The 57,671-nt window shown below is 70.4% G+C and carries 52 protein-coding genes and 1 pseudogene (2 of these 53 cut by a window edge); 24 read left to right on the forward strand and 29 right to left on the reverse strand.

Annotation, left to right across the window (positions count from 1 at the left end; all coding sequences use genetic code 11):
• The 4 genes from OCS65_RS26780 to OCS65_RS26795 form a co-directional block, all read right to left on the reverse strand.
• On the reverse strand, positions 1-1,271 hold the 5' portion of the coding sequence (locus OCS65_RS26780; RefSeq protein ID WP_029547136.1) for an MFS transporter. The gene continues 226 nt to the left of window position 1, outside the view; the window shows 1,271 of its 1,497 coding nt (coding positions 1-1,271); its start codon is at positions 1,269-1,271; its stop codon lies beyond the left edge, outside the window.
• A gap of 100 nt (positions 1,272-1,371) precedes the next feature.
• Positions 1,372-1,929, reverse strand: a complete 558-nt coding sequence (locus OCS65_RS26785) for a TetR/AcrR family transcriptional regulator (protein WP_006947463.1) — start codon at positions 1,927-1,929, stop codon at positions 1,372-1,374.
• Complete coding sequence (recR, locus tag OCS65_RS26790) at positions 1,926-2,534, reverse strand: recombination mediator RecR (protein ID WP_006947462.1); 609 nt, start codon at positions 2,532-2,534, stop codon at positions 1,926-1,928. Before recR ends, OCS65_RS26785 begins: the two co-directional genes overlap by 4 nt.
• A 9-nt stretch (positions 2,535-2,543) precedes the next feature.
• Positions 2,544-2,867 carry a YbaB/EbfC family nucleoid-associated protein gene (locus OCS65_RS26795; protein ID WP_050034469.1) on the reverse strand — a complete coding sequence of 108 codons (324 nt, stop codon included), beginning with the start codon at positions 2,865-2,867 and terminating at the stop codon, positions 2,544-2,546.
• A gap of 76 nt (positions 2,868-2,943) precedes the next feature.
• Here OCS65_RS26795 and OCS65_RS26800 point away from each other — a divergent pair, with 76 nt between their 5' ends.
• The gene (locus OCS65_RS26800; RefSeq protein ID WP_080688528.1) at positions 2,944-3,702 is read left to right on the forward strand and encodes an Rv3717 family N-acetylmuramoyl-L-alanine amidase; all 759 of its coding nucleotides are present in this window, start codon (positions 2,944-2,946) and stop codon (positions 3,700-3,702) included.
• Here the strand turns inward: OCS65_RS26800 and OCS65_RS26805 are convergent.
• Entirely contained in the window at positions 3,699-4,133 is a 435-nt protein-coding gene (locus OCS65_RS26805) for an SRPBCC family protein (protein WP_029547133.1), read from the reverse strand. The genes OCS65_RS26800 and OCS65_RS26805 overlap by 4 nt on opposite strands.
• Before the next feature lie 137 nt (positions 4,134-4,270).
• Between OCS65_RS26805 and OCS65_RS26810 the strand changes: the two genes are divergently transcribed.
• A complete protein-coding gene (locus tag OCS65_RS26810; RefSeq protein ID WP_006947457.1) occupies positions 4,271-5,704 on the forward strand; it encodes an FAD-binding oxidoreductase in 1,434 nt (477 codons plus the stop codon).
• The gene (locus OCS65_RS26815; RefSeq protein WP_006947456.1) at positions 5,701-7,002 is read left to right on the forward strand and encodes a class I SAM-dependent methyltransferase; all 1,302 of its coding nucleotides are present in this window, start codon (positions 5,701-5,703) and stop codon (positions 7,000-7,002) included. The genes OCS65_RS26810 and OCS65_RS26815 overlap by 4 nt, the downstream gene beginning before the upstream one ends.
• 38 nt (positions 7,003-7,040) lie before the next feature.
• Here the strand turns inward: OCS65_RS26815 and OCS65_RS26820 are convergent, their stop codons facing one another.
• From OCS65_RS26820 to OCS65_RS26850, 7 genes are all read right to left on the reverse strand, one after another.
• Complete coding sequence (locus OCS65_RS26820) at positions 7,041-8,078, reverse strand: type IV toxin-antitoxin system AbiEi family antitoxin domain-containing protein (protein ID WP_029547132.1); 1,038 nt, start codon at positions 8,076-8,078, stop codon at positions 7,041-7,043.
• Between the two features lie 123 nt (positions 8,079-8,201).
• Entirely contained in the window at positions 8,202-10,352 is a 2,151-nt protein-coding gene (locus tag OCS65_RS26825; RefSeq protein WP_029547131.1) for a 3-hydroxyacyl-CoA dehydrogenase NAD-binding domain-containing protein, read from the reverse strand.
• Between the two features lie 28 nt (positions 10,353-10,380).
• Positions 10,381-11,595, reverse strand: coding sequence for an acetyl-CoA C-acetyltransferase (locus OCS65_RS26830; RefSeq protein ID WP_006947448.1), 1,215 nt, complete (start codon positions 11,593-11,595; stop codon positions 10,381-10,383).
• A 148-nt stretch (positions 11,596-11,743) separates the two neighbouring features.
• On the reverse strand, positions 11,744-12,406 hold the full coding sequence (locus OCS65_RS26835; RefSeq protein ID WP_263508199.1) for a response regulator transcription factor: 663 nt from the start codon (positions 12,404-12,406) through the stop codon (positions 11,744-11,746).
• Positions 12,391-14,325, reverse strand: coding sequence for a sensor histidine kinase (locus OCS65_RS26840; RefSeq protein WP_168578972.1), 1,935 nt, complete (start codon positions 14,323-14,325; stop codon positions 12,391-12,393). The genes OCS65_RS26835 and OCS65_RS26840 overlap by 16 nt, the downstream gene beginning before the upstream one ends.
• Positions 14,326-14,369: 44 nt before the next feature.
• A complete protein-coding gene (locus OCS65_RS26845; RefSeq protein ID WP_263508201.1) occupies positions 14,370-15,056 on the reverse strand; it encodes a hypothetical protein in 687 nt (228 codons plus the stop codon).
• 218 nt (positions 15,057-15,274) lie between these two features.
• Positions 15,275-16,834, reverse strand: coding sequence for a hypothetical protein (locus tag OCS65_RS26850; protein WP_263508203.1), 1,560 nt, complete (start codon positions 16,832-16,834; stop codon positions 15,275-15,277).
• A gap of 352 nt (positions 16,835-17,186) precedes the next feature.
• Here OCS65_RS26850 and OCS65_RS26855 point away from each other — a divergent pair, with 352 nt between their 5' ends.
• Positions 17,187-18,563, forward strand: a complete 1,377-nt coding sequence (locus tag OCS65_RS26855) for an MFS transporter (RefSeq protein WP_263508205.1) — start codon at positions 17,187-17,189, stop codon at positions 18,561-18,563.
• A gap of 7 nt (positions 18,564-18,570) precedes the next feature.
• Here OCS65_RS26855 and OCS65_RS26860 read toward each other — a convergent pair whose 3' ends face one another.
• On the reverse strand, positions 18,571-20,244 hold the full coding sequence (locus OCS65_RS26860) for a PucR family transcriptional regulator (protein WP_044476309.1): 1,674 nt from the start codon (positions 20,242-20,244) through the stop codon (positions 18,571-18,573).
• Between the two features lie 254 nt (positions 20,245-20,498).
• Here OCS65_RS26860 and OCS65_RS26865 point away from each other — a divergent pair, with 254 nt between their 5' ends.
• From OCS65_RS26865 to OCS65_RS26900, 8 genes are all read left to right on the forward strand, one after another.
• Complete coding sequence (locus tag OCS65_RS26865; RefSeq protein ID WP_006943161.1) at positions 20,499-20,948, forward strand: GlcG/HbpS family heme-binding protein; 450 nt, start codon at positions 20,499-20,501, stop codon at positions 20,946-20,948.
• 185 nt (positions 20,949-21,133) lie between these two features.
• Positions 21,134-21,853, forward strand: a complete 720-nt coding sequence (locus OCS65_RS26870) for an iron-containing redox enzyme family protein (protein ID WP_006943160.1) — start codon at positions 21,134-21,136, stop codon at positions 21,851-21,853.
• 83 nt (positions 21,854-21,936) lie between these two features.
• Positions 21,937-22,320 (forward strand): Rieske (2Fe-2S) protein, encoded by a 384-nt coding sequence (locus tag OCS65_RS26875; RefSeq protein WP_006943159.1) that lies wholly within the window; start codon positions 21,937-21,939, stop codon positions 22,318-22,320.
• Positions 22,317-23,540 (forward strand): NAD(P)/FAD-dependent oxidoreductase, encoded by a 1,224-nt coding sequence (locus tag OCS65_RS26880; protein ID WP_050034463.1) that lies wholly within the window; start codon positions 22,317-22,319, stop codon positions 23,538-23,540. Before OCS65_RS26875 ends, OCS65_RS26880 begins: the two co-directional genes overlap by 4 nt.
• Before the next feature lies 1 nt (position 23,541).
• A complete protein-coding gene (locus OCS65_RS26885) occupies positions 23,542-24,996 on the forward strand; it encodes an aldehyde dehydrogenase family protein (protein ID WP_065923131.1) in 1,455 nt (484 codons plus the stop codon).
• A gap of 42 nt (positions 24,997-25,038) precedes the next feature.
• Complete coding sequence (locus OCS65_RS26890; protein ID WP_006943156.1) at positions 25,039-25,395, forward strand: Rieske (2Fe-2S) protein; 357 nt, start codon at positions 25,039-25,041, stop codon at positions 25,393-25,395.
• Complete coding sequence (locus tag OCS65_RS26895; protein ID WP_065923132.1) at positions 25,392-26,990, forward strand: gamma-glutamyltransferase family protein; 1,599 nt, start codon at positions 25,392-25,394, stop codon at positions 26,988-26,990. The genes OCS65_RS26890 and OCS65_RS26895 overlap by 4 nt, the downstream gene beginning before the upstream one ends.
• The gene (locus tag OCS65_RS26900; protein WP_082120182.1) at positions 26,980-27,450 is read left to right on the forward strand and encodes a RidA family protein; all 471 of its coding nucleotides are present in this window, start codon (positions 26,980-26,982) and stop codon (positions 27,448-27,450) included. The genes OCS65_RS26895 and OCS65_RS26900 overlap by 11 nt, the downstream gene beginning before the upstream one ends.
• Before the next feature lie 10 nt (positions 27,451-27,460).
• On the opposite strand, the gene OCS65_RS26905 is transcribed toward OCS65_RS26900, so the two are convergent.
• From OCS65_RS26905 to OCS65_RS26940, 8 genes are all read right to left on the reverse strand, one after another.
• A complete protein-coding gene (locus OCS65_RS26905; RefSeq protein ID WP_006943148.1) occupies positions 27,461-27,598 on the reverse strand; it encodes a hypothetical protein in 138 nt (45 codons plus the stop codon).
• An 89-nt stretch (positions 27,599-27,687) separates the two neighbouring features.
• Positions 27,688-28,905 (reverse strand): M50 family metallopeptidase, encoded by a 1,218-nt coding sequence (locus OCS65_RS26910; protein WP_263508213.1) that lies wholly within the window; start codon positions 28,903-28,905, stop codon positions 27,688-27,690.
• Entirely contained in the window at positions 28,902-29,588 is a 687-nt protein-coding gene (locus OCS65_RS26915) for a cutinase family protein (RefSeq protein ID WP_006943145.1), read from the reverse strand. Before OCS65_RS26915 ends, OCS65_RS26910 begins: the two co-directional genes overlap by 4 nt.
• A gap of 118 nt (positions 29,589-29,706) precedes the next feature.
• The gene (locus tag OCS65_RS26920; protein WP_263508216.1) at positions 29,707-30,579 is read right to left on the reverse strand and encodes a polysaccharide deacetylase family protein; all 873 of its coding nucleotides are present in this window, start codon (positions 30,577-30,579) and stop codon (positions 29,707-29,709) included.
• Entirely contained in the window at positions 30,576-31,067 is a 492-nt protein-coding gene (locus OCS65_RS26925; RefSeq protein ID WP_050034461.1) for a hypothetical protein, read from the reverse strand. The genes OCS65_RS26920 and OCS65_RS26925 overlap by 4 nt, the downstream gene beginning before the upstream one ends.
• 5 nt (positions 31,068-31,072) lie before the next feature.
• Positions 31,073-33,019 carry a primary-amine oxidase gene (locus OCS65_RS26930; RefSeq protein WP_263508218.1) on the reverse strand — a complete coding sequence of 649 codons (1,947 nt, stop codon included), beginning with the start codon at positions 33,017-33,019 and terminating at the stop codon, positions 31,073-31,075.
• Positions 33,016-34,497, reverse strand: coding sequence for an APC family permease (locus tag OCS65_RS26935; protein ID WP_263508220.1), 1,482 nt, complete (start codon positions 34,495-34,497; stop codon positions 33,016-33,018). The genes OCS65_RS26930 and OCS65_RS26935 overlap by 4 nt, the downstream gene beginning before the upstream one ends.
• Positions 34,498-34,706: 209 nt before the next feature.
• Positions 34,707-36,212 (reverse strand): aldehyde dehydrogenase family protein, encoded by a 1,506-nt coding sequence (locus OCS65_RS26940; RefSeq protein WP_006943134.1) that lies wholly within the window; start codon positions 36,210-36,212, stop codon positions 34,707-34,709.
• 446 nt (positions 36,213-36,658) lie between these two features.
• On the opposite strand from OCS65_RS26940, the gene OCS65_RS26945 reads away from it, so the two are divergent.
• Complete coding sequence (locus OCS65_RS26945; protein WP_044476308.1) at positions 36,659-38,080, forward strand: APC family permease; 1,422 nt, start codon at positions 36,659-36,661, stop codon at positions 38,078-38,080.
• Positions 38,077-38,832, forward strand: coding sequence for an IclR family transcriptional regulator (locus OCS65_RS26950; RefSeq protein WP_050034460.1), 756 nt, complete (start codon positions 38,077-38,079; stop codon positions 38,830-38,832). The genes OCS65_RS26945 and OCS65_RS26950 overlap by 4 nt, the downstream gene beginning before the upstream one ends.
• Positions 38,833-38,878: 46 nt before the next feature.
• On the opposite strand, the gene OCS65_RS26955 is transcribed toward OCS65_RS26950, so the two are convergent.
• The 3 genes from OCS65_RS26955 to OCS65_RS26965 all read right to left on the reverse strand — a co-directional run bounded on the left by OCS65_RS26955 (position 38,879) and on the right by OCS65_RS26965 (position 43,406).
• Entirely contained in the window at positions 38,879-39,592 is a 714-nt protein-coding gene (locus tag OCS65_RS26955; protein ID WP_263508223.1) for a response regulator transcription factor, read from the reverse strand.
• A 92-nt stretch (positions 39,593-39,684) separates the two neighbouring features.
• Positions 39,685-41,100 (reverse strand): amidase, encoded by a 1,416-nt coding sequence (locus OCS65_RS26960; RefSeq protein ID WP_006943126.1) that lies wholly within the window; start codon positions 41,098-41,100, stop codon positions 39,685-39,687.
• Positions 41,101-41,198: 98 nt separating this feature from the next.
• Positions 41,199-43,406, reverse strand: a complete 2,208-nt coding sequence (locus tag OCS65_RS26965) for a DNA polymerase III subunit gamma and tau (protein ID WP_050034458.1) — start codon at positions 43,404-43,406, stop codon at positions 41,199-41,201.
• Positions 43,407-43,479: 73 nt separating this feature from the next.
• On the opposite strand from OCS65_RS26965, the gene OCS65_RS26970 reads away from it, so the two are divergent.
• A complete protein-coding gene (locus OCS65_RS26970) occupies positions 43,480-44,274 on the forward strand; it encodes an SDR family NAD(P)-dependent oxidoreductase (protein ID WP_044476307.1) in 795 nt (264 codons plus the stop codon).
• Positions 44,275-44,288: 14 nt separating this feature from the next.
• On the opposite strand, the gene OCS65_RS26975 is transcribed toward OCS65_RS26970, so the two are convergent.
• Entirely contained in the window at positions 44,289-44,618 is a 330-nt protein-coding gene (locus tag OCS65_RS26975; RefSeq protein ID WP_006943121.1) for a hypothetical protein, read from the reverse strand.
• Between the two features lie 294 nt (positions 44,619-44,912).
• Here OCS65_RS26975 and OCS65_RS26980 point away from each other — a divergent pair, with 294 nt between their 5' ends.
• The 5 genes from OCS65_RS26980 (at position 44,913) to OCS65_RS27000 (ending at position 48,937) form a co-directional block, all read left to right on the forward strand.
• Positions 44,913-46,061, forward strand: a complete 1,149-nt coding sequence (locus OCS65_RS26980; RefSeq protein ID WP_050034457.1) for a beta-mannosidase — start codon at positions 44,913-44,915, stop codon at positions 46,059-46,061.
• A gap of 222 nt (positions 46,062-46,283) precedes the next feature.
• Positions 46,284-46,559: a DUF4193 family protein gene (locus OCS65_RS26985; RefSeq protein WP_006943118.1), complete on the forward strand. Its 276-nt coding sequence runs from the start codon at positions 46,284-46,286 to the stop codon at positions 46,557-46,559.
• Between the two features lie 151 nt (positions 46,560-46,710).
• On the forward strand, positions 46,711-46,989 hold the full coding sequence (locus OCS65_RS26990) for a GlsB/YeaQ/YmgE family stress response membrane protein (RefSeq protein WP_006943117.1): 279 nt from the start codon (positions 46,711-46,713) through the stop codon (positions 46,987-46,989).
• 217 nt (positions 46,990-47,206) lie between these two features.
• Complete coding sequence (locus OCS65_RS26995; RefSeq protein WP_029547113.1) at positions 47,207-47,389, forward strand: hypothetical protein; 183 nt, start codon at positions 47,207-47,209, stop codon at positions 47,387-47,389.
• 222 nt (positions 47,390-47,611) lie between these two features.
• A complete protein-coding gene (locus tag OCS65_RS27000) occupies positions 47,612-48,937 on the forward strand; it encodes an ammonium transporter (protein WP_050034456.1) in 1,326 nt (441 codons plus the stop codon).
• Positions 48,938-48,948: 11 nt separating this feature from the next.
• Here the strand turns inward: OCS65_RS27000 and OCS65_RS27005 are convergent.
• A pseudogene (locus tag OCS65_RS27005) lies at positions 48,949-49,881 on the reverse strand (IS5 family transposase).
• A 475-nt stretch (positions 49,882-50,356) separates the two neighbouring features.
• On the opposite strand from OCS65_RS27005, the gene OCS65_RS27010 reads away from it, so the two are divergent.
• The 3 genes from OCS65_RS27010 to OCS65_RS27020 all read left to right on the forward strand — a co-directional run bounded on the left by OCS65_RS27010 (position 50,357) and on the right by OCS65_RS27020 (position 52,988).
• Positions 50,357-50,689, forward strand: coding sequence for a hypothetical protein (locus OCS65_RS27010; RefSeq protein ID WP_006943112.1), 333 nt, complete (start codon positions 50,357-50,359; stop codon positions 50,687-50,689).
• Between the two features lie 331 nt (positions 50,690-51,020).
• Positions 51,021-52,106, forward strand: coding sequence for an alpha/beta hydrolase (locus OCS65_RS27015; protein ID WP_029547111.1), 1,086 nt, complete (start codon positions 51,021-51,023; stop codon positions 52,104-52,106).
• A gap of 279 nt (positions 52,107-52,385) precedes the next feature.
• On the forward strand, positions 52,386-52,988 hold the full coding sequence (locus tag OCS65_RS27020; protein ID WP_006943110.1) for a C40 family peptidase: 603 nt from the start codon (positions 52,386-52,388) through the stop codon (positions 52,986-52,988).
• Between the two features lie 738 nt (positions 52,989-53,726).
• On the opposite strand, the gene OCS65_RS27025 is transcribed toward OCS65_RS27020, so the two are convergent.
• The gene (locus OCS65_RS27025; RefSeq protein ID WP_065923140.1) at positions 53,727-54,614 is read right to left on the reverse strand and encodes a LysR family transcriptional regulator; all 888 of its coding nucleotides are present in this window, start codon (positions 54,612-54,614) and stop codon (positions 53,727-53,729) included.
• Positions 54,615-54,746: 132 nt separating this feature from the next.
• On the opposite strand from OCS65_RS27025, the gene OCS65_RS27030 reads away from it, so the two are divergent.
• Positions 54,747-55,661, forward strand: a complete 915-nt coding sequence (locus OCS65_RS27030) for a LysR family transcriptional regulator (protein WP_050034452.1) — start codon at positions 54,747-54,749, stop codon at positions 55,659-55,661.
• 170 nt (positions 55,662-55,831) lie between these two features.
• On the opposite strand, the gene OCS65_RS27035 is transcribed toward OCS65_RS27030, so the two are convergent.
• Together OCS65_RS27035 and OCS65_RS27040 are read right to left on the reverse strand one after the other, a co-directional pair.
• Positions 55,832-56,239, reverse strand: a complete 408-nt coding sequence (locus OCS65_RS27035; RefSeq protein WP_263508231.1) for a hypothetical protein — start codon at positions 56,237-56,239, stop codon at positions 55,832-55,834.
• 607 nt (positions 56,240-56,846) lie between these two features.
• A protein-coding gene (locus OCS65_RS27040) for an NAD(P)H-dependent flavin oxidoreductase (RefSeq protein WP_065923141.1) crosses the window boundary here: on the reverse strand, positions 56,847-57,671 show its 3' portion. The gene runs 174 nt beyond the window's last position; 825 of the gene's 999 nt are visible here — the last part of the coding sequence; its start codon lies beyond the right edge, outside the window — the gene reads right to left on this strand; its stop codon occupies positions 56,847-56,849.

Here is a 57,671-nt window from a genome sequence, read left to right on the forward strand (position 1 = left end):
TTCGCCGCGGCGGTCTGCTCCAGCGGGACCGCGCCCATGATCAGCACCGGCAGCGTGCAGTACACGAGGGTGGTGCCGATGGCGGCGACGCCGAGCGCCACCACCACCGACCACAGCGGCTTGTCCGGCACCGCATGCAGCGAGTATCCGCACAGCAGGAACAGTGCACCGGCCAGCATGGGGACCTTCGTTCCCCACCGGTCGGACAACCGCGCCGCGACGAGGGAGAACGACATCATCGCGAAGCTCGCCGGCAGCTGGCACAGGGCCGCGAGCAGGATCGGCAGCCCGTAACCGGCGCCGCGGTCCGGGTCGGCCTGCAGCAGCTGCGTGGTGATGAGGGTGTTGCCGTAGAACGCGAACCCGACCAGCAGGGCGGCCAGGTGCGGCATCAGGACGGTGCGTCGCGCCGAGACCCGCAGGTCCACGAGGGGGTTGCGGTTGCGCAACTGCTGGAAGCCCCACAGTCCGAACAGGACCACGGCGGCGGCGAACATCGACAGCACGGCCGGGCTGGTCCAGCCCCAGGTGCTGCCCTGTGTGATCGGGACGAGCAGGCTCACCAGCGCGGCGGTCAGGCCGACCGCGCCGACTCCGTCGAACCGGCCGCCGGTGCGGGTGCGGGACTCCCGGATGAACATCGCGGCCGCGGTCATCACCGCCGCGCCGATCGCGGTGGTGACCCAGAACAGCACGTGCCAGTCCGCGAACTGGACGATGGCCGCGGCGAACGGGATGCCCAGGGCGGTGCCCAGGCCGAGCGTGGAGCTGAGCAGGGCGATCGCCCGTCCGATTCGTTCCCTGGGCAGTTCCTCGCGCAGGATAGACATGCCGATCGGGATGATCGCGGCGCCCGCGCCCTGCAGGCCGCGGGCGGTGATGAGCACCGCGATGTTCGAACTGATCGCGCAGAGCAGCGACCCGACGGTCATCAGGACCAGGGCGACGAGCAGCATGCGCTTCTTGCCGATCATGTCGGCGAGCCGCCCGAAGATCGGGGTCATCACGGCCCCGACGAGCAGCGTGGTCGTCACCAGCCACGACACGGCCGTGGTGCCGGCACCCGTCAGGGCCGGCATGCTCGGCAGCAGCGGCACCATGACCGTCTGCATGATCGCCTGGAAGATCGCCCCGACCGCGAGGATCGGGAAGACGAAACGCGACGGCCGGGGCGCGGCGGCCGTTCCCGACCCGCCGGCGGACGCCGCGGCGAGGGGCCGGTCCGGCCGGGACCCGCGCAGCCGGAGGGGGTGGGTGGACACGTACGCCATCGGTCCTCCTCCGCGTGGGGTGAATAATTGTTTACTAGGCTAAGTGAATAGCCGTTTACCCCGCAACAGAGGTGACCCGCGTCTCACCCCGGACCGTCTGTCACTCCGCCCCGTCGAGCAGCTCCTGCACCAGCGGCGCGTACCGCGCCACCACGTCCGGCACCGAACCGGTGGCCCGCTCCCCCAGCATCCGGCGCCGCATGATCGCCAGCCCCATCACCATCGACATCGCCAGCTCCGCGCGCAGCCGCGCGTCCGGACCGGGCAACCGCGCGGCGAGCGCGTCGATCATCTGCTTCGAGTAGTTCTCCCGGAGCGTGCGGTTGCTCTCCTCGCTCGCCCCGCTCATGAACAGGATGTTCATCGAGAGCGGCTTGTACGGCTCGAGCGGCCGGGCCAGCATCGAGACCATCCGCTCCCCCAGCTCCCCGAGCGGGCCGTCGAACAGCACCCGCGCCGCCTCCTGGAAGTCGACCAGGGCGTCGAACAGCTGCTCCTTGGAGCCGAAGTACTTGATGATCAGCGGCGCGCTGACCCCGGCGTCCTCGGCGATGTCCTTGAGGGTGATCTCGCGGTACGGGCGCGTCGCGAACGCCATGCCCGCCGCGTCGAGGATCCGGCGGCGCGTCTGCTCCCCGGTGCGCCTCGGCGCCGTCACAGTGTGCGTCGGCCCGAGAGCGCCCGGCCGAGGGTCAGCTCGTCGGCGAACTCGAGGTCGCCCCCCATGGGCAGACCGGACGCCAGCCGCGTCACCGTCAGGCCGGGGAAGTCCCGCAGCATCCGCACGAGGTACGTCGCGGTGGCCTCGCCCTCCGTGTTGGGGTCCGTCGCGATGATCACCTCGGCGACGTCGACGCCGTCCTCCTGGTTGCCGATGCGGGTGAGCAGCTCGCGGATCCGCAGCTGGTCCGGCCCGATGCCGCTGAGCGGATCGAGCGCGCCGCCGAGCACGTGGTAGCGGCCCCGGAACTCGCGGGTGCGCTCGATGGCCTGCACGTCCTTCGGCTCCTCGACCACACAGATCTGGGTGCGGTCCCGGCGCGGATCGGAACAGATCCGGCAACGCTCCTGATCCGACACCGTGCCGCACACCTCGCAGAACCGGACGCCGTCGCGCACCTGCTGCAGGGCCGCCTGCAGCCGGTCGATCTCCGGCGGCTCGAGCGACAACAGGTGGAACGCGATGCGCTGGGCGCTCTTCGGACCGATGCCCGGCAGCTTGCCGAGCTCGTCGATCAGGTCCTGGACCGGTCCCTCGTACACGTGACTCCTCTAGAAGCCGGGCAGACCGGGGATGCCGCCGCCCAGCCCGCCGGCCAGTGGGCCGAGCTTCTCGGAGGCGATCTCCTGCGCCTTCGCCGACGCGTCGGCGATCGCGCCGATCACCAGGTCCTGCAGCGTCTCCACGTCCTCGGGGTCCACGACCTTCGGGTCGATGTGCAGGCCGACGACCTCGCCGGTCCCCTTCACCGTCGCCGTCACCAGGCCGCCACCGGCCTGGCCGGTCACCTCCGCCTGCGCCATCTCCGCCTGGGCGGCCATCAGCTGCTGCTGCATCTGCTGCGCCTGCGCGAGGAGCTGCTGCATGTCGGGCATTCCACCGGGTTCCAAGGCATGTCCTTTCCGCGGGATTTCGCAACTCAGGGTAGTCCGTCCCCGGTACCGTGACGGCATGCGCGTGCGTGGACTGTCCCGCCGGATCACCGTCGCCGCCACCTGCGTGCTGGCCCTGTCCCTGCCGGGACTGCCCGCGACCGCGAACCAGGACCTGCCGCTGGCCGGTCGCACCGTCTTCCTCGATCCCGGCCACAACGGCGCCAACGACGCGAGCATCACCACCCAGGTGCCCACCGGTCGCGGCGGCACCAAGAACTGCCAGACCACCGGCACCAGCACCGACTCCGGCTACGCGGAGCACACCTTCAACTGGGACGTGGCCACGCTCGTGCGCGCCGAACTCGAGCGGCTCGGCGCGCACGTGCTGCTCAGCCGGCCCGACGACACGTCCGTCGCCGCCTGCGTGGACCGTCGCGCCGAGGAGGCCAACGCCTCCGGCGCGGACGTCGTGGTCAGCCTGCACGCCGACGGCGGGCCGGCCGACGGCCACGGCTTCCACGTCAACTACTCGGCGCCCCCGCTCAACGAGGTGCAGGCCGGCCCGTCCGTCGCCCTCGCCACCGCCGTGCGCGACGCCCTCGTCGATGCGGGCCTGTCCCCGTCCACCTACCTCGGCACCGACGGCCTGCTCGGCCGCGACGACCTGGCCGGGCTCAACCTGGCCCGACGGCCGTCCGTGCTGGTCGAGTTCGGCAACATGCGCAACGCGGCGGACGCCGCGACGATGACCGGCCCCGAAGGGCGGCAGCGCTACGCCACCGCCGTCGTCGCCGGGATCGTCGCGTTCGCCGGCGAACCGGCCGAGGCTCTCTAGTCCAGCTCGCGCTTCAGGTTCGCCAGCACCTGCTCCTGGATCTTGCGCAGCCCGAGCGGGGCGAAGGTCTTCTCGAAGAAGCCGCCGATGCCACCCGCGCCCTTCCACTCAGTCAACGTCACCACGGTCGAACCGGTGCCGTTGGGCACCACGCTCCACGTGGTCACCAGGGACGAGTTCGCGTCCCGCTCGGTGATCGTGCTACCCGACACCGCCACTCGCGCCTCGACGTCGCGGGCCCGCTTCTTCGTCGCCTGCAGGATCCAGTGCACGACCGTGCCGTCGCCGCGGCCACCCGAGAGCACCCGGTAGTCGCGGTACTGCTCGGTGAGGATGCGCGGACGCACCGACTCGTAGTCCGCGAGGGCCTCGAGCACCCGCTCCGGCGCTGCGGCGAGCTGAATCGAACTGCTGGCGCTTACCTGTCCCACTGTTCCTCCTGTGTCTCGTGGGCCGCTCACGTCGCGGCCGTCACCGAGTCCCATCCTGCCTGCTTCATCGTCGCGCCCGGCCGGGCCCGCGGGGCTATTGTGAAGATCGCCACCGGCGCGTCGCCCCAGGGAGTCGTATGCAGAAGCCGAAGTCAGTCGTAGCCCCGAGCGGAGAATCCGCCCACCGGGCCGGTGTCGAGCGCCTGTTGCGCTCCTACCGCGCCATCCCAGCCGACGCCCCTGTGCGCCTGGCCAAGAAGACCTCCAACCTGTTCCGGGCCCGGGCCCGGGTGGACGCGCCGGGCCTCGACGTGTCCGGCCTCGGCGGGGTCGTCTCCGTCGACCCCGCCGCGCGCACCGCCGACGTCGCCGGCATGTGCACCTACGAGGATCTGGTCGACGCGACGCTCCCCCACGGCCTCGCGCCCCTCGTGGTGCCGCAGCTGAAGACGATCACCCTCGGCGGGGCGGTCACCGGACTCGGCATCGAGTCGACCTCCTTCCGCAACGGCCTGCCGCACGAGTCGGTGCTCGAGATGGACATTCTCACCGGGGCCGGCGAGATCGTCACCGCCACTCCCGACGGCGAGCACGCGGATCTGTTCCACGGCTTCCCCAATTCCTACGGCACCCTCGGATACGCGACGCGCCTGCGCATCGAGCTCGAGCCGGTGAAACCGTACGTGGCGCTGCGGCACCTGCGGTTCGACTCGCTCGACGAGATGCAGTCCGCCCTCGACCGCATCGCCACCGAACGGGTGCACGCCGGGGTGCCGGTCGACTATCTCGACGGAGTGATGTTCTCCGCGACCGAGTCCTACCTGACCGTCGGCACGCAGACCGACGCACCCGGCCCGGTCAGCGACTACACCGGCGAGCACATCTACTACCGCTCCATCCAGCACGCGTCCGTCAACCATCCCAGGACCGACCGTCTCACCATCCGGGACTACCTGTGGCGGTGGGACACCGACTGGTTCTGGTGCTCGCGCGCCTTCGGCGCCCAGAACCCCCGGATCCGGCGGCTGTGGCCGAAGCACCTGCTCCGCAGCAGCTTCTATTGGAAGCTGATCGCCCTCGACCACCGCTACGGTATCGCCGACCGCATCGAGCGACGCAAGGGCAACCTGCCGCGCGAACGCGTCGTGCAGGACATCGAGGTGCCGATCGAGCGGACCGCGGAGTTCCTGCGCTGGTTCCTCGACGAGATACCGATCGATCCGGTGTGGTTGTGCCCCTTGCGGTTACGCGAGAACGGACCCGCAGCGGGCGATGTCCAGCGCCCGTGGCCCCTGTACCCGCTCGAGCCGAAGCGCACCTACGTCAACATCGGCTTCTGGTCGTCGGTGCCGACCGTTCCCGGCGAGATCGAAGGCGCGGCGAACCGTCGCATCGAACACAAGGTCGCCGAGCTCGACGGGCACAAATCGCTGTACTCCGACTCGTACTATTCACGCGCGGAGTTCGAGCAGCTCTACTACGGCGGCGGGGACTATCCCGCCCTGAAGAAGCGGTACGATCCCGAATCCCGTTTGCTGGACCTCTTCTCGAAGGCGGTGCACAACAGATGACCACGTTGCGAGAACCACGCACGAACGACGGCCGGCTCACCCTCGCCCAGATCCTCGAGACCGTGACCGGCGGCGAGCTGCCGGTGCGGTTCACCGCGTACGACGGCTCCAGCGCCGGCCCCACGGACGCCCCGTACGGCCTGCGGTTGACCTCGACGCGCGGCACGACCTACCTGGCGACGGCCCCCGGCGACCTCGGCATGGCACGCGCCTACGTCTCCGGTGACCTCGAGGCCGAGGGCGTCCACCCCGGCAACCCGTACGAGCTCCTGAAGGCCCTGGGCGACCTGCACTTCCAGCGCCCGCCGGCACTGACGCTCGCCCAGATCGCGCGCTCGCTGGGCTTGGAGACGCTCAAGCCCATCGCGCCGCCCCCGCAGGAGCACCTGCCGCGCTGGCGCCGGTTCGCCGAGGGCCTGCGGCACTCGCGCAGCCGCGACGCCGAGGTGATCCACCACCACTACGACGTCTCCAACGCGTTCTACGAGCGCGTCCTCGGCCCCTCCATGACGTACACGTGCGCCCTGTTCGACTCGGAGACGCAGAGCCTCGAGGACGCGCAGGAGAACAAGTACCGCCTCGTCTTCGAGAAGCTGCGGCTGCAGCCCGGGGACCGGCTTCTCGACATCGGCTGCGGCTGGGGCGGGATGGTCCGGTACGCGGCGCGGCGCGGCGTCAAGGTGCTCGGCGTCACCCTGTCGAGTGAGCAGGCCGAGTGGGCGCAGAAGGCCATCGCCGAGGAGGGGCTCACCGACCTCGCCGAGGTCCGCTTCTCCGACTACCGCGACGTGCCCGAGACCGGCTTCGACGCGATCTCGTCGATCGGGCTGACCGAGCACATCGGCGTGCAGAACTACCCGGCGTACTTCCGGCGGCTGCACGAGAAGCTGCGCGAGGGTGGGCTGCTGCTCAACCACTGCATCACCCGCCCGGTCAACCGCGGTCCCGTGAAGGCCGGGGGCTTCATCGACCGGTACGTCTTCCCCGACGGCGAGCTCACCGGCTCGGGCCGCATCATCACCGAGGTCCAGGACGTGGGCTTCGAGGTGCTGCACGAGGAGAATCTGCGCCAGCACTACGCGCTGACCCTGAAGGGCTGGTGCGAGAACCTCGTCGCCGACTGGGACGCCTGCGTCGCCGAGGTCGGCGAGGGCACCGCCCGCGTCTGGGGCCTGTACATGGCCGGCTCCCGCCTCGGCTTCGAACGCAACGTCGTTCAGCTGCACCACGTCCTGGCCGTCAAGCTGGGCCCGGACCAGGAGCCGAACGTCCCGCTGCGCCCTTGGTGGGTGGCCTAGGCGGCTCCGCCGCCCGTGCGTGGTTCTGGTAGTGCCCGCTACCAGAACCGCGCACGGCAGCTGCAGGGGTTCGGCTCGTCCCGCACCCAGCCCAGCCGGGTCAGTACCGTCTCGACCTCCCGCGCGACGTCGCACGGCGACGACGCCACCTCCCGATAGCCGAAAACCAGTCGCGACCGGCGGGCCAGCTCGGCGGCGTTGTCGCGGCGCCGGTCACGGAAGGCGACTTCGCGCATCGAATGGACCCACCTGCCGTCCAACCGCACCGTGAGCGGGCATCCGGCGCCGTCGTACGTGCAGTCCTCGTACAGGGTCCTGCCGTCCACGACGACCGGACTCTGCCGGCGCGCCACGGGCAGAGCGTGTGCACGCTCGACGTCGATCGCGTAGTGGTATTCGAGCACGGACTGCACCCCGTCTGCGAGCAACGTCACCGCCTCTGCCAGCGAACTCCGATATCGATACGGCGGTCGTTCCTCGAGTCGCAGACGCACATCGGCCAGTCGGATGCCGGCGTTCGTCACGGTGGCGATCAGCGACAGGTACGCCTCCCGCGGCGACGGTTGCGCGGTGGCCAGATCCAGTGCGGTGTCGACCTTGGTCGTGCGCGGCAAGTACCGATCGACGCCGATGTGTGCGTGTGCCCGTGACCGGTGCACGACTACCCCCGGATGGAGAACGGCAGTCGGCTTCGACACCGGCAGCTTCGCTTTCCGTCCTGGTGCCCGCACCGTGGCTCGCTGCGGCAGCGCAGACTTCCCCACGGGAACGGTGAGGTGAACCGGTGCGGTGTCGTCGACCGGAAGCATGCCCCACACCTCGGCCGCGGTCCGGTGACTGAGCATCGCCGCTCCGCCCCCATACAGCAGGGCCGCCTCGAGCACCATGGTCCGCGTCAACGGTCCGCTGCTGACGGCATACACGCCCTGCAGGACACGTTGCCACCGTCCCGTATCGAGCAGATGCCGGACCGCTCCACGGCCCACCCCCAGCGCAGTCAGCTCCGCCTGTGTGACCAGGCCGGCCCGATCGTCGACCAGCTTCTGAATCTCGCTCTTCCCGAAGTCGTCCCCCATGCCGTCGATGATGGCCGACCCGGCGACGGGCAAGGGCTCCCGACCGTGGTCGGGAGCCCTTGCCTGTGGACAACTCGTGTGTGGTTCTGGCAGCGATTGCTACCAAAACCACGCACGGGCGCGTCAGCGCAGGGACGCCGGCGGGGTGAAGCGCTCGCCGTACTTGGCGGCGAGTTCCTCGGCGCGCTTGACGAAGCCCTCCTTACCGCCCGGGTAGCCGGCGATGTACTGCGCGACGCCACCGGTCCAGGCCGGGAAGCCGATGCCGAGGATCGAGCCGATGTTGGCGTCGGCGGTGGTACGCAGCACGCCCTCGTCGAAGCACTTCTGGGTCTCGATGGCCTCGATGAACAGCATCCGCTCGATCAGGTCCTGGATCGGGATGTCGGTGGGCGCGCTGCTGAACTTCTCGCGCAGGCCCGGCCAGATGCGGGTGCGCTTGCCGTCGGCGTACTCGTAGAAGCCGCCGCCACCGGCGCGGCCCGGGCGGCCCTCGTCGACGAGGAAGTCGACGACGGTGGTCGAATCGTCCTGCGGCACCTTCAGACCCGACGCCTCGGCGGCAGCCTCGGTCTCCTTGCGGATCTTCTGCATCAGCGTCAGGTTCAGCTCGTCCGACAGCTGCAGCGGCGGAGCCGGGTAGCCGGCCTGCGAACCGGCCTGCTCGATCGTGGCCGGCTCGATGCCCTCGCCGACCATGCGGATCGCCTCGTTGACGAACGTGCCGATGACGCGGGAGGTGAAGAATCCCCGCGAGTCGTTGACGACGATCGGGGTCTTGCGGATCTGCTGGGCGAGATCGAACGCCTTGGCCAGCGTCGCGTCGGAGGTCTTCTCCCCCGCGATGATCTCGAGCAGCGGCATCTTGTCGACCGGGGAGAAGAAGTGCAGGCCGATGAAGTCCTCCTGGCGCTTCACTCCCTCGGCGAGGCCGGTGATCGGCAGGGTCGAGGTGTTCGACCCGAGCACCGCGTCCGGCGCGACGACGTCCTCGATCTCCTGGAACACCTTGTGCTTGAGGCCGGTGTTCTCGAACACGGCCTCGATGACCAGGTCCGCGCCGGCCAGGTCGGCGGCGTCGGCCGTCGGCGTGATGCGGGCGAGCAGCGCCGCGGACTTCTCCTCCGTGGTCTTGCCGCGGGCGAGCGCCTTGGCCTCGAGGCCCTCCGAGTAGGCCTTGCCCTTCTGCGCCGACTCGATCGAGACGTCCTTGAGGATCACGTCCATACCGGCCTTGGCGCACACGTAGGCGATGCCCGCGCCCATCATGCCGGCGCCGAGCACGGCGACCTTCCGGAAGGTGGTCTTCGGGAACGGCGTGCCGTCGGCCTGCTTGGGGCGCGACGCCCCGGAGTTGATGGCCTGCATGTCGAAGAAGAACGCCTGGATCATGTTCTTCGCGACCTGGCCGGTGACCAGCTCGGTGAAGTAGCGGCCCTCGATCTTCGACGCGTTGTCGAAGTCGACCTGCGAGCCCTCGACGGCGGCGGCCATGATGGCCCGCGGGGCGGGCATCGGGGCGCCCTTGAGCTGCTTGCGCAGGTTCGCGGGGAACGCCGGCAGGTTCGCCGCGAACGACGGCGACGCGGGGGTGCCGCCGGGGATCTTGAAGCCCTTCTTGTCCCAGGGCTGCACGCCACCTTCGGGATTGGCCTTGATCCACGCCTTCGCGGCGGGGACGAGTTCGTCGATCGAGCCGACGACCTCGTCGATCAGGCCGAGTTCCTTGGCCTTGACCGGGTTGTACTTGTTGCCCTGCAGCAGCACCTGCATCAGCGCGGTCTGGATGCCGAGCATGCGCACGGTGCGGGTGACGCCGCCGCCGCCGGGCAGCAGGCCCAGGCTGGCCTCGGGCAGGCCGATCTGCACACCCTTGACGTCGGCCGCGATGCGGTGGTGGGTGGCCAGGGCGATCTCGAGACCGCCGCCGAGGGCCGCGCCGTTGATCGCGGCGACGACGGGCTTGCCGAGGGTTTCGAGCCGGCGCAGGTCCGCCTTGATGCCCTCGACCTCGTCGAAGATCCGCTGCGCGTCCTCGGGGCCGACCTTGATCATGTTCTTCAGGTCGCCGCCGGCGAAGAAGGTCTTCTTCGCGGAGGTGATCACGACACCGGTGATGTCGTCCTTCTCGGCGACCAGGCGGTCGACGGTGGCCTTCATCGACGCCTTGTAGAGCTCGTTCATGGTGTTCGCGCCCTGGTTCGGGTCGTCGAGGGTCAGCACCACGATGCCGTCGGCGTCGCGCTCCCAGCCGATCATGTTGTTCTCAGTCACTGTGAATTCCCCAGTCCCTTCCGAAGTTTCAGACACGCTCGATGATCGTGGCCACGCCCATGCCGCCACCGATGCAGAGGGTGACGAGGGCGCGGCGGGCACCGCGGCGCTCGAGCTCGTCGACCATCGTTCCCGTGATCATGGCGCCGGTGGCGCCGAGCGGGTGCCCCATCGCGATGGCGCCGCCGTTGACGTTGAGCTTCTCGTCCGGGATCTTCAGGTCCTTCTGGAACTTGAGCACGACCGACGCGAACGCCTCGTTGATCTCGAACAGGTCGATGTCGTCCACGGTCAGGCCGGCGGCGGCGAGGACCTTGTGCGCGGCCGGGGTGGGGCCGGTGAGCATGATCGTCGAGTCCGCACCCGAGGTGGCGGTGGCGACGATGCGGGCGCGCGGGGTCAGGCCCATGTCCTTGCCGGCCTGCTCGGAGCCGACGAGCACCAGCGCGGCGCCGTCGACGATGCCGGAGCTGTTGCCGCCGTGGTGGACGTGGTCGATCTTCTCGACGAAGTGGAACTTCTGCAGCGCGACGGCGTCGAAACCGCCCATCTCGCCGACCATCGCGAACGACGGCTGCAACCCGGCCAGGCCCGCGAGGGTGGTGTCGGGACGCATGTGTTCGTCGTGGTCGAGGACGGTCAGGCCGTTCTGGTCCTTGACCGGCACCACGGACTTGGCGAAGTACCCGCCGGACCACGCCGCCGCGGCCAGCTGCTGCGAACGCAGCGCGTACGCGTCGACGTCCTCGCGGCTGAAGCCTTCCATGGTGGCGATCAGGTCGGCGCTCACACCCTGCGGCACGAAGTAGGTGTCGTAGTTGGTGGCCGGGTCGAGGGCCCACGGGCCACCGTCCGAGCCCATCGGCACCCGCGACATCGACTCGACGCCACCGGCGACGACGAGCTCGTCCCAGCCGGAGCGGACCTTCTGCGCGGCCATGTTCACGGCCTCGAGGCCGGAGGCGCAGAAGCGGTTGATCTGCACGCCGCCCACGGTGTCGGGCATGCCCGCCGCGGTGACGGCGGTGCGGGCGATGTCGGCACCCTGGTCGCCCACCGGTCCGACGACGCCGAGGATCAGGTCCGAGATGCGGTTCTCGTCCAGGTCCGGGAACCGCACGCGCAGTTCGTCGATCAGGCCGGTGACCAGGGAGATCGGCTTGACCGAATGCAGCGACCCGGTCTTCTTGCCGCGGCCGCGCGGAGTTCGGATGGCTTCGTAGATGAATGCCTCGGAGGTCACAGTGCAGGGTTCCTTCCCGTGCTTTGCGGATGCGAGGGGCGGCGGCTCGTGACAGCCGTCACGCCCGACCTCGTTCACCCTAGGAGCCGGGGCGCCCCGGACTGAAGGACCGAACCGAGCGGAGTCCGTGACCGAACCGAGCGGACGTTCACGCCCCGAGACCGGCCTCGCGGGCCCGCACGATCGCGGTCGACCGGTCGGCCGCGCCGAGCTTGCCGAGCACGTTCGACACGTGGTTGCGCACCGTTTTCGGGCTCAGCACCAGCCGGCGGGCGATGGTCGCGTTGTCGTGCCCGCGCGCCATCAGGTCCAGCACCTCGCGTTCGCGATCGGTGAGTTCCGGGAACACCGCCGGCGCCAGGGTGCGGGAGGCGGCCATCGCCCCGATGGCCTTGGCGGCGACGGCGGCACCGACGATGACCTCGCCGTCCGCGACGGCGCGGATCGCCCGCTCGACACCCGACGGGTCGGCACCCTTGACGAGGTAGCCGCGCGCCCCGGCGCGCACCGAGGCGACGAGCGACTCCTCGTCCTCGTGCATCGTCACCACCAGCACCCGCAGCTCGGGGAACCGCCCGAGCAGCTGCCGGGTCGCCTCGATGCCCGAGCCGTCCCCGAGTTCGAGGTCCATGAGCACGACGTCGACGTCCGCGGTGATCGCCTCGAGCGCCTCGGCGACCGAACTGGCCTGGGCCACCACCTCGATGCCGTCGAGGGTGCCCAGCAGCGCGACGAGCCCGAGCCGGAACACCGGATGGTCGTCGACGACGGCGACGGCGATCGCCGCGGGGGCGTTCACGACGGCCCCCACGGGAGGTCCGCCGTGACGACGGTGCCGTGCGGCTGCGCCGCGGCGATCTCGACGGTGCCGCCGACGTCCTCGGCGCGTTCGCGCATGCTGTGCGTCCCCACGCCCCGTCGCGCGTTCCGGTCCAGCCCGCGGCCCGCGTCGCGTACCTCGAGGGTGAGCCGGTCCGCCGCCGCCCGCACGAGCACCCGGCACCCGTCGGCACCGCTGTGCCGACGCGCGTTGGTGACCGCCTCGGCGGCGATGCCGTACGCCGCGGCGACGACCGCCCCGCCCCGGCCCGGTGGCACATCGGCGTCCACGTCGACGCGGAATCCACTGCGCGAGTGGACCGCCGACATCTCCTCCAGCGCGGCGGCAAGACCCAGCTCGTCCAGGACGGGCGGCAGCAGCCCCCGGGAGAGTTCGCGCACGCCCTCGACCTGGTGGTCGAGTTCGCGCAGCAGCGAGTCGATCAGCGGAGCGGCGCCGGCGGAGTCGCTGTCGATGAGGTTGCGGGCGCCCTGCAGCCCGAGCCGGATACCGGCGAGGGACGGACCGAGCCCGTCGTGCAGTTCCCGGCGGATGGTGCGGCGCTCGGCGAGCCGGGCCTCGGTGAGCCGGTCGCGCGCCGCGTCGAGCTCCTCCGAGGACCGCAGCACCACGAGCCCGGCCTCCACCACGGAGGCGAGTTCGCCGAGCGCGCGGAAGCTGCGGGGCCCCAGCGTCTCACCGGGCGGGGCGGTCACCTCGAGCCGGCCGTCGCGCAGGACGACCTGCTCGGTGGGCCCGGTGGGGGTGCCCCATCGGGCGAGCGCCTCGTCGCCGCGGCGCACCGTCACCGACTCGAGGCGCAGCGCCACACCGACTCCGGCGGCGAGGTCCTCGAGCAGCCGCCGCGGCGTCTGCGCCCCCGCGAAGTGCCGGCCGAGCCGGCGCACCGCGCTCGCCGGGTCGTCGCCCTCGCCGTAGACGAGGGTGTGCACGCGCCGGGTCAGCCAGGCCCGCACCGGTTGCACGGCCAGGGCCACCGCGACCGCGGCGATGGCCTGGGCGACGACGGATCCGTCCGTCGGCAGGATCAGGGCGACGGTGGCGGTCACGGCGAGGTAGCCGGTGGCGAGTACCGCGACGAGGCTGCCGGCGACGGCGGCGCGGCCGACCGCGAGGTCGAGCCCCCACAGCCGTTGCCGCAGCACCACCACGAGGATCGCGACCGGGTAGAACGCCTGCGTGGCCAGGTGCAGCAGCGGCGTGAGCATCCACGGCAGGCCGGGCACCGCCAGCGGGATGTAGGACACCGCCATCAGGGCGGTGCCGAGCGCGAGCCAGCCCAGGCCGATGCGATCGGAGACCGGGCCGCACCGCCACCGGTAGGTGATGTCCGCAGCGGCGAGCAGGCCGAGCGTGACGACGGGCAGCACGAGCCAGCCGACGGCGGTGCCGGTGAAGGTACGGGCCCAGAAGAACCACGCAGTGACCACGGCACCGGCGAGCACGCCGAGGCGGGCGCGCCGGTCGAGCGGCGTGTCGCGGACCAGCCAGGGCACCACCAGGAACAACGCCAGGGTGCCGGGGATCCACGCGGTGCTCTGCAGCGGCGCGAGGACCCCGGCGAACGGCAGCCCGGGCCGCACCTCCGCGAGCTTCGTCCAGGCGTAGCTCAGGGCCGAGAGCCCGACGCCGATCGATGCGAGCGACAGCAGGATCGGCACCGGATGCACCCGGCGCGCCAGCACCACGCCGGCGACGGTGCCGTACACCGCGGCACCCACGGCGTCGACGAGGAAGAACAGCTGATCGGAGTCGAGGTCCGGGCGGGCGGTGGCGAAGACCACGAGGGCCGCGACGGCCAGGCCCCCCGAGAGCACGGCGACGACGGCGGCGGGCACCGGTGCGCCACCGGTGCCCGCCGCCGTCTCGGATGCGTCCGCAACAGCCATGATGCGGTGAGTATGCCCCGCGGCCGGATCCGTCGCGCGGCAGCCTATCGGCGCGCCCGGTCGGAGACGGCGAATCCGATGCCGGCGACGAGCACCCACACGGGACCGACGAAGCCGGCCATGTATTGCAGCGGGGAGATCCCGAGCAGCGCGGTCAGGCCGCCGAGCACCACGCTCGCCCAGCCCAGCCACCGCGGCGTCGCGCCGTGGCGCAGCGACGCGGCCGCCACCGCCAGGCCGCTGACCCCCGCGCCGACCCACAGCCACGGGATCGTGCCGACCCAGTGCGCGCCGACGACGGCGAACTCGGCGACCATCTGTCCCGGCTCGCCCAGCCCGAACAGCAGCTCGGTGTCCAGGCCGGCGCCGAGCAGTCCGGCGGTCGCCGTGAGCAGCAGACCGAACGCCGCGACCGACGGCAGCAGGCTGTCCTCGGGCAGGGCGATCCGCAGGCGGCGCTGCAGGCCGGCGGCGAAGATCAGCAGCAGCACCGTCGACACCATGAGCGACAGGTGCATCACCAGCAGTGGGGTTCGTTCGCCCGCGAACGCCTCGGCGATCGCGGGCGCGTTGCCGGCCGTGGATTCGTCGTAGGCGGCGCCCATACCCATGCTCGCCTGGATGGCGACGACCCCGGCGAGCCCGGCAACGGCCCCCGACCATGCCCAGGCGCTCGACGACGCGCGCCGTGCGGCCGTGCGTCCGTCCTCCGTCACGCTCACTGTGCTCATCGGTTCGGTGTCCCTCCCGTCGTACCGGCGCGCTCTGCGCCTGACGGAGAGGCTGCTGCGCCCGGCGTCCCGGTCGCCAGGGACACCCGTCCCGTCCCGGTGGGAATTCCTCCGGCGGGATGCCGGACCGGTCCTCGCGCGCGTCGGTGCTTGCCGCGCGCGTGAGGACGCGCGCGGCAAGCACCGTTCCGCGCGAGAGTGACCGCGCTGCAGGCGAATCAGTAGACCAGGACGGCGAACAGCGTGCTGAGCACGAGCCCCGCCATCACCGGCAGGAAGCACTTGCGGGCCAGGTCGAGGACGGGGACGCGGGCGAATCCGGCCACGGCGACGAGCGACGACCACGCGACGATCACCCCGCCGCCGGACCAGATGTTGCCCATCTGCCCGATCGCGGCGAGGGTCGACGGATCCATGCCGACCGCCGGGCCCAGCGCGCCGGACAGCGAACCGGTCAGCGGCAGACCGCTGAAGCCGGACCCGTCCAGCCCGGCCACCACGCCGATGAGCAGGATGCCGAACGACGTGACGAACGGGTTCTGCGGCAGGTGCGACTGTGCCGCGTTGACGAGATCGAACAGGATTCCCGGACCCGTCTCGCCGTCCGCGTAGCCGAGGATGGCACCGGAGAAGTCGGGGTTGCCGATGAGGAAGAAGCCGGCGATCGGCAGCACGACGCCCATCGCCTTGAAGGCGAACACCAGACCGTCGACGAGGTGCTCGGAGGTGGTCTCGAGGAAGCCGCCCCCGTCGTTGGACGCGGCGGCCGCGAACAGGATGAGCGCCGCGATTCCACCGACGATGGCCGCGGCGTCCCCACCCTGCAGGGGCGGCACCACCTGGGTGAACTTGCCCAGCAGCAGATACACGATGAAGGCGAGGTAGGCGAGCGGAACGAGCATCGCGAACGCCTTCGCGGTGCCCCTGCTCTCGGCGAGTTCGTAGCTGCCGGGGTCGCGCTCGGCGACGATCACGGCCGTCGCCGTGCTCGCGGCACCGTCGGGGCCACCGGCGGGGCCGCCGCCCACGGGCTCGGGCCGCACAGGCTGCCGGCTCGGGGCGGATCCGCCGCCGGCCGGGCCGTCGGCGCCGCGGTCGGCCTCGGCCTCCCACTCGACGAGCAGGTCCGGCGACGGCGCCCGCCACGTCCGGCGCTGCGCGACGAACGTGATCGCCAGCGCGGTCACGCCGACGACGAGCGACAGCACGAGCGACTTGTCCGCCACGGCGTCGACGTCGGCACCGGCCGCCGTGGCGGAGATGCCCGGTGCGACCTTGATGATGTAGTCCGACGACAGGGCCATGCCCTGGCCACAGATGGCGATGACCATGCCGACCGACAGCGGCGACAGGCCGGCCCGGATGGCGACGGGGATCAGCACGGCACCGACGAGCGGGACGGCCGGGGTGGGCCAGAAGAACAGGGAGATCACGTACGTCACGACGGCCAGCACGACGAAGCTGCTGGTGCCGGTACGCATGACCCTGCGGAACGGCGCGACCATCAGCCGGTCGGCGCCGAGTTGCCGCAGCGCGCCGAGCATCGCGGTCACCAGCGCGATGATCAGGAAGATGTTGAACAGCTCCTTCGCGGCCACGAGGCTGGCGTTGAAGATCGAGGACAGTCCGGTGACGATGCTGCCGGAGAACACGAAGGCGGTCAGGAACGTTCCGATGACTGCGGGAACCACGATGTTCTTCCGCAGGGCCATGGTGGCCAGGATGACGACGATGCCGGCCACGTAGACCCAGTGGGCGGCTGTGAGTTGTACGTCCAATTCGAGTCCTAAGTCAGGAGCAGAACAAGTGAGGGGCTGTGTTCGTGGAACTTTCCGCGCTCGTTCATGCCTGGTCAACGCAAACCTTGCACAGTGCCCCGAACTGTAGATGTGCAGTGTGTTCCTGTTTTGCGTTTCCGTGTCCTCCGGTAGCGCGATCGTGAACAATTGCTACGAACTTGTGTCTTCCGCTGTTTCCGCCGGGCGAACCCCGATTCCTTGGGCAGGGTGCACACTCCGGGCGCGTCCGCCTGTGCTGTTTACGAATTCGACGCCGATGCGGCGGTACCGGGCGCGGTGAGACAGTGAGGCCACGGCCCCCGCCGTATCGCTCGCGAGCCACAGGAGACAGATGACCACCCGTACTGCCGCGCCGACTCCGGCCCCGGCGCACGCCGATTCCGGAACCCCGCTCGCGCTGTCCGCCCTGCTGGCGGGAACCCTGGTCGGCACGATCAGCAACAACGTCGTGAATGTCCCGTTGGCGGAGATCCTGTCGGATTTCGGCACCTCGCTCGAGAGCGGGGTGCTCGTCGTCGCCGGTTTCCTGTTGACGTTCGCGGCGTCGATGCCGCTGGCCGGCTGGATCGGTGATCGCTTCGGCCGCCGGCGCGTGTACTGCGGCGCGCTCCTGGCGACGGCGGTGTGCTCGGCCGGCGCCGCGACGGCCCCCAACCTGGCGGTGCTCGTCGCGTGGCGCTCGCTGGGCGGTGTCGCCGCCGCCGCGTTCGCGCCCGCCGTGATGGGCCTGATCGCGTGGTTGTTCGGGCCCGAGCGGCGGGCGCGGGCCGTCGGGGCCTGGGCGGCGGTCAACGGTGCCGGTCAGGCCCTCGGACCGTCGATGGGCGGCCTGATCGCCGACCACTGGGGGTGGCGCTGGGTGTTCGTCCCGCTCGTGCCGGTGGCGCTGATCGGCTTCGCGGGGACCCTGCGCTGGATTCCCGCGTTCGAGGGCCGGCGCATGCGCCTCGACGGCCCGGGCGCGGCCGCGTTGACGCTCGGCGCGGCGGTGCTGGTGCTCGGGCTGACGCTGGTCCCGCAGCCCGGCGTGGCGCTGCCCGTCGCCCTCGCGCTGATCGGGGGCGCGGCCGTCGTGCTCGTGTGGTTCGTGCTGCACTGCCTGCGCACGCAGGTGCCGTTCGTCGACGTCCGCCTCGTGGCCGAACCGCGGTTCGCCCGCAGCGCGATCGCGGCGTTCGGTCAGATGTTCTGCCTCGGTGCGACCCTGCTCGCGGTGCCGCTGTACCTGACCGGCGCGGGGGTGTCCACAGCCCTGGCGGGGACGATCCTGTTCGCGCTGCCCGCCGTGATGGTCGTCCTGGCCCCGATCGTGGGCCGCACGGCCGACAGGCTGGGCGCCCGGAGGGTGCTGCGGGCGGGGCTGGCGGTGCTGATCGTCGCCCAGTCGGCCCTGGCCGCCGTCCTGGCGACCGCGGCGACGAACCACTGGGCGGTCGTCGCGGTGCTCGCGGTCACCGGGGTGGGCAGCGCGCTCGTACAGACCCCGGCCGCGGCCGGGTCGACGCGCTCGCCCGCCGGAGCCCAGGGCACCGGGCTGGGGTTGTTCAACCTGATCCGTTTCGGCGGATCGGCGGTTGGCGCCGCGTGGGTGGCCATCGCGGTGGACTCGTGGTCGTACCCCGTGCTGTTCGTCGTGTGCGCCGTCGTCGTCGCGGCGGGGCTGGCCGCGTCCTTCCTCGGCCGCGACCCCGAACTGGCAGGCGTGTGAACGTTGTTCAGCGGTAGTTGATCTCGCGGTCCACGGCGGTGTGGACCTGGTCCAGCAGCTCGAGGCGGATCGCGAGCCACGCCGTGAACTGGTTCTCCGGCAGGCGCACGTCCATCGACAGCGCACGGGAGATGCGATCGAGCTTGGACAGCATCGTGTTCCGGTGCACGTTGAGCTCCCGCGCCGCGGCGTTGACGTTGCCACCCGCGCTCAGGTACGCGACGAGCGTGTCGTGCAGGTCGGTTCCGGCGCGGATCGGGCCGAGCACGTCGCGGACCAGGCGGCGGCTGCGGTCGGTCTCGGCGACGAGTTCGAGCACGCCGTAGCCGCGCAGGTCGCGGTAGGAGACGGCGCCGGACAAGCCCAGCCGCTGCCCGATTCCCAGGGCGACCCGGGCCTGACGGTAGCTCTCCCGGATCTCGTCCGCGCCGACGGCGGGCGCGCCGTGCGCGACCGGCACCGGCCGGCCGCGCCGGTCCTCCAGGTCCAGGGCCATGGCCTCGGCATACTTCTCGATCTCCGCCTCGACGTCGCGCCGGTCGTGCGACCGGAGCGAACGGACGACGACGAGGACGTCCCCGATCACGGTGACGTAGGACCGCACCGCCGGGTGCGGCAGCACGCTCGCCGCGTACCGCGCGAGCCGCAGCAGGCTCCCCGAGCCCTCGACGCCCGCACCCCCGGCGTCCGGGGCGTGCCCGGCCGCGACGAACACCGCGAACGTCGAGGTCAGATCGATGTCGTGATACCCGGCCCGCGCCTGCATGTCGTGCTGGCTGGTGAAGCTGCCGTGCACGAGCGCCTGCACGAAGTCCCCGCGGGCGCGTTCCTCCGCTTCGTCGACACTGCGCTGCCGCAACATCTCCGAGCCGATGATCGCCGTCGCCTGTTCGGTGACGACCGCGTGCTGAGCCAGTTCGTGCGGGCCCGGGCCGGGACCGGCGGCAAGCACCGCGACCCAGCCCTCGAACCGCTTGCCCAGGCGGATGGGGCTGGCGGTGCACGTCCAGCGTCCCGAATCGCCGGACAGCTCCACCACCCGGGTGTCGTGGCCGTGTCCGGATCCACTCGTGGTCTCCGCGCCCTGCCGTTCGGCCAGCGCCCGCGGAAGCCGGTCGGAGACGAGGTCCGTGGTGGCGGAGTCCAGGCCGTGGACCGCGACGACGTGCCCGCGCGCGTCGAGCGCGACGGCGGGATGGTGCGCGAGGGCCGAGACCTCGCGGAGGAGCAGGGTCATGCCCGCGCCCCGGTGCAGCAGCCCCGCCAGGGTGGTGTGGACGTGCGACGAGTAGCGCATCACGTGCACCTCCTGCGTCAGGGCACGCTCGGCCAGGAGGCGGTTGAGCGCCGCGAAGCCGATCGGGAAGCTCAGCTCGAGGACGACGAGTCCCGCGGGCAGCGGCGACTCCGCGGTCGTCGCGGGCAGCGAGCCGTCCACGACGAGGGCGGCGGCGCCGCGCGCGGCCAACGCCGCGACGGCGTGTACGTTGCCGGCGAGCGCCTCCGGACGGGCGTACACGGCGACGGCATCGAGGTCGTCGAATCGGCCCATGACCTCGCTGAACGGCAGTGCCCAGGTGAGGGCGCGGTCGAGGGCGGTGTGCCCGGACGCGATCCGCGCCCCGGTCATCAGCGACTCGTCGAGCAGACCCCGGACGGTCAGGCGCGGGCTCGGTTCCATGTCGACCTGCTTTCTGCGAGCGGGGCGCCGGCGCGAGGGACGACGTGCACCTTTTTCATCAAGTACCAGAGTCGAAGGTCCGCAGGCGATGTGCAACTTGTACACGAATTGTGTCGGGTACGGGTGATTCTGACCGTCCCTCCGTGGCCGCATCCCTGTTAGAAATAGCCCACTGGCGAAAACGCATCCACCGGCCGGACCCTCGCTTCCCGCTCCGCCAGGCCGGTACTCCCGCAGACCGAAAGTGGAGACCCATGCATCGAATTCATCGCATCACCCTCGACGACGCGCTCCCCCTCCTCGCCGCCGGCCGCGCGAAGGCGGAGGAGATCGGCGTCAAGCAGACCCTGTGCGTCTGCGACGAGAGCGCCAACGTCATCGCCCTGCACCGCCTCCCCGGTGCACGGCTGACGGGTGTCGAGATCGCGATGGCCAAGGCGTTCACCGCGGCGGGCCACGAACGCGCCACGCACCTGTTCAACGAACCGCCCAACGGGCCGGCCCTGCCCGGCAACGAGGCCTTCGGCATCAGCCACATGCTGCCGGGCAAGTTCGCGATCTTCGTCGGCGGCTTCCCGCTGGTGTTCGACGGCCAGATCGTCGGCGCCGTCGGCATCAGCGGCGGAAACGGCGAGCAGGACAAGGCCGTCGGCGCGGCGATGCTCGCGGAGTTCGAGGCGATCACCGCGTCGGTGGCGCACTGACTGTGCACTTCGACCCCCGCCGGCGCCGCATTCCGGTCAGTGTGGCCGTGGCCGCACCCCGACGCCGGCACTAGTTTCGAAACCGACCGGAACAGGCTTTCACTCAGCCGATTTCGATCGTTCTCCGCAACGTCGCGGATCAACCCCAGCCCGACCGCACGACACAGCGTGAAAGGGAAACCACCATGACCGAACTGCTCGGACGCGACGAGTTCCGCGCCGCACTCGAGAACGCGATCAAGGGCCGCGAGGCCAAGGACGCCTCGTTCAGCAAGGCCTGGGCCGAGGGCAAGCTCGAGAAGCACCACTTCGCCCGGTGGGCCGAGAACCACTACCACTACGTGGGCCCGTTCGCGGACTACCTCGCGAACATCTACTCCAACACGCCCGACACGTTCACCGACGCCAAGGACTTCACCCTGCAGAACATGTACGAGGAGGAGCTGGCCGACATCCGGCACACCGACCTGCTCATCAAGTTCGCCGAGGCGTGCGGCACCACCCGCGAGCGCGTCGAGGATCCGAACAACATGAACGCCGTCACCCGCGGCCTGCAGGCGTGGTGCTACGCGGTCTCGCAGCGCGAGCACTTCGTGGTCGCCACCGCGGCCTTGGTCGTCGGTCTCGAGTCGCAGGTGCCGAGCATCTACAAGAAGCAGATCGTGCCGCTGCGCGAGGTGTACGGGTTCACCGAGGACGAGATCGAGTTCTTCGACCTGCACATCACCTCGGATGTCGTCCACGGCGAACGCGGGTACCAGATCGTGCTGGACTGCGCCGACACCCCGCAGTTGCAGCAGCGCTGCCTGCAGCTCGTGCGCTGGGGCGCGGAGATGCGTTTCTCGTACACCAAGGGCCTGTACGACACGTACGTCGCTCCCGACCTCGAGCTGGCTCCGGCCTGACCGACGTGACCGGACCGCGGGAGGGTCCACCGCTCGGCCCTCCCGCACCGGTCCCGGCGGCCATCCCCGATCGAAGGAGAATCATGTCCACCGACGCCGCCTCGGCCCCGCCCGGGTCGACCCGCGACAGGGTCGCCGTCGCCACCGTCAAGGAGCTGACCCGCCGGCGCAAGCTGCGCGTCGAGGTCGACGGCGTCGGCATCGCGTTGTTCCACGCGAACGACCGGGTGTACGCGTTCGCCGACCTGTGCATCCACCAGGACCGCTCGCTCGCCAAGGGCACCCTGTTGCACGGGCGGGTCATCTGCCCCGGCCACCAGTGGCGGTTCGACCTCGAAACCGGCTACGAGGAGGACCAAGATCTCTGCCAGCCGACCTATCCCGTGACCGTCGAGGGCGACACCGTCTATCTCGATCCGGCCCCGCGCCGAGTCGTTCCCGGCTCGCAAGAGGAGAGTTCGTCATGACCGTACGCACCGTTGTCACCGTCGGCGCCGGCCAGGTCGCCGCGGTCGCCGCACGCACGTTGCGCCGCCGCGGATTCGACGGCCGCATCGTCCTGCTCGGCGACGAACCGCACGCGCCCTACCAGCGGCCGCCACTGTCGAAGGAGTTCCTCGCCGGCCGGGAACCCGTCGCCTCCCTTTCCCTGCTCACACCGAAGTGGCTGGCCGACAACGATATCGACATCCGGACCGGTGTCACGGTACGGCGCGTCGACACCGCCTCGCGCAGCCTGGAATTCGACGGTGGGTCCGTCGCCGCCGACGCGGTGATCCTCGCGACCGGGGGACGCCCGCGCACGATCCCCACCTCCGGGACGCGCCCCGATCTCGTGCACTACCTGCGGACGCTCGACGACGCCGTCGCCCTCGCCCCGCGGCTGACCCCCGGTGCGCGCCTGGTCGTCGTCGGCGGCGGATTCGTCGGCCTCGAGATCGCCGCAACGGCACGCGATCTCGGTGTCGACGTGGTCGTCCTCGAATACGCCGACGCCCTGCTGGGTTCCGTCCTGGGCGCCACGGTCGGCGGGTTCTGCGCCGACCTGCACCGCCGCAACGGCGTCGATCTGCGCACCGGCGTCGGCGTGGACTCCGTCGCGACCTCCGAGGCCGGGGTGCGGGTCCGCACCACGACCGGCGACACGATCGAGGCCGACGTGGTCGTGGTCGGCATCGGCATCACGCCGAACGTCGACGTGGCCGCCGCGAGCGGACTCCACACCGACAACGGCATCGTCGTCGACGCCGTGGGCCGCACCGCCGTACCCGGAATCCACGCCGCCGGCGACGTCGCGAACCGCTTCTCCGACCGCGCCGGCCGCCGAGTCCGGGTGGAGCACTTCGACAACGCCAACCGGCAGGCCGCGGTCGTCGCGGACACGATCGTCGGTCGCACCTCGCTCGCCGACGACGCCCACTGGTTCTGGTCGGACCAGTACGACACGAACATCCAGTTCACCGGAACACCTTCCGGGACGACGGAACTCGTCGTGCGCGGCGACGCCCGCTCGGGTGAGTTCACCGTCTTCTATCTCGCCGGCGACGTGCTCACCGCGGCGTTCGCCATGGACCGCGGCGAGGACATCATGGCCGCCCGCGAACTCGTCGGCCGGACGGTCGGCGCGCACCAGCTCGCCGACGCGGACGTGGACCTGTGGGAACTGGGCGAACAGGTGGTGAGCTGAGGTGGCCGTGACAGGACTGAACTTCATCGACGGTGCGTGGGTGCCGGCCGTCTCCGGCGCCACCTTCGAACGACGCAACCCCGCCGATTCCACCGACCTGATCGGAACGTTCCCCGATTCCGACGCCACCGACGTGCGCATCGCCGTCGACGCACTCGACAAGGCGGCCCCCGAATGGGCCGCCACCCCACCGGAGCGCCGGGCCGCCGTCCTGGAGGCCGCCGCCCGGCACCTCGAGGAGCGACGGGAATCGCTCGTCGGGGAACTGGTCCGCGAGGAGGGCAAGACGCGCGCCGAGGCCACCGTCGAGGTGAGCCGCACCCCCATGAACCTGCGCTTCTACGCGGGCGAGGCGCTGCGCGCGACCGGCGCGACGTACCCGGCCGCCGGCCGCACCATGATCTACACCGTCCGCGAACCCATCGGCATCGTCGGGGCCATCACCCCCTGGAACTTTCCGCTGAACATCCCGTCCCGCAAGCTCGGGCCGGCGCTCGCCGCGGGAGATCCGGTGCTGTTCAAGCCGTCCGAGATCACCCCGCTCATGGGGCAGCGGCTGGTCGAGGCGCTGCTCGCCGGCGGACTGCCCCCGGCGGCGATCGCGCTGGTGCAGGGCGGCGGGCGGGCCGGGGCCGCGGTGGTCGCCGACGAACGCGTCGCGGCCGTCACCTTCACCGGATCGACGGAGGTGGGCCGGGCCATCCATCGTGGCGTCGGCCCGGACCGGCGGGTACAGCTCGAGATGGGCGGCAAGAACCCCGTCGTCGTCCTCGCCGACGCCGACCTCGACGCCGCCGCCGCGTTGATCGTCAAGGGCGCTTTCGGGCTCTCCGGACAGGCCTGCACCGGCACCAGCCGGGTCGTCGCGATCGACGACATCCACGACGCCCTGCTCGAGCGGGTCGTCGCCCGCGCCGAGGCCCTCACCGTCGGACCGGGCCTGCGGGCGGGGGCGTCGATGGGTCCGCTCGCCAGCCGCGGCCAGCTGGACAAGTTCCTCGAGTACGTCGCCGTCGGGCAGGACGAAGGGGCCCGTCTGGTGTGCGGCGGAACCCGCTGCGACGACAACGGTTTCGGAGACGGGTTCTTCGTGCGCCCGACGGTGTTCGCCGACACCGCGCCGGGCATGCGCATCCTGACCGAGGAGATCTTCGGTCCGGTGCTGGCGTTCCAGCGGGCGTCGTCGTTCGACGAGGCCGTCACGTTGGCCAACGACACGGCGTTCGGCCTGAGCGCGGCGATCGTCACGCGCGATCTCGACCGGGTCGGGCAGTTCGTCGCCCGTTCCCGCACCGGCCTGGTCAAGGTGAACCAGCCGACGAACGGCATGGCGATGAACGCTCCGTTCGGTGGGTACAAGGCGTCGAGCACCCAGACGTTCAAGGAACAGGCCGGGCCGACGCTGATGCAGTTCTACCAATCCGAGAAGACCGTCTACATCGACCCCGTCGCCTGACCGCCCGCGGTCGGAGCAGATCCCAATGCCTGGAGGATGACCATGGAGTTCAAGAGAGTGGCCCGTTCCGGGCAGGTGCCGGAGGGCATCGTCCGCCGCTTCTACGCCGGCGACTACGAGTTCGCGATCTCGCGGCTGGACGGGAAGGCCTACGCGACATCCAACTACTGCTCACACCTGGACTGCCTGCTCTCGTCCGGCAAGCTCGTGCAGGATGGAATCGGATGCTCTTGCCACGGAAGCGCTTTCGATCTCGCAACCGGTGAACCCATCTGCCCTCCCGCCACGGAGCCGATCAGGACCTATCCCGTCGAGGAGCGCGGCGGCGAGATCTTCGTCGGCATCGATCCCGCCGAGCCGCCGGAGGGCCCGCGCCGGCGCCGGCTCCGGCAGGCATGACAGCGCGGCGGGTCCGTCCGGCGACGTTGTCGACCGGCGGCATGGTGTCCTCGAGCCACCCGCTGGCCGGCCAGGCCGGGGCGCGGGTGCTCGCCGACGGCGGCAACGCGGTCGACGCCGCGCTGGCGATGGCCGCGACCACGTGGCTGACCCTGCCCGGCCAGTGTGGCCTCGGCGGGGACGCATTCGCCGTGGTGCGGGAACCGGACGGCACAGTCTGGACGGTCGGGGGGAGCGGTTACGGCCCCGACGGCGGCACACCGGACTTCTACCGGGACCGCGGGCTGGCCGCGATCCCGCTGGACGGCGCCCTCGCGGTGGCCGTGCCGGGCGCTCCGGCCGCGCTCGCGGCGCTGCACCGGCGCGGCGCCACCCGCAGCCTTGCCGAGCTGTGGGAACCGGCCGCGCGCCTCGCCGAGCACGGGTTGCCCTGCTCGGCCAAGACCCGCGACGACGTGCGGTCGGCGCTGGACGCCGTCCGCACCGATCCCGGGCTGGCCTCCGTGTACGTCGACGGCGGTCTCGTACCGCTCGTCGGTGACCGGCTGCCGCAACCCGACCTGGCGCGCACCATCCGTGAACTCGCGCACGACCCGGCGTCGTTCTACACCGGGTCGCTCGCCGAGCGGTGCGTCGCCGCGCTGCGCGACGCGGGCGCCCCGTTCTCGGGAGACGAATGGGTCGCAACCGGGACGGTGACGCCGGAGCAGGCGCTGTCCGGCCGGTACGCCGGCGCGGTGATCCATCAGACCCCACTGCCGACCCCCGGGTGGATGGTGTTGCACCAGGCGGCGCTGTGCGAGGGCGTCGTCGGGTTCTCCCCGCTCCTGAGCGCGGCGGCGATCGACCGCATGGCCCGGGCCGCGCGGACGGCGTTCGAGGACCGGCTGCGCTGGTGCGGCGCCGACAACGACGGTGCCGCGCGCATCCTCGATCCCGGCCACATTCGCGCCGGCCGCGACCGGCTGTCGGCGACCGCGCCCGCCGGAGCGTTCACGGTGGCCGGCGGAGACACCACCTCGCTGGTGACGGTCGACCGGGACGGACGCGCGGTGAGCTTCATCCATTCGCTGGCGTTCACCTTCGGGGCCAAGTTCACCGTGCCCGGCACGGGGATCGTCCTGAACAACCGGCTGGGGCGGGGCGCGTATCTGATCGACGGGCATCCGAACGAGGTGCGGCCCCGCCGCAAGCCGCTGCACACCCTCAATGCCTGGATCGTCACGGACGCGGCGGGAGCGCTGCTCCACGTCGGCAACACCCCCGGCGGGGACGGGCAGGTGCAATGGAACATGCAGCTGCTCTCGCACCTCCTCGACCACGGGCTCGATCCGCAGGAGGCGGTGTCGGCGCCCCGGTTCACGGTGTTCCCCGGCTCCGACGCGAACGTGCTCGGCGACCCCGCCGAGCTGCGCATCGAGGCCGACGTCCCGCCCGAGGTCCGCACCGCCCTGTCCGAGATGGGGCACGACGTGCGCACCCTCGAACCGCTCGGCGCCGAGGGCAGCGCCCAGATCATCTCTCTCGATCCCCGCGGCGTGCTCAGCGGCGGCAGCGATCCCCGTCAGGAAGGAGTGGCTCTCGGTGTCGAATGAACAGGCGATCGGCCGGGCAGCGCTCGGCGCGCAGCCGCCGCGGCCGCGCGGCCGCTACGTACCCGCGGTGCTGTCCGGCTCGACCGTCCACACGGCGGGGATGACCCCGCGCCGTGACGGCCGGCTGACCGTCACCGGCCGCGTCGGCGGCGAAGTGGACCCGGCCGTCGCCCGGGAGGCGGCGGGCCTCGCGGCCGGCAACGCCCTGGCCGCGGTCCGGTCGGTGCTGCCGCCGGGTGCGATGTTCCGGTGCGTCGAGATGGTGGTGTACATCGCGTGTGCCGACGGCTTCACCGAGCTCTCGGCGGTCGCCGACGGCGCATCGGAGGTCGTCGAACGCGCGCTGGGCCCGGCGTCACTGCCCGCCCGCAGCGCGATCGGGGTCTATCTGCTTCCCGGCAACGCGCCGGTCGAGGTGGCCCTCACCGCGCACGTCGGGGACGGACCCGGCGCGCACTGACGACCGCGGATCAGACCAGGGCCGGCCCGATCACGGCCAGCGCGACGAGCGCGATCAGCGCGGACAGGCCCGCTATGGTCGCGCCTCCGACCGGCGACTCGACGTCTCCGAACAACGGTTCGTCCTCGTCCCAACACCACCGCGGCATCACTCCATGGAAGCGGTTCGCCCCCGCATGCGCAACGGGGCGAGACCGATTCGGTCGAATTGCGGGAAGTTCCACGAAGTTTGCCGGGATCAGGCCGGACGAACCGGGGCGACGATGTCCGCCGCGAGGGTGAGCAGCATGAAGGCCCCGCCGACGACGACGAACGCGTACGTCACCGGCAGCAGCTTCACGAAGTCGACCGGCGCTCCGCCGGGCCGGCCCAGCCGGGCGCGCACCCGGTTCCGCAGACCCTCGTAGATCGCCACGGCCATGTGCCCGCCGTCGAGAGGGAGCAGCGGCAGCAGATTGAACAGGCCGACGAAGAGGTTCAGGCTCACCAGCAGCAGCACGAACGACTCCCAGGCGCCCCGCTCGACGGCCCGGCCCCCGAGCGATCCGGCCCCCACCACGCTGATCGGGGTGTCCGCGTCGCGTTCGCCGCCGGTCACCGACCGCCACAGCGACGCCGCCTTCGTCGGCATGTCCACCACCGTGCGCGCCGTGAGCGCGGCGAGGTCGCCGGTGAATGCGAGGGCGGCGGGCACCGCGGTCACCACGTCGTACCGCACGGGACCGGCGGGCGGGCGCGCGGATACTCCGATCGCACCGACGGCCGTCGAGCGCTCGTCCCCCGTCCGAGGGTCGACCACCCATCGCTGCACCTGCTCGGTCGCGACGGGCAGCACCAGCCGGCGGCCGTGCCGTTCGATCGTCAGTTCGTCGACTCCTGCGCTGTCCCAGATCTTTCCGACCAGGTCGCCGAACCGGGTGACGCCCTCGCCGTCGACGGCGAGGATCGCGTCGCCGGGGAGTATCCCCGCGGCCCCGGCCGGTCCCGGGCCGTCGCACGCGGCGAGGCCGTATCCCGGGCCGGGCCGCTGCGACGACGGGACGCATCCGACGGACTCGACGACCACCTTCGGATGCAGCTCCGGCAGCCCCCACCCGACGGCGAGCACGAGGACGAGGACCCCGGCGAGCAGGAAGTTCATGCCGATGCCGCCGGACATCACGACCAGCCGCTTCCAGGTCTTCTGCCGATACAGGGCGCGGTCGTACTCGTCGGGGGTCAGTTCGTCGAGCGCGGTCGTGCCGGCGATCTCGCAGAACCCGCCCACCGGGATCAGTCCCAGCCCGTAGTCGGTCTCACCGCGCCGGACGGAGAAGAGCATCGGGCCACGCCCGAGGGAGAAGCGGCGCACCTTCATCCCGAGACGCCGCGCCGCCCACAGGTGGCCCGCCTCGTGCAGGGCGACGGACACCGCGACCCCCAGCGCGAAGAGCACGACGCCCAGCGCGAACGTCACGGGTGATACGTCGCGTGCTCGCGGATGTACCCGGTGACGTTGCCCTCCGGGTCGCAGATCATGTCGCCCTCGAGGCACTCGGTGGTGACCGGGATGTGCCGCAACTCGCCCGCCGGCTGGGGCAGCGTGATGCCGGGGACGAGCGGGCCGGCGTACTGCGCGGGCCGGCCCTGCGCCGGGTCGGCGATCAGGTGCACCCGCACCCGGTCCTGCAGGTCGGTGCCGTCGTCGTGCACGGGCGCCGCCGCGTCGATCTCCATCGCGACCCTGCGCACGACGATCGCTCCCTGCGAGTAGCCGTACAGCTCGTAGCGCGTGCGCGGCCCGCAGGCGGCCTCGGTCCGGCCGATCTCCGCCCAGAGATTCTGCACGCCGATCTGCACCGACTGGTCCATGAACGTGTCCCAGCCGAACACCCCGGCGACCATGCCCGCCGGATACCGCACGTGCCGCACCGCGAAGTCGGGGCTGTTGCGGTACTGATCTGTGTAGGAGTTGAGCGGGCTCTCGGGATCGATCGAATCCGGCGTTTCGGGGCCCTTCGTGCCGTCGACGGCGAGCACCACGGTCGGCGCACAGTACGAGGCCGGGGACGGGTCGGCATGGGCGATCGAGACGGCACCGAGCATCGAGCCGATGGTCAGCGCGCCGACGATCGCGACCCGGACAGCGGAAAGGATCATCGAAACCGTCCTTCAGCCATGGGATCCACCCCAACGATTCCCGACCGCGTTCATAAGTAAGCACAGTGATCGTGAAGTCCGCAAATCGAACACGCGGATGCGGTGCAACTCGGGGGGCCTAGCGGACGACATCGGCCAGATCCACGAAACCGTAACCCCGCGTCCGCAGACCGTCGATGATCGCCGGCAGCGCATCGGCGTCCAGGGTCGTGCCGTCGTCGGGGTTCGCGCCCACGTGCATCAGAACGATCTGGCCGGGCGCGGCCGCGGCGAGGACCCGCTCGGTCACCGCCGCGGCGTCGAGACCACCGCTCGTGCCTTTCCAGGCGAGCGAATCCACGGTCCAGCGCACGGGCACGTAGCCGGCACCGTTGACGACGCGGATGTCGGCGTCGGTGCGAGCACCGAAGGGAAACCGGAACAACGGCACGGCCGGGCGACCCGTCAGTGCCGTGATCGCGTTCTCGGCCGCCGCGAGGTCGGCCCTGATCTGCTCGTCGGTCAGATCCGGATAGGAGGGGTGGGTGTTGCTGTGGTTTCCCACCGCGTGCCCGGCGGCGGCGACGGCGCGGACCCGGTCCGGATACGTCCGCGCGAAATCACCGGTGACGAAGAACGTCGCCGGGACGGCGTAGCGGGCGAGCGTGGCGAGAATGCGGGAGACCGCGGTGTCGGAGGCTCCACCGTCGAAGGTCAACGCCACCACCTTCTCCTCGGTGGGAATCCGTTCGAGGTCGATGCCGCGCAGGGCGGCAGGTACACCGGCCGGAGGCACCGGCGTCGGCTCCGGACCGGACGGCGGAACGGGGACGGTCGCGGAGGGCCCCGGAGCCGGGGACGGGGGCCCGGGCGGCGTGGTCGCCGGTTCCGACGTCGGACTGCTCGTCGCGGTGGCTTCGGGCGGCTCGTCGGGCGGGCCGGAACCACAGGCCGTCACGACCAGGATCGACGCCGCGACGACGAGCGATCCGCGCCGGAACCGGATGTTCATGTGGACAGTGTGCCGCTCCACCTCGGCCGCGCCGCTGCGGTCGCCGGGTCCATCCCCCGCCGGGTGCGGTGGAACACGACGCTCACGGCAAGGAGGACCTCCGCGGCCGCGACCGCCAGCGCGGCCGCCATGAGAGGGGGAATCGAGGCGCCCGCCGCTGCACCGGCGACCGGAGGCACAGCGTGCCCGTGGTGGCCGCCCGCGGCCCGGCCCGGGCTCATGGTGGTCAGGTGCACCATGATCATCGCGACGTTCATGACGGTGACCAGGATCCAGTCCCGCTGGTCTCCGCGCATCCACAGGTGACGGGCGCAGTAGAGGCATCCGGCGACCATGACGAGGGTCAGGGCCGCCGACCCGGGCGACGGGGTGTGCTCCGCGAGCGAGCCGGCGTGCAGGACGGCCGCCGACACGGCGAGGGCGGCGGCCGCCCGGCCGCACCACGTGGTGGTGGTGCGGCGGGCGGCTTCCGGAACCGTGGTGGACATGCCCGTCAGTCCGTGCAGCAGTGCTTCGACGTGCCGGCCGGAACGTCGAGGGCCGGGTTCCGGTCGAAGAACCCGACCGGCTTCAGCGTGAACCCGGCGTAGTCGACGGGCATCACGGGCCAGTCCTCCGGGCGCGGGAAGTGGGTGAGCCCGAAGGTGTGCCACAGCACCAGGTCCTCGCCCTCGATGTTCCGGTTGCCGGCGACGAATGTCGGCAGTCCCGCCTGTCCCGGATGCTGGTTGACGAAGTCACCGGCCGGATAACGCTGCGCCGGGTCGTACCGCGTGACCCACAGATGCTTGGTGGCGAACGCGGCGCGGGCGGCGATGGAACTCGACGGATCCGCCAGCAGCACGGGCTGACCTTCCGGGTGCAGTGCGTATCCGACGTTCCGCCCGAGCCGGTTCTGCTTGGTCGGGTTGGTGATGTGCCAGACCCTCGCCTTGGTATTGTCGGCCAGCCTCTGCCCGTCGGCCTCCGTGGTGAGGGTGGTCTTGCGGCAGCGGAACGCGTTACCCCACGGGTTGTCCGGTCCCATCGGTTCGGGCACGGCGTCGACCTCCTCGACCGTGTTGACGTTGCCGTCGACCGCCATGTCCAGGCGGGCGGAGAAGAGGTGCTGGTGGAACGGCGCACCGAGCCCGGGCGCCATCTCGGTGGCGAACCCGTCCTCGCCGCGGTAGGCGGAGGTGAAGACGATGCCGGTGGCCTTGGCTTCGAGTTCGATGGTGCCGTCCAGGTAGAGGTACCAGTAGAAGCCGTAGTCGTAGTTGCCGATGGTGAGGAAGAAGGAGATCACGAGCCGGCGCGACCGACGGGTCTCGGTCATGCCGTTGAACATGTCCGTATGCTTCCAGAGGACGCCGTAGTCCTCCTCGTGGAGGCAGATCGCGTTCTTCATCACCCGCGGGTCGCCCTTCTCGTCGGCGATGGTGACGTCGAAGTACCGGATCTCGCCGAGGCAGTCGCACCCGAGTTCCAGCGAGTTGGTGTAGCGGCCGAACAGGTATTCGCCCTGGTCGAAGTAGTTCTGCCAGTACCGCACCGGCGACGGGTCGGCGTAGGGCACGACCATCTCGGCGATGGATGCGCGGTAGATCACCGGCCGCTGCACGCCGTCGTCGGAGAACGACAACTGGTGCAGGGTCAGGCCCTCGCGTACGTCGAACCCGAACCGGAACGTCCAGTCCGCCCAGGTGATCCGATTGCCCTCGACCGAGAAGCTGGGCCCCTCGGGTTGGGTGATCTCGATCGGCTTGAGGTCGGTGCGGGCCGGCCTCGCATGCGGAGCGGCGTCCCATTCGCCGCGTTCGGCCGGCACGGGAAGGGTGATCTCGTCGACGACCTTCACCACGCGCTGCTCGGTGAGGTCGACGTAGGCGACCACCCCGTCGATCGGATGTGCCCAGGGCAGGTCGGCCTCGTCCTCCTGGTGGAACGCGAGCACGCGGACGATCCGGTGCCCCACCTCGTCCTCGTGCCCGAACACCCCGGCCGACAGCGGAACCGCGCGCACCTTCTCCGGATCGATGCCGCGCGCAGCCATCGCCGCAATCCAGTCGAAGCTGGACAGGAGGAACGATTCGATGTCCTCGAACTCCTCGTCGAGGATCGGGACATGCCCCTCGGTGGCGGCGTCGACGGCGACGGTGCTGAGGATCCTGCGTTCGGTGACGGACATGACGTGATCGGAGCCCGCCCCGGTCGCACGGTCGAGGAGAAGGACGCGGGCACGGCGCTCGATGTGCTCCCCCGGCCTGAACGCCAGGACCGTCGACTTGTGCGGTTCCTCGAGCCCGACGTAGACGAACCGGACGTGCTCGGTTACCAGCCCCGCCGCCGATACCGTTTCCTTGACGGCGGTGATCTCGTCGGCGGTCAGAGGGGTGAGCGGGTGGTCCGGTGCGGGCGTCGATGCCGCTTCGGTGAACTTCGTGGTGGCAGTGCTCATCGGGCGATCTCCTTGTCGATCTCGGTTTCGGTCGTGGCGGCGGGCGCGACGCCGCCGGAATGGTGGTGATGTCGTGCAGCGTCGGGGCGGAGAACGGCCACGGCCGTTCCGCCCGCGAACGCCCCGGCGAGAAGCACGCCGACGACGGCGGCGAGGGTGCCGGATCCGCCCACGAGCAGCGGCAGGTTCGCGATCGTCATCGCGAGCAGAGCGCTCAGCCCCGCCAGACCCAGCGCCGGCGCGATCAGCGTGGGCCACGGCCGGGTGTCGGCCCGGGATCGCCGGAAGAAGACGAGGACGGCGATCGACGTCAGCGCCATCAGGGCGAGCACGCCGACGGACGCGACACCGGCGAACCAGGCGAAGACCTCGGTGACGGGATCGAGTCCGCCGACGGCCGAGGCCACGACGAGAACCAGGGCCGAGACCGTCTGCACGACCGAGGCCACGTAGGGCGAGGCATGGCGTACGTGCGAGCGGCCGCATCGCGCCGGCAGTGCCGCGCTGTTGCCGAGCGAGAAGATGTAGCGCGAGAGCACGTTGTGGAAGGACAGCAGCGCCGCGAAGAGACTGGTGACGAGGAGCACCTGCACGACATCCCCCGCCGCCGCTCCCACGTAGCGGGTCGCGGTCTCGATGATCATGCCCTCCGGGTTCTCGGTGGCCAGGACGACGGCGCCCTCGTCGCCCCACGCGCTGACCAGCGCCCAGCTCGACAGCGCATAGAAGCCACCGATGACCACCAGGGCGAGATAGGTGGCCCGCGGAATGGTCCGGGCCGGATCGCGCACCTCGTCGCGGAAGACCGCGGTCGCCTCGAAGCCGATGTAGCCGGCGACAGCGAAGATCAGGGCGATTCCCGGTGCGCCCGAGAAGAACTCGGAGGGGCGTAGCGCGGCGGTGGAAAGACCCTCCGCTCCGCCGCGGGCGATCACCGCTGCATCGATCACCAGTACGATGCCGACCTCGCAGAGCAGCAGGACCCCGAGGACCTTTCCGGACAGGTCGATGTGGCGGTAGCCGAGAATCGCGACCGCCGCCAGAACGATCAGAGCCCAGAGATACCAGGGCAACTCGGGACCGCCGTGCGAGGTCACGAAGTCGCCGAGGGCCGCGCCGAGGTATCCGTAGACGGCACCCTGGACCGCGGTGTAGGACAGCAGCGCCAGGAAGGCGGAACCCAGTCCGACGTGCCGGCCGAGTCCGTGGGTGACGAAGGTGTAGAACGCCCCCGCCCCGGGCACGTGCTTCGCCATCGCGGTGAAGCCGACGGCGAAGAAGAGCAGGACCACCGTGCAGACGATGTACGAGGCGGGGTACGCGGCCCCGTTTCCGGCGGAGATACCGAGTGGGACCGTGCCGGCGATCACGGTCAGCGGGGCCGCGGCCGCGACCACCATGAAGACGACGGCGCCGGGGCCGAGGCTTCCGGACAACCGGTGGGTGGGGGGTTCGTGTGCGCGAGCGTTGAGGGTCATCGGTGCTTCGACTTTCGGGAGAGGGAGTGCGCCGGCGATGTCGGTGCCGACCGCCGGAAGAAGCGTGCGCCCGGACGTTGTCGGTGCGGTCACCGCGGCGTCACGGTTCGTCGACGGCAAACGAGAAGGGCGGGGGGCCGGGTTCTCGTTCGGCCCGGCAGGGGTACGGACGGCGGTGCCCACACAGTGCCGGGCACCGCCCCGACCGGTCACAGTGCGATGTTGACCGACTTGGTCTGGGTGTACTCCGCCAGGGCCCCCTCACCGAGTTCCCGCCCCCAGCCCGACTGCTTGTATCCCCCGAAGGGCAGTGCGGTGTCGAACGCGTTGTGGCAGTTGATCCAGACCGTGCCCGCCTTGATCTCGGCGGCGACCTCGTGGGCCCGGGAGACGTCCCGCGTCCAGACGCTCGCCGCGAGCCCGTAGGGGGTGTCGTTGGCGGCGGCACGAACTCCCTCCTCCCGGTTGAAGGGCACCGCGACGGCGACCGGGCCGAAGATCTCCTCCCGGTACACACCGAAGTCGCTGCGCACGTCGACGAGGAGCGTCGGCTCGACGTAGAAGCCACTGTCGCCGTGGCGCTTTCCTCCGGTCAGGGCACGAGCCCCGTCCTCGAGGCCGGCGCGGAGGTAACCGGTCACCTTGCCGAGTTGCTCCTCGGAGATCAGCGGACCGATATCGCTGGCGGGATCGAGTCCTGGACCGATCTTCTGCGACCGGGCGAATTCCGCTACGCCCTGGGTGAATTCGTCGAAGATGCGATCCTCCACCAGCAACCGCGTCCCGGCGGTGCACGCCTGGCCGTGGTTGAACAGGAATCCGCCGGCGACACCGGGGATCGCGGCCTCGAGGTCGGCGTCCGCGAAGACGACCTGGGGGCTCTTGCCGCCGAGTTCGAGCGAGACCTTCTTCAGGTTCCCGGCGGCGGCGCCCACGATCTTCTTGCCGACCTCGGTCGAGCCGGTGAAGGCGACCTTGTCGACGTCGTGATGGGCCGACAGGGCCGCACCCGCGTCCCCGAAGCCCGTGACCACGTTGACGACGCCGTCGGGCACCCCGGCCTCGGCGGCGACTTCGGCGAGCAGCAGGGCGGTGAGCGGGGTCTGCTCCGCAGGCTTGAGCACCAGCGTGTTCGCGCACGCCAGCGCAGGGGCGAGCTTGAAGGCGGCCATCACCAGCGGAAAGTTCCACGGCACGATCTGGGCGCACACCCCCACCGGCTCGCGGCTGGTGAACGCGTGGAAACGAGCGCCCGGAGCCCACGGAACCGACACCGGGACGGTGCGGCCCTCGATCTTGGTCGCCCAACCGGCGTAGTAGAAGAAGATCTCGGCCGCCCAGGTGACGTCGACCGCCTTCGCGACGACCACCGACTTGCCGTTGTCCAGGGACTCGAGCTGGGCGAACTGGTCCGCCCGGGCCAGGATGCCCTCGCCGATCCGCCACAGGATGCGCTGGCGCTCGGCCGGGGTCAGGCGCCGCCACGGTCCCTCCTCGAACGCCCGGCGGGCAGCGGCGACGGCCCGGTCGACGTCCTCGGCGCCGCCGTGCGGCACCGTGGTCAGCACCTGCCCGGTGGCGGGGTCGACCGTGTCGAACCGCCGGCCCGAGGCCGACTCGACCCACCGGCCACCGATCAGCATCTGCTTCGGCGACGAGAGGAAGTCGACCACCTCCGGAAGCAGGCCGGTGGCGGATTGCGCAACTGCAGTCATGATGTCTCCGACTCGTGAGAGATAGCGAAAAAGACTCGGGTACAGTCGTTTCGACGCAGAACCGCCGGTTTCCGTCGCTGTGACCCGAACCCACGATAACCACACGATGTGGCGGGAGTCACCCCCGATTCCGGATGGAAATTACGCGGTGTCCGATTCTCATTCGACTGCGGCCCAGACCGTTTCCCGATTCTCGTTCGACTTCTCGACCGCAGCCCAGGTGACGGCCGCACGAGCACCGCCGGCCCCGCCCGATCGGGCGCCGGACGGCCCGTCGTTCTCATTCGAGTGACCGAAAATTGATGTGCGATCGGTGCAGCGCACTGCGTGCCTGCGCTACCGTGCACCCCACGGGATCGTCCGGCGGCAGACGCTCGACGTCCCCTGGCGAGTGTGGAAGCAGGTGCAAGGTGTCCGGTACACCACAGATCCGAAGTAGTTCGCCGGTGGCCGGCCTCGAGCGCGGACGCCTCACGTTCTTCGAGGTGCTCGCACAGTCCGTCTCGGCCGTCGCCCCGTCCGCGGTGATGGTCACCCTGCCGGCTCTCGTCATCCCCGAAGCCGGGCGGGCGGCGATCCCGGTGTTCGTCGCGGCGGCCGTCCTGATGGCTGCCGTCGGATACTGCATCGGGCAGTTCGCCACCCGCATGGTCGCGGTCAGCGGCTTGTACAGCTACACGGTGAAGGGTCTCGGCCCCCGCCTCGGCTTCGCCGGGGGATGGTCGCTGCTGATCGGCTACGCGGCCGCCGCCATGGCCAGCACGGTGGGGGCAGCGAGCTATCTGGCGTCGCTGCTCGAACGGATCGGGTTGCCGGCCGGGGCGGCGACGAGTGCAGTGCTCGTCGGCGTCGTCGGCGCCGTCGCGCTGCTGCTGATGGTCCGCGGCGTCCAGCTCTCCGCCCGCATCATGCTGGGCGTCGAGGCGTTCGCCATCGTCGCCGCATCGGTCGTCCTGGTGATCGCGTTCGCCGTGTCCGTCCGGGACGGCGACCCGCCCTCGGCGCCGACCGGAACCGGTTCGGAATCCGCGATCGGCTTCGCGCTCCTGCTGGCGATCACCTCGTTCGTCGGCTTCGAGAGCGCCGGAACGGTGGCACGTGAAGCCCACAGCCCGCTGATCAGCGTGCCCCGCGCGATCAGGTGGACGCCGGTCGTGCTCGCGGCGCTCTACGTGTTCGCCGCGACGATGCAGCTGCCGGAGTCCGCCAGGGAAGGAGTCGGTTCGCTCCGGATCGTGCTCACCCTCCCGGACACCGCCGGGAGCGGCTCGGCGGTGCTGTCGGTCCTGATGGAGCTCGGAATCACCGCGTCGTGGTTCGCGTGCGTCATGGGCTCCACCACCGCGCTGTCGCGCACCCTGTTCGCGATGGGCCGCGAGGGCGTCGCCCCGGCGGTCGTCGGCCGTGCCCACGCCCGGTTCCACACGCCGCACGTCGCCCTGGCCGTCGCGATGCCTGTCGTCGTTGTCGTGCCCGTCGTCTTTCTGGCGGCGACCGGCTCGAACCGCGACGTCCTGATCGGGCTGCTGGCCCTCTCGGCGCACGGGTACGTCCTCGCCTACATCCTCCTCTGCGTCGCTACGCCCGCGTTCCTGCGCCGGATCGGCGAGCTGACCCGCCTGCCGCTGGTCATCGGCGCGCTCACCGCCACGTGCCTGGTGGCGCTGATCGTGTGGGCGGCTGCGTCGGGGATCTACGTGGCGGGCGCAATGACCGCCGTGTACGCGGTCCTGATGCTCCTCGGAGGCGCGCTGCTCGCGGTCCGGGTGCGGCGCGCCCCGGACGTCGCGGACCGGATAGGCGTCTACGACGAGACCGTCGCCGCCGATCTGCTCGGCCGGCACCGCCCCTGGCAGGTGCGGCGGTGAGCCCCGTGGACGGAACCCTGTCGGGGCGGCAGCCGAAAGCGGTGATCAGCGCCCTGCGTGTCCTCGAGGAAGTCGCCCGGGCCGGGGCCGGGGTCACCGCCAAGGACATCGCCGCACACCTCTCCCTGCCGCCGGCGACCACCTATCGGCTCCTGAACCTGCTCGCCGGAGAAGGCTACGTCGTCCGGCTACCCGATCTGTCCGGCTTCGCACTCGGGCGCAAGATCGGCATACTGGTCGACGCGGCCGTCGTCCCCACCGTCTGCACAGCCGCACGTAACCTTCTCACCGAACTTCGGCTGACCGTCCGCTTCGGCGTCCACCTGTTCTACTACACCGACACGGCGCTCCGCCTTGCCGACGCCGACCCCGAATATCCACCCCGCGCCGACGAGGCCCTCCTCAATCGGCACCTCCAGGCGAGCGCCGTCGGCAAGCTGCTGCTCGCCGAGAAGATCGACCTCGACACCGTCCTCCCCCGGTGGGAACCCCATGCCCTCACCGGCCGCACGATCGTCGTGCGCAGCGACCTGCTCCGTCACCTCGGGGAGATCCGCGACCGGGGCTTCGCCACCCAGTTCGGCGAACTGCGCGACGACTCCGCGTGCCTCGCCGTTCCCGTCCGCTCCGCCACCGGCACCCTCGTCGCGGGCCTGGTCCTGTCCGGCAGCATCGACCATCAGCACCTGCTGCTGCGCCACCTCGACTCACTCCGAGAGCACGCGCAGCAACTCGTGCCCCTGCTGACCTGAACGGGACGTCCATATCGGGGTCCCGCCGCCGGCCCGGAGCGGGCTGCTACGTGGGCTGCGCCCACGGATCCCGATTCGACACCAGACCGAGCCGGACCGCGCGCACCACCGCACCGACCCGGTTGGGGGCCTTCAATTTGCGCAGCAGATGCTCCACATGAGTGTTGACCGTGCTGCGCGACAGCTGCATTCGCTGCGCGATCTCGCGGTTGGACAGGCCGGCGATCACCAGTTCGAGAACTTCGTGTTCTCGTGGGGTGAGAGCCACCTCTTCCTGCCGCGTGAGCGTGTCCACCGACCAGGCGGCGTACTCCCGGGCATCGCTCAGCGTCGTCTTGACCCCGTGGGGGACCGAATCGCGCGCCACGCTGACGTGCAGAGCCCCCACCGCCACGCCGGTGGGGGACGTCAGAACGACGGAGGTGCCTTCGGAGAATCCGGCAGGGACGAACACTTCGCGCACCGAGTAGGTCTGACGATACGACGGGATGTCCCGCCAGGTCAGTATCGCGGAGGACTCGGCCCGAACCGCCTGCATGCCCGGATCCTTGTCGACGAAATCGGTGACGAGGTAGTCCAGGGTCCGGTCGTCGTAGCCACGGCTGGCCACCACCGCGTGCCGACCGCCCGCCACGCGTGTCACGGCAGCCGCCGCGCAGTCGAGCTGATCGGTCATGTACCGGGTGAGTCCGGCCATGCGGGCGACGGCGTTCTCTCCCAGCAACACCGAGACCAGTCCACTGAACACGGGTACGACCATTGCTCGACGATAGTCGAACCCCGTGTCCAGTGGAGTCGAATCCTGTTACCGGGCAGATATATTCCCTCTCGTGTGCCCGTTTCCCCGCCCGGTCACAGTTCCGGGATGCGGTCCGCCCAGGGGCGAGCGCGTTCGAAATTCGCCGCTGCGCGCAGTACCGCAGCGTCGGCGTGGAGCCGTCCCGCGATCTGCAGTCCGACCGGACGTCCGTCCGACGTGAATCCGGCAGGGACGGTGACGGCCGGGGTCGTCAGCATGTTGTACGGATAGGTCATCAGCCAGCCGAGCAGCTGGGTGCGCAGAGACGCGCCCGCCAGCCGGCCGGGAGCGAACTGTCCCAGCGGATGGGCCGCTTCACACAGCGTGGGCGAGACCAGCAGGTCGTAGTCCTGCATGAACGACGAGAACGTATCCCACATCCGGCCACGGAACAGGTCCGCCCGCCCGACATCGACACCTGTGAGACGCTCTCCTTCACGCATCAATTCGACGAGATTATCGTCGACCTGGCCCTGCCACTCGTCCCAGTCGATCATGTCGTGTTCGGCCGCGAAACCGGGAACCCAGATGCCGTGCCACATCGCTTCTTCCGGGTCTCCCCAGCCGGGCGTCGCCTCCTCGACCCGAGCACCGAGGTCCTCGAACGCCCGAACGGCCTGCGCGCAGATCGCCGCCACCTCCGGATCGACCTCTGCGAAGCCGAGATCCGGTGACCACGCGATGCGCCACCCGGCGATGTCCTTCTTCGTCTCGGCGACGTAGTCGGTGTCCGAGGCCGGCAGACTGAGCGGATCGGATTCGTCGGGTCCGGCGACGACACCGAGCATGAGGGCATTGTCTTCGACCGTGCGGGTGATCGGACCGTGGTAGGCCCAATGGTAGAAGCGACCACCCAGAATGGTCTGCGGCACCCGCCCGGTCGAGGGCTTGAGCCCGACCACGCCACAGAGCGACGCAGGAATGCGCACCGACCCCGCCCCGTCGCTGCCTTCGGCCAGCGGGCCGAGACCGGCCGCGACGGCGGCGGCGGCTCCGCCGCTGGAACCTCCCGCGCTGTATCCGCGCTTCCACGGATTGTGGGTAGGACCGAACAGGTGGTTGTCCGTGCCGCCGTAGTACCCGCTCTCCGGTGTGTTGGTCTTGCCCAGGTAGAGACCGCCTGCGGCCTTCAGCCGCCGAACGATCACCGCGTCGTGCTCGGCGATGTTGTCCTTCATCGGCACCATGCCGAACGTCAGGGGCCGGCCCGCCACGGCCGTCAGATCCTTGATCGTGAACGGCACTCCGTGCAGAGGTCCGACGGACTCGCCGCCGACCAGTTTCGCATCCAGTGCGCGCGCGTCCGCCAGGACCTGTTCGCGATCGAAGTCGACGATCGCGTTGATCGCCGGGTTGACATTGTCCACGCGCCGCACGAAGTGCGCCGCGACTTCGCTCGCGCTGATCTGTCCTCGGCGAACGTCGGTCGCGAGTTCGGCTGCACTGAGCCAGGAAAGGGTATCGGTCATGGTTGTCTCCGTGAATCGCGGGGTTCCGGTTGAGGTGGCTCGACCATAGGAACCCGGCGATCACGCCGACAATCGGTCAACTTACCGATCTTTCGTGCTCACTCGCTGATCTTCTTCGCGCCCAGGATGTCCTGCAGCAACTCGATCGCCACGTCCTCCGGTTCGCGCCGCGTCGACGGGTCGCCCGGGGTGGCGGCCTCGGCGAACATCTCTTCCTCGTCCTCGGGGGTGACGTCGGCGGGGCTGATCCGCGGCGGCTCGTAGTCCGGCTCGGGACCGGGGTCGTCCGGGTAGTCCGGCGCCTCGGGCGGCGGGATGTCGTCGACCTCGGGACGCGACGGAACCGGGGGCGCGCCGGGGGACGTCACGCGCGTTTGCGGGGCGGGCTGGGCCTGCCGGGCCTGGCTGGGCCGGGAGAACCGAGGCTGACCGGAAGGGCGCGACCCCGCCTGCGCCGGGGCCGGTTTCGCGGCGGTGGGGGGTGTCGCAGCGCCCTGCACGCAGGTCACCTCGAAGTCCACCCCGAACACCGCCCGCAGGGCGTCGGCGATCACCGCGGCGTTGCGCGGTTCGACGAGCCTCTTGACCAGGGGGGCCGAATCGTGACCGAGCACGATGCGGCCCGCTTCGATGCTGCGGACCGTGGCGCCGGACAGCATGACCTCGACGGTGCGGCTGCGCTCGCGGACCTTGGTACGGACCTCGGACCATACCGCGCGGACGGCGGCGGCGTCGGGCCCGGCGGCGGGGGCGGGCCCGGGGGCGGGGGCGGGCGCCGGCTCCGGCTGGGGTTCCGGCGCGGGTCGCGGTGCGGGCGGCTCGTGTTCCTGCACGACGGGGCGCGGTGCAGGCTCCGGTTCCTGCACGACGGGGCGCGGTGCAGGCTCCGGTTCGCGCGCCGGTGGGACGGGCGTCGGCGGTGGGGCGGGCGTCGGCGGTGGCACGGGCGCCGGCGCCGCGGCGGCCGGTCGTGACTCCGCCGGTGGAACGGGGGCCGGCTCGGCCGCAGGCTCGGGGACGGGCGCGACCGAGGACGGTGCGGCTCGTCGCTGCGAGGGTCGCTGGAAACGGGCGGCCGGCTCGTCGGGGGCGATCGGCGGCGTGGGCGCGGCCGGCGCCGGAGCGACGGCCCGCGGGGCGGCGCCCTGCGGGGCCGCGATCCCACTTTCGAGACGCTCGAGGCGTTGCAGCACAGCCGATTCCGAACCCGAGGCGGCGGGCAGCAGCATCCGCGCGCACATCACCTCGAGGAGCAGGCGCGGGGCCGTGGCACCGCGCATCTCTCCCAGACCGGAGTGCACGATCTCCGCGTACCGGGTCAGGGTGGCGGGACCGATCCGGTCGGCTTCCTCCCGCATCCGCTCCAGCACGTCGCCCGGGGCGTCGACGAGACCGCGATCGGCGGCGTCGGGCACCGATCGCATCAGGATGAGATCCCGGAGCCGCTCGAGCAGGTCGACCGCGAACCGTCGCGGGTCGTGGCCGGCATCCATCACCTTCTCGACGGTTCCGAACAGACCCGCACCGTCGCCGGCGGCGAGGGCATCCACGGCCTCGTCGATGAGGGCGACGTCGGTGACGCCGAGCAGCGAGAGTGCACGGCTGTAGGTCACGCCCTCCTCGCCGGCGCCGGCGAGGAGCTGGTCCATCACCGACAGCGAGTCGCGCGGCGAACCGCCGCCCGCACGGATCACCAGGGGGTAGACGGCGTCCTCGACCGGCACGTTCTCCTGCGTGCAGATCTTCTCGAGCAGCCCGCGCATGACGGGGGGCGGCAGCAACCGGAACGGGTAGTGGTGGGTGCGCGAGCGGATCGTCGGCAGCACCTTCTCCGGTTCGGTGGTGGCGAACACGAAGATCAGGTGCTCCGGCGGCTCCTCGACGATCTTGAGCAGGGCGTTGAAGCCCTGCGTGGTGACCATGTGGGCCTCGTCGACGATGAAGATGCGGTACCGCGACTCGGCCGGCGCGTAGAAGGCACGGTCGCGTAGTTCGCGGGTGTCGTCGACGCCGCCGTGGCTGGCGGCGTCGAGCTCGATGACGTCGAGGTTGCCGCCACCGCCGGGGCCGAGCGCCACGCAGGACCGGCACGTCCCGCACGGGGCCGACGTGGGGCCCTCCGCGCAGTTCAGGGAGCGGGCCAGGATCCGGGCCGAGGAGGTCTTGCCACAGCCGCGCGGGCCCGAGAACAGATACGCGTGATTGATGCGACCTGCGTCGAGGGCGATGCTCAGGGGCTCGGTGACGTGCTCCTGACCCACCACCTCGGCAAAGGTCGCCGGTCGGTACTTACGGTAGAGGGCCACGCGCCGAGACTACCGGCGCCGACCGACACCCCGGTCGCGTGGTTGCGGCGGAGTGATGCGGGTATCCGGGGCCATGACCGAAACACGACCGTTGGCCCTGGTGACCGGAGCGTCGAGCGGCATCGGCCTGGAACTCGCCCGACTGTTCGGCCGGGACGGATACGACCTCATCCTGGTGGCCCGCTCCGATGCCCTCGACGACGCCACCCGCGCTCTCGCCGCCACCGGCGCCGCCGTGATTCCGGTGCGCGCCGACCTCCGGACGGCGACGGGCGTGGAGGAGGTGTGCACCGCCGTGACGGCGACCGGCCGGCCGCTGGCCGCCGCTGCGCTCAACGCCGGCACCGGGCAGGGTGGCCTGTTCGTGGACACCGGCCTCGACGACCAGCTCGAGGTGGTGGACGTCAATGTGCGCTCGACCGTGCATCTGGCCAAGTACGTCCTCGACGGCATGGCCGGGCGCGGCACCGGGCGCGTGCTGATCACGTCGTCGGTGGTCTCGGAGATGCCCGGCCCGTACCAGGTCGTCTACAACGCCTCCAAGTCGTTCCTGCAGTCGTTCTCCGAGGGGCTGCACGAGGAGCTGCGCGGGACCGGGGTCACCGTCACCGCGCTGATGCCCGGAGCGACCGACACCCCGTTCTTCCGCAAGGCCGGGATGGCGGACGCGCCGATCGCCCGCGGCCCCAAGGACGACCCTGCGAAGGTCGCCCGCAAGGGCTACGAGGCGATGCTGAAGGGCAAACGGAAGGTGGTGGCCAGCTCCCCCATGTCCAAGGCGATGGCGGCGGCGTCGACGGTGACACCGGATTCGGTGAAGGCCTTCCTCCACCGCTTCATGGCCGCGCCGGCGTCCGCGCCTCGCTGACCGAGGCAGGTGCCTCAGAGGTTGGGCAGCGCCCAGCTGAGGAACACCACGCCCGCGAGGATGCCGAAGATGCCGGTGAGCATGCCGACGAGAGCGTCGAGGGACTTCTCCTCGTCGGTGAACACGGCGGGCCGGCGGGTGGCGGCGATGCCGGTCCCGATGGCCGCCGCACCGAGCAGAATCCCGAAGCCGAACGTCCAGAAGGTCACGATCGACAGGGCGCCGAGCATCAGCGCCAGATCGGCCCCCTTCTCCTCGACCGCCTCACGCAGCGTCGACAGCGCGGGTAGGTCGAGGCGGGAACGGTGCGGTCCGGAGCGGAAGGGAGTCTGCAGGACGGACATGGTCTTTCGGATCCTCGTCGGCGATGGCGGAACGGTGCGCAGCATCCGGTGGCGGGGTCGTACGGAACCTTCTGCAGGACAAGAATTCCGGGATGGGTGAACGGTCCGGCGACCACCGCTCGATGCGACCGGGAACAGATACGGGACACGGCATCTACTCCTGGATCAACCTCACTCGTCGGCCCGGCTGCTACGCAGCACAGATTAGCACTCACCGAGCCTGAGTGCTAACTCGGCGGTGTCGCGCGGTTCGCATGCGCAGCCGATCCGGCTCCGCGCCAGTACAGTTCCTCCATGGGATCGGGGAGCACGGCAAAGGCGTGGGCGGTGGGTCTCTCGATCGTCGCCGCGGCGACGATCGGCACGGCCGGCACCGCCGCCGCCGATCCGGATCCGGGCGCGCGGGTCACCACCGACGGCACGGCGCTGCGGCTCGACGGGCAGCCCTGGTGGCCGACCGGCTTCAACGCCTACCAGCTGGGCACGAACTGGGCGGTGAACTGGGGCTGCGGCGCCATGGTCGATCTGGATGCGTACTTCGGCGCGCTGCCATCGCATTCGCTCACCCGCTTCAACGCCTTCCAGGCCCTGGCCGTCGACCGGTTCACCGGCGAACTCGACTTCGGCCCGCTCGACGCCGTGTTCGCCGCGGCGGAGGCCCACGGTCAACTCGTGATCCCGGTCCTTGCCGCCCAGGACGGCGCGTGCGAGGACGAGGCGTTCAAGGACCGGCAGTGGTATGTCGACGGATGGACGGAGCCGGTCGATCACGAGCGTGCCGTGCTGAGTTTCCGGGACTGGGTGACGACGGCGGTGACGCGGTGGAAGGACTCCCCGGCGCTGGCTGCATGGGAACTCGTCGGCGAACCCGAGACCAGCATGTGCACCGACGCGGCGTGCTCGTGGTGGCTGCGGCAGTGCCCGCCGGACGCGGCCGCCGTCCTGCGCGGGTTCTTCGACACGGCGGGGGCGCAGGTCCGCGCGATCGATCCCCGCACCCTGATCACCGCGGGGCTCACCGGCGGCGGGCAGTGCGGCACGCAGGGCGACGAGTACGCGCTGGTCGGGTCGTCCCCCTTCGTGGACGTCGTCCAGTACCACGACTACGGCGCCGACGGGATCCCGTTGCCCGGCGACCAGTGGAACGGCCTGGCGCGCCGCATCGCCCAGGCCCAGCAGATCGACAAGCCGCTGCTGGTGGCCGAGATCGGCGAGCCGGCGGGCTGGTGCGGGGCCACGGCCGACCGCGCCGAGCACATCGCGACGAAAATCGAGGGACAGAAGACGGCCGGCACCGCCGGGGCGCTCCTCTGGGCCTTCGTCCCCGATCCCCGGCCGGACTCCTGCACCTACGACATCGGACCAGACGACGAATTGTGGTACGTGATCGAGGAATTCGGAACCTCGGTCGCATCCGTCGGGCCCATCCCGAACACCGGATAGCCGGGGCCCGCGCGCGGCGAGACCACCCGTCCGGTCGGACGGCCGGCCTGGATCGCCCACCGGTTCCGGCACAGTGGTTTGGTATCTCCCCGGTCCGGGTACAGGAGGGCGATCACGGCCCGGCGTCGCCCTCACCGGCACCCGCCGGAAGGTGACACGAAGAAGACATCGCACCGCGCGGCTGGTGCCGTCGCCGGGCGGCGACCAGGACTGAGGAGGGTCATGACACTCGACTACGACACCCGTAAAGAGCTCGACACGGACGAGCTGACCGCCCCGACGCTTCCGGCGGTGAGCGAGACCGTGGAGCCGGACGACGGCGACATCGCCGAGTTCTTCGAACTCCCCGGCGCCGACCTGTCCGGGGAGGAGCTCACCGCCCCGGTCGTCCCCCGGCGGAACGACGAGTTCGTGTGCGACAGCTGTTTCCTGGTCCACCACCACAGCAGGCTCGCGCCGTCCGACGACGGCACGACACGCTGCCGGGACTGCAGCTGACGGACCTCGGCGGAAGGCGCAGAACGAGAACAATTTTCCGCCGAGGTGTAGTCCCTCGCCCTACGGGGTAACCGAAGTCGTGACCACGCCGGCGACGGCGGGTGAAGACCGGAGGGGATCGACGAGATTCCCGAACGAAGGGAAGTGGAGCGTGCTCGGACTCGGAATCATCGGGTGGATCATCATCGGCGGCCTCGCCGGCTGGATCGGTAGCAAGATCATGAAGACCGACGAGCAACAGGGCATCCTGCTGAACATCGTCGTGGGTGTCATCGGCGGTCTGCTCGGCGGCTTCCTGCTCAAGCTCTTCGGTGTCGATGTGGCGGGCGGCGGCCTGATCTTCAGCTTCCTCACCTGCCTCCTCGGTGCGGTGATCCTGCTGTTCCTGGTCAAGGCTGTCACCGGCCGCCGCACGGTCCACCACCGGTAATCTCGCCGACCAGTCACCACACGCGCAGCGGCCTCCCGTCGCCCCGTTCCGGGGCACGGGAGGCCGCTGCGCTGCACGGGCCGAATCCGCGCCGGGCGTGTCGGCCGTCATCCGCTGCGAAAACGGGACCTTTCCGGCATGCTGGCCGGGTGGATGGCGCGTGCGGTGAGCGTGGCGGTCATCCGGGGAACGCCGCCGAGCGACGAGAGGGACACCGATGGACGACACCGCAGCAACGAGGGCACGCTCCGCCACGGCGGGCCGCACCCCGCAGGAGACCCCCGAGCTGTCCTCGGAGGATCTCGCCGCCGTCGTGGAGGCGCTGACCGGCCGTCCGGCAGACATCCCGGAGTCCGAGCCGGCCCCGAAACGACGCCGATCGCCCCGCAAGAAGACCTGAGCCCCCGGCCGCCGACCTCGTCGGTCCCGTAGCGGGCGAACCTCGCGAACACCGCTCCGCGGCACCGCCCGTGCGCGGCTACCGGGACACCCTCGCGGCCACTTGTCCGAAATGACCGTTTCCGTAACTCGCTCGCAACACCCGCGCCGCGTGGCAGAAACCGGACCGGCACATCGTGGATACCCGGCGCACCGAGAACCGTGCGCGTGAGGAGAATCTGCCGTGTCACCCACGATCGACGCCGGGGCCACCGCGTGGCTGCTGGCCAGCACCGCCCTCGTCCTGCTGATGACCCCGGGTCTCGCCCTGTTCTACGGCGGGATGGTCCGCTCCACCGGCGTCCTCAACATGATCATGATGAGCTTCGTGTCGATCCCGCTCGTCACGGTCACGTGGCTCGTCGCGGGCTACACGCTCAGCTTCGACGACGATCTCGGCGGCGGAGTGCTCGGCGGATTCGCACACCTGGGGATGAGCGGTATCGGGCCCGACACCGTCCACGGCCAGGTACCGGAACTCCTGTTCGCCACCTTCCAATTGACCTTCGCGATCATCACCGCCGCCCTCGTCAGCGGGGCGATCGCCGACCGGGCCAAGTTCTCCGCCTGGATGCTGTTCGTGCCTGTCTGGGCACTGCTCGTGTATGTCCCTGTCGCCCACTGGGTCTGGGGACCCGACGGCTGGATCGCACGGCTCGGCGTGCTCGACTACGCGGGTGGACTCGTCGTCGAAACCGTCTCCGGAGCGTCCGGTCTGGCCCTGGCACTGGTGCTCGGACCAAGGCTGGGATTCCGTTCCGAGTCCATGCGGCCGCACAACCTCCCGATCGTCCTGCTCGGCGTGGGCCTGCTGTGGTTCGGCTGGTTCGGATTCAACGCCGGCTCCGCCCTGGCCGCCGACGGCAAGGCCGCCGCGGTCTTCCTCAACACGCTCGTCGCCGGGTGCACCGGCATGCTCGGGTGGCTGTTCGTCGAACAGCGCCGCGACGGGCACCCCACCACGTTCGGCGCCGCCTCGGGCGTGGTCGCCGGCCTGGTGGCGATCACCCCCGCGTGCGGCACCGTCGATGTTCTCGGTGCGCTCGTCGTCGGCGCGGTGGCCGGCATCGTCTGTTCGTACGCCGTGGGCTGGAAGTTCCGCCTGGGCTACGACGATTCGCTCGACGTCGTCGGCGTGCACCTGATGGGCGGCATCGTCGGCACCGTTCTCGTCGGCGTGCTCGCGACCGCCGTGATGACCGACGGTCCGGAAGGATTGCTGTACGGCGGCGGCTTCGCGCAGCTCGGCAAGCAGGTCCTCGCGGTACTGGTGGTGGGGCTCTACGCCTTCGGCGTGACCTTCGGCCTCGGCAAGCTGATCGACCGCACCTTCGGCTTCCGGGTCAGCAAGGAGGACGAGGCGTCCGGTATCGACCTGGCCCTGCACGCCGAATCCGCCTACGAACATGGCGTGCCCGGGCACGGGGCGATGGGCGGGGTCAATCCGCTGCACTCGGTCTTCCCGTCCCAGGCACGGGAAGACGCCGTGCCCGGCGACGAAGAGCGCTAGGGTGTGTTTCATCAGCGGTCGGGCCGGAGCCACTGATTGATGGCGGCGATTCGGACGGTGGCGGTATAGCGGACCGCAAGTTTGTCGAATCTGGTTGCCACCGAGCGGTTCTGCTCGAGCTTGTTGATACCGCACTCGACAGCATGACGCTGCTTGTAGTGCTCGGTGTCGAACTCCGGCGGACGTCCACCGGACGACCCCTTCCGCGTCCGGTGGGCAGCCTGATCGGACTTGACCGGAATGGTCGCGCGGATACCGCGTTTACGCAGGTAGGCGCGATTTCCGGTGCTGCTGTATGCCTTGTCGGCCAGCACACGATCCGGCCGGGTACGCGGCCGACCGCGGCCGGTCCGCGGCACACCGATCCCGTCGAGAACCGCGGTGAACTGCGAACTGCCCCCGCTGACCGGCGGTGACCACGCTCGACAACGGTTTGCTGCCCTGCTCGCAGGCCAGATGGGTCTTGGTGGGCCACCCACCACGCGACCGTCCCCACGCGTGATCCTCCGGTTCGGTCACCACCCCGCCGGGTGGCTCTCGATCTGCTGATCGCCGTCCCCGCGGGCCCCGGCCGCATGCTGGTGCGCCCGCGCGATGGTCGAGTCGACGCCGACGTCCCACACGATCGCGCCGGCAGCGTCGGCGAGTGCCTGCAACGCCGTCAGGATCTGTGCCCACACTCCGCCGCGCTGCCGGCGCCGGAACAGCCCCGTACACCGTCTGCCACGGTCCGTACCGGGGCCGGGACGTCCCGCCAGGGGGTACCCGTGCGGGTCCGCCACCGGATGCCGTCGATGGGCTGGCGTTTCGTCCATTTCGGCGGGCGGCCCGCCTTCTCCCCCGGGGCAGCAGCGGGCCAACCACGACCACTGCGCGTCGGTCAGGTCTGCTCGCCCCGGCCGATGCCGATACCGTGTCCGGTCACGGCCGAGACCACCGGGCACCGCCCGGAGGCCTGCCGGCATCCTCGACGAGGGTGGCCGCCGTCCGCGTGGCGCAAGCCTGGCGTCGAGCCGAAACCGGTGGTCCTCGAGAGGTTTCGGCACGTGCACACCGCGGAATGCCGGGAGCACCCACCTCATCGCGACCGCCCATGGTGATGAACGGGGGGCAGGGACAGCTGTCGCCCCCAGGCCGTCGATGGCGGTGTCACCTGTCTGCTCCCTCCGGGTCCGCGGGCGCACCCAACCGGCCTCGGGCGGGCGAACGATCCGCCGCCCACCCCGGTCGAGAGTTCCGTCGGCGAGAAACAGGTATCCCTCCGGGTCGTTCGGCCGATGCCCTCGGGCCCCACGGCGGGCAACGATACGCCCTGACACACACTGCGCAGGCCGGGTTCCCTGGTGGCGCCGACACCGTTCGCCGTCGCCCTTCGGAAATGGACCCGTCGCGTGGACTGCACGAAAGGGGCCCGCACCGATGACGGCAGAATCGTCCGGCTGGGGGGACTATGTCACGGCGGCGTTCTCCCGCGATTTCGTCGCCGAGGGATTCGACTACGACACCGTCGAACAGATCCATCGCGGCGTCTTCGACGAGTGGCGGGTTGCGCTGGCCCGCTCGGGTCTGTTCACCAACCGCGCCGTCGCCGAGGCGGTGCGCTGCTGGCAGAACAATCCCTCCTCCCTGTTGGACGCCCTGCTCGCGGACGCGGACGAGATGACCGACAAGCGCTACCGGACCGCGTGGAACGCACTGGACCGAACTGCTGCACACGACGGCTCCGTCCGGGCCGCTGCCCGGTATGCATGAGCGCTTCCGGCGGTCGAGCGGTCTGCAGCACGCCCACGCCGCGAGCGGACCCACCGGCCGGCGAGACCGCCATGCTCCGAAACAGTACGTCCGGTCTCGCTGGGCGCCGATCGGGCAGCTGCCGCGATCGCCCCGGCAGTCTTTGTCGGTGCGTGCGCCCCCCGGACCGGCACCGTGTCCAGACCCCGACGTCGGCACCGCCGGTGTGCCGACGCCTCAGGAGATATGTGCACGCCGACTCGGACTCCACCTCGGCAGCGTGCATAGTCCCCCGGCCCACGCGTGCCCGACCCGTCCGGGGGCGCAAGAACGAACTGATGTGAGGACCATCGTGACGACCACCCCACCGTCGGAACCCGGCGATCTCGACGGATGCGCCGCACCGCACGGGCCAGGAGTCCCCCTTCGCCCCACCCAGGTGCGTGGGCGGCACTTCCCCGGAGCCAGCGTGCAGGCGCAACTGCTGGCGCGATCGCTCCAGCTGACCCTGCGCCCTGTGCTCTCACTGTGGGCGCGCGCGTCCGGGCTGCCGTGGCCGACCAACCTGATCGAATCCGTCGGAAACCTGCTGCCGCCGATCGAGGGCACCCGGTGCCGACCCGCGACGCTCCCGCACTGCGGCGCGCTCTGGGTCCAGGCCCGCGACGTCGGTGCCGACCGCGTCGTCCTCTACCTGCACGGCGGCGCGTTTCTGTGCTGTGGCCTGCGCACGCACCGGCGCCTCGTCTCGCGCATCTCCGCCGAGGCACAGGCACCGGTGCTGATGGTCGACTACCGGATGCTGCCCACCCATACGATCGACGACGCCATCGACGACAGCATCGACGGGTACCGGCTGCTCCTGGCCACCGGCTACCGGCCCGAGCAGATCGTGATCGCCGGCGACTCCGCCGGCGGGTACCTGTCGTTCATGGTGCCGCTGCGGCTCCGTGACGAGGGCCTGCCCGCCCCCGCAGCCGTTGTGGCGCTCTCCCCACTGACCGAGTTGGATCCGGCCCGCAAACTGGCACACCCCAACGCGGACCGGTGCGCCCTCCTGCCCGCCACCGCCGCGGCGGAACTGTCCCGACTCGCCCGACGCCTCGAAGCCCACCGGGCGACCAGCCCCTACACCCGGGCCCGGCTGTGCCCGATCGAGCACGATCTGCGCGGCATGCCCCCGACGCTGATCCAGGTGGGGTCGGACGAGCTGCTGCTGCCGGACGCCGAAACCATGGCCCACCGGCTCACCGAGGCCGGCAGCTACTGCGAGCTGCAGATCTGGGACCGCCAGGTGCACGTGTTCCAGGCCGCGGCCGATCTGCTGCCCGAATCCCGGCGGGCCATCGCCGAGATCGGCCACTTCATCCGGTCCATGGTCCCGGCCCGGGCACCCGGTGCGGTACGCCCCCAGAAGACACCGGGATGCCCCGCATAGCATCAGGTTTCGGGACCGGAGTGGGACCCGCGCCCGCCGACTCACCGACCGATTCCGGCGTGACGAGTTCCGGGGCGGCGACACGCCTCCGCGTGGGTGACCCGGCCGCCGGTGCCGGAAGGGAGGCCCGTTTGTGATCTACCCGCATCACCGAACCAGGTAGGTGTATGGGCCGATCGGCCGTTGTCCGCCTCGTTCGTGACCGGAATGTTATGGAGTGTTCCGTCCGAGCGGCACCTGGATCCCTCGGACACCGTATGACACGAAGGACTCCATTTCATGGCCAAGCACAGAGTGCGTCGGGGCAACCGCCAGCAGGTCTCGACCACAGGACTGCTGATCGCCGGGGGTGTGACGGTGGCAGCATGCCTGCTTCCGGCGTCTCCTGCCGCAGCGGAGCCGATCACGATTCCCGGGATCGGAACGTTCGACCTCCCCCACACGCCGGCGCTTCCTCCGGCGCCTACCCCTGCACCCCTCCCGGTTCCCCACCCTGCGCCCCTCCCCGACACGGCACCCTCACTGCCGCCGTCGCCGTCGACCCACGGTGCGCGGGCGCTCGCCGCGGCCGAGTCGAAGATCGGCGCACCGTACGTCTGGGCTGCGGCGGGGCCGGATGCGTTCGATTGCTCGGGTCTGGTCCAGTGGGCGTACCAGCAGGTCGGCGTCGTCGTGCCGCGCACCACCTACGACCAGCTCGACGGGGGACAACCGGTGGATCGGGCACACCTGCAGCCCGGCGATCTCGTGCTGTTCAACGGAGCGCAGCATGTCGGGCTCTACGCCGGGAACGGCACGGTCGTCCACGCCCCCACCGCCGGGCAGTCGGTGAAACAGGCACCACTGGACTCGATGCCGTTCTACGCGGCCCGCCGGTACTAGGCTCGGCCGCCCCGGGTGCCTGCCGAGAATCAGCCGGTACGAGGGGTGAACGGGTCCCGGGGCCCGACGAAACTCCGATCCGGTGCACAGCCCGTGAGCCATGCTCACAGGGTGCAGAGGCGATCGTCGGGTGTGCCCGAACGCCGTGGTGGGTCCGCGTGCGGCCGCGGTGGCGATCGGTGGCGCATCGAGAACCAGCGATGAGACCTGGGGTGAGCCGGCCCCCCAGTCCACGATCCGGCGGGACAACGCGTCGATCCGCGCCTTGCGCCGGACCTTCCCTCCCTGCGGGGCGCTCAGGGATATCGGTACTGCGCTCGTTCGGTGGGAAGTCGCACTCGACGGGATCCACCACCAGGAGCACGCGCGTGCCCGTCGGGAACATCCCCACCGAAACTGACATACCCTGACTGCTAATATTTTTCGTCATTTTGTGCATGCGTTCACCTCCGATCGCGATGCCCCTCCCGATCGTCGGTTCCGCGCGCCCCGGCCGATGCCGATACCGCGTCCGGTCACGGCCGAGACCACCCGGCACAGCCCGGAGGCCTGCCGGCATCCTCGACGAGGGTGGCCGCCGTCCGCGTGGTGCACACCTGGCGTCTTTCCACAGTGACGCGCCGACCGGTAGGTGGTCAAGGAAAATGGGGCCAGAACGAGCCTTCACCTGCCATCGACAGTCTGCGCAGAATCCTTGAAACTTCCTGTCGTCGACAGCCACCAAGGCAGGCGGTGCGGCTACGATTGCCCAACGAACCGTCGCGCGATCATCATGAAGGCTTGTGAAGCCGCGTCGAGGCTGTCGTTCCTGTGGACGAAACCAAATTTTTGGACCATCGGGGGGTCGATGCGGCACAGGTGAGCGCCGAGATCGGCCGCTTCCCGAGCCTGGGCCGGCGGCAGGATCGCGGCGCCCGCACCGCTGGCGACCAGACGCGGGTGGACGGGCAACATCCCTATTTCGACCGCCACTCGCGCCTGCACGTGGGCGGTCCGGCAGGCTTCCTCGAGCAAATCTCGAACAACGTCCCCGAGTGGCCCCGCGACCAGATCGACCTCCTCGAGTTCCGACAACGGGACTAAATCGTGGCAGGCCAGCCGATGCCCGGGCGGCACCGCGAGGACCAACATGTGCTGCCCCAACGGGAGGGCCTGCGTTCCGGTGGCGACGCGCACGGGCAGGGAGCACAACGCGATCTCGCAGGTCGCCCGTTTGACCAGTTCCACGGCTTCGTCGGAATCGGACGCTCGCAGCACATTGATCCACACCCCGGGGTGGAGGTCACGGAAGACGCGGATAAAGTCGGCCAGGGGTTCGACGGCGAGGTCGCTGGTCACGGCGACATCGAGCCGCCCTTCTTCCAACTGCTGGATGCGCCGCACCGCGTCCGACGTCTCCAGAACTCCACCGAGGACCTGCCGGGCGGGACCGACCAGCGCCCTGCCGGCGGCCGACAACTCGAGCCCGCGGCCGAGTCGATGGAAAAGTTCGACGTCCAGTTCCCGTTCGAGGGCCCGGATCGCCTGCGACAACGACGGCTGGGCGATGTACAGCGCCTCCGCGGCTCGAGTCATGCCGCCGTGATCTACTACGCTGAGGAAATAGCGTAGCTGCCGGGCATCCATGCTCCGACGATATCGCAGGCGCACCGGGGTAGTTCGCTTTGACCCATCGACGAGCCCCCGCTCCCGATCATTGTCGGAACAGGCAGAATGCAGTGAATCGATTGCGACGTCATCAGGTGCCCGGGAGGCGCGGTGGAGTTCAGGCAGCTGGCCCAATTTCTCGCGGTCGTCGAGCACGGCGGCCTCGTACGCGCCGCAACCGCACTCCACATTTCGCAGCCCTCACTGTCGCAGACCATCCGCGCGCTCGAACGTGAACTCAAGACTCCGCTATTTCACCGGGTCGGTCACGGAGTCGTTCTGACGGCGGCCGGTGAGGCACTCATCGGTCCAGCGCGCCAGTTGATCCGGGACGTGGCGACGGCGCGCGCGTCGGTCGCAGAGGTCGCAGGGATACGCACCGGTCGCCTCGACATCGCCGCAATGGGCAGCCCACTCGAGTTCATTCTTCCGGCCGTCGGAGCGTTCCGTCGCCGTCACCCCGACGTGTTCATCAGTATCGAGACGCCAGCGATGGAGTCCGACATCCTGCACCAGGTCCGGGAAGGCAGGAGCGAGTTGGGCTTTCTACCGTTCCAAGACGAAGCGGACATCCACAGCGAGGCAGTTCGGGGGCGGCTCGAGCTTGTCCAGCTCGGCGTCGAGCGGATGAAGCTGGTGATGCCCCCCGGAATCGGCACCGCCTTGCCTGACCCCTTACCGATCGGGCAGCTACCCGATCTTCCGACCACGGCGGCTCCTTTCGGCGCGCAGGGCAGGGATGCGGTCGAGAAGGCCCTTCGCCGCGCCGGATTGCACACGCGGCTCGGAGTCGTCACGGCGCACAGGTCAACGCATTGCTCACTCGTCCTGCGCGGCATAGGCATGGCGTTCAGTCCCGAGGGACAGGTGAACCAGGCAGTACGCACCGGCGCCGTGGTGCGCGACCTCGACCCACCCATCCTCCTCCCCTACGGTCTGGTGCGCCGGGCCGGTCACCTATCGCCTTCGGCCGCCGCGTTTTTCGAGATGGCGGTTGAGCACTTCCGCGACCGGAGCAGCGACTGACCATCCGGCCGCGTCGCTTGGCCGATGGCTCAGGCCCGGGGACCGAACACCACGTGCGACCGACGTCAACAGTTGTGCAGCCTGGAGCACTGCTACTGCGGCCGGCCCACCTCCGGGGGCGGGAGCACGGCGGCGTTATGCCGCGCCCCATATCGGCTCGTTCAGAGCCGCTAGTTGATGGTGGCGACGTGGACGGTGGTCAGACGACACACGGCGAGCTTGTCGAAGCGGATGGCCACCGCCCGGTGCGGCTCGAGTCGGCTGATGCCACTCGACCGCGTGCCGCTGCTGGCATATCCGATGGTCGAGGGCCGACGGTCATTTGCCTCGTGTGCGGCGGTGTGCGAGTTGATCGGACGGGATCGTGATCGTCGCTCGGATGCCGCCTCGAGCAGTTGGACGCGATTGGCGCGGGAACTGTACGCCCTCGTCCGCCAGCCCGCACCGACCGGGTACGCACCTGGCCACGACCAGGGCGCGGTACCGAAGAGCCGCTCGAACACCGCGGTGAACTGCGGACTGCCGCCGTCCTGACCCAGGGTGAGCAACACCGCCGGCGGGCCGCCGGTTCTGCCCACCGCCGAGGTGCAGCTTGGTGGTCCACCCGCCGGGAGAACCCCCCAGGGCGACGACGTCGGGCTCGCGTCGATCCCGCCGCGTGATGCGAGCTGCAGCAATCGGCAGGCACCGGTAGCGTGCCGGTGGGCCCGCACGATGGTCGAGTCGACGCCGACGTCTCACACGATCCGGCCCGCGGCGTCGGCCAACGCGTGCAACGCGGTCAAATCTGTGCCCGCACCCTGGCGGCCGGTTGTCAGCGACGGAACAGTCCGTCCACGCCTCTGCCAGGGGTCCGTACCGGGTCGGTGACTTCGCGCCAGAGTGCGCGATGCGGGTACGCCAGCGGATACCGTCGATGAGCTGGGTGTTCCGTCCACGCAGGGCCATCCGGACCTGGCCGGGGGTGGGGAGCAGTGCTTCGAGTACCGCCCACTGCGAGTCGGTCAGGTCCGTCCGGCCCGTCACCGCAACGCTGGGCACGACGCCCGAAGGTCTTCAGGGTTTTCTTCGCCGTCAAACCCCTTGACCGGAGACCTCGCTCATTCAGCGCTCACGATACACCCGTCTCACTTGAAGATCCGGGACCTCACCACCCGGGACGAACCTGGTGGGGGCTGACGCCGATCAGAAGCTGGCGTGCGCACCGACCGGGTTGACACACAGTCGAGCCAGGCGACCGCGAACGAGTTCCTCCGCCTCGCAAACGATCCGCGTGACCATCTCCACAACCGTGGGAATGTCGTGGATCAGGCCCTGGGACAGGCCGCTCGCCCAGATACCGAGATCGAGATCGCCCTCTTCGTGCACCAGTCGCCCTCGCGCTCCTGCCACGAGCTCGCGTACGTCGTCGAAATTCCCTCCCTCTGCCAGGATTTGGACAACCCGTCGGCTGACTGCATTGCCTGCCACCCGCGAGGTGTTGCGCAGCGGCCGAAAGATCAGTTCGGTGTCGAGCTCGGAGGCGTCGACCACCCACTGCTTGACCCGCTCATGCACCGGCGACTCGACCGTGCACATGAAACGGGTGCCCATATTGATACCGTCCGCGCCCAGGGCGAGGGCGGCAACGAGCCCACGCCCGTCCGCGAACCCACCCGACGCGATGAACGGGATCCGCAGCGCTCGGGCCGCGGCCGGGATCAGGATCAGACCCGGAACGTCGTCCTCGCCGGGATGGCCCGCGCATTCGAAGCCGTCGATGCTCAGCGCGTCGACACCCAATGCCTCCGCCTTGAGAGCGTGTCGCACACTCGTGCACTTGTGGAGCACCTTGACTCCGGCCGCCTTGAACGCTGGCATGTGCTCGGCCGGGTTGTTGCCCGCCGTCTCGACGATGCGTACCCCGGATTCGATGATCACCTGCCGGTACTCTGCGTACGGGGGCGGAGTGATCGCTGGGAGAATGGTGAGATTGACCCCGAAGGGACGATCGGTCATCTCCCGGCAGCG

This window comes from Rhodococcus aetherivorans, from assembly GCF_025722975.1.
Lineage (GTDB): Bacteria > Actinomycetota > Actinomycetes > Mycobacteriales > Mycobacteriaceae > Rhodococcus > Rhodococcus aetherivorans.

What these genes read in the sequence shown, in the direction of transcription:
- OCS65_RS26795 (WP_050034469.1), bottom strand. Translation starts at nt 2,867, where the DNA reads ATGCCCGACATGCAGCAGCTCCTCGCGCAGGCGCAGCAGATGCAGCAG.
- OCS65_RS27025 (WP_065923140.1), bottom strand. Translation starts at nt 54,614, where the DNA reads ATGGATGCCCGGCAGCTACGCTATTTCCTCAGCGTAGTAGATCACGGC.
- OCS65_RS26935 (WP_263508220.1), bottom strand. Translation starts at nt 34,497, where the DNA reads ATGACCCTCAACGCTCGCGCACACGAACCCCCCACCCACCGGTTGTCC.
- OCS65_RS26925 (WP_050034461.1), bottom strand. Translation starts at nt 31,067, where the DNA reads ATGTCCACCACGGTTCCGGAAGCCGCCCGCCGCACCACCACCACGTGG.
- OCS65_RS26975 (WP_006943121.1), bottom strand. Translation starts at nt 44,618, where the DNA reads ATGTCCGTCCTGCAGACTCCCTTCCGCTCCGGACCGCACCGTTCCCGC.
- OCS65_RS26980 (WP_050034457.1), top strand. Translation starts at nt 44,913, where the DNA reads ATGGGATCGGGGAGCACGGCAAAGGCGTGGGCGGTGGGTCTCTCGATC.
- OCS65_RS26985 (WP_006943118.1), top strand. Translation starts at nt 46,284, where the DNA reads ATGACACTCGACTACGACACCCGTAAAGAGCTCGACACGGACGAGCTG.
- OCS65_RS26895 (WP_065923132.1), top strand. Translation starts at nt 25,392, where the DNA reads ATGACAGCGCGGCGGGTCCGTCCGGCGACGTTGTCGACCGGCGGCATG.
- OCS65_RS26955 (WP_263508223.1), bottom strand. Translation starts at nt 39,592, where the DNA reads ATGGTCGTACCCGTGTTCAGTGGACTGGTCTCGGTGTTGCTGGGAGAG.
- OCS65_RS26905 (WP_006943148.1), bottom strand. Translation starts at nt 27,598, where the DNA reads ATGCCGCGGTGGTGTTGGGACGAGGACGAACCGTTGTTCGGAGACGTC.
- OCS65_RS26810 (WP_006947457.1), top strand. Translation starts at nt 4,271, where the DNA reads ATGCAGAAGCCGAAGTCAGTCGTAGCCCCGAGCGGAGAATCCGCCCAC.
- OCS65_RS26815 (WP_006947456.1), top strand. Translation starts at nt 5,701, where the DNA reads ATGACCACGTTGCGAGAACCACGCACGAACGACGGCCGGCTCACCCTC.
- OCS65_RS26880 (WP_050034463.1), top strand. Translation starts at nt 22,317, where the DNA reads ATGACCGTACGCACCGTTGTCACCGTCGGCGCCGGCCAGGTCGCCGCG.
- OCS65_RS26870 (WP_006943160.1), top strand. Translation starts at nt 21,134, where the DNA reads ATGACCGAACTGCTCGGACGCGACGAGTTCCGCGCCGCACTCGAGAAC.
- OCS65_RS26840 (WP_168578972.1), bottom strand. Translation starts at nt 14,325, where the DNA reads ATGGCTGTTGCGGACGCATCCGAGACGGCGGCGGGCACCGGTGGCGCA.
- OCS65_RS26860 (WP_044476309.1), bottom strand. Translation starts at nt 20,244, where the DNA reads ATGGAACCGAGCCCGCGCCTGACCGTCCGGGGTCTGCTCGACGAGTCG.
- OCS65_RS27020 (WP_006943110.1), top strand. Translation starts at nt 52,386, where the DNA reads ATGGCCAAGCACAGAGTGCGTCGGGGCAACCGCCAGCAGGTCTCGACC.
- OCS65_RS26930 (WP_263508218.1), bottom strand. Translation starts at nt 33,019, where the DNA reads ATGAGCACTGCCACCACGAAGTTCACCGAAGCGGCATCGACGCCCGCA.
- OCS65_RS27010 (WP_006943112.1), top strand. Translation starts at nt 50,357, where the DNA reads ATGACGGCAGAATCGTCCGGCTGGGGGGACTATGTCACGGCGGCGTTC.
- OCS65_RS26875 (WP_006943159.1), top strand. Translation starts at nt 21,937, where the DNA reads ATGTCCACCGACGCCGCCTCGGCCCCGCCCGGGTCGACCCGCGACAGG.
- OCS65_RS26940 (WP_006943134.1), bottom strand. Translation starts at nt 36,212, where the DNA reads ATGACTGCAGTTGCGCAATCCGCCACCGGCCTGCTTCCGGAGGTGGTC.
- OCS65_RS26960 (WP_006943126.1), bottom strand. Translation starts at nt 41,100, where the DNA reads ATGACCGATACCCTTTCCTGGCTCAGTGCAGCCGAACTCGCGACCGAC.
- OCS65_RS26970 (WP_044476307.1), top strand. Translation starts at nt 43,480, where the DNA reads ATGACCGAAACACGACCGTTGGCCCTGGTGACCGGAGCGTCGAGCGGC.
- OCS65_RS26800 (WP_080688528.1), top strand. Translation starts at nt 2,944, where the DNA reads ATGCGCGTGCGTGGACTGTCCCGCCGGATCACCGTCGCCGCCACCTGC.
- OCS65_RS26915 (WP_006943145.1), bottom strand. Translation starts at nt 29,588, where the DNA reads ATGATCCTTTCCGCTGTCCGGGTCGCGATCGTCGGCGCGCTGACCATC.
- OCS65_RS26995 (WP_029547113.1), top strand. Translation starts at nt 47,207, where the DNA reads ATGGACGACACCGCAGCAACGAGGGCACGCTCCGCCACGGCGGGCCGC.
- OCS65_RS26820 (WP_029547132.1), bottom strand. Translation starts at nt 8,078, where the DNA reads ATGGGGGACGACTTCGGGAAGAGCGAGATTCAGAAGCTGGTCGACGAT.
- OCS65_RS26855 (WP_263508205.1), top strand. Translation starts at nt 17,187, where the DNA reads ATGACCACCCGTACTGCCGCGCCGACTCCGGCCCCGGCGCACGCCGAT.
- OCS65_RS26920 (WP_263508216.1), bottom strand. Translation starts at nt 30,579, where the DNA reads ATGAACATCCGGTTCCGGCGCGGATCGCTCGTCGTCGCGGCGTCGATC.
- OCS65_RS26865 (WP_006943161.1), top strand. Translation starts at nt 20,499, where the DNA reads ATGCATCGAATTCATCGCATCACCCTCGACGACGCGCTCCCCCTCCTC.
- OCS65_RS26845 (WP_263508201.1), bottom strand. Translation starts at nt 15,056, where the DNA reads ATGAGCACAGTGAGCGTGACGGAGGACGGACGCACGGCCGCACGGCGC.
- OCS65_RS26890 (WP_006943156.1), top strand. Translation starts at nt 25,039, where the DNA reads ATGGAGTTCAAGAGAGTGGCCCGTTCCGGGCAGGTGCCGGAGGGCATC.